The 55685-nt window shown below is 67.7% G+C and carries 54 protein-coding genes (2 of these 54 running past the window's edge); 22 read left to right on the forward strand and 32 right to left on the reverse strand.

What is annotated here, in order from left to right:
• The 3 genes from ACNS84_RS04515 to ACNS84_RS04525 all read left to right on the forward strand — a co-directional run.
• A protein-coding gene (locus ACNS84_RS04515) for a sodium:solute symporter family transporter (protein WP_435073644.1) crosses the window boundary here: on the forward strand, nucleotides 1–1613 show its 3' portion. Its footprint begins 142 nt before the window's first position; 1613 of the gene's 1755 nt are visible here — the last part of the coding sequence; the start codon falls outside the window, past its left edge; the stop codon is at nucleotides 1611–1613.
• A gap of 3 nt (nucleotides 1614–1616) precedes the next feature.
• Nucleotides 1617–2078, forward strand: coding sequence for a universal stress protein (locus tag ACNS84_RS04520; RefSeq protein WP_435073645.1), 462 nt, complete (start codon nucleotides 1617–1619; stop codon nucleotides 2076–2078).
• Nucleotides 2079–2181: 103 nt separating this feature from the next.
• On the forward strand, nucleotides 2182–2439 hold the full coding sequence (locus tag ACNS84_RS04525; RefSeq protein WP_435073646.1) for a DUF8119 family protein: 258 nt from the start codon (nucleotides 2182–2184) through the stop codon (nucleotides 2437–2439).
• Nucleotides 2440–2457: 18 nt separating this feature from the next.
• Here the strand turns inward: ACNS84_RS04525 and ACNS84_RS04530 are convergent, their stop codons facing one another.
• Nucleotides 2458–3957, reverse strand: coding sequence for an MATE family efflux transporter (locus ACNS84_RS04530; protein ID WP_435073784.1), 1500 nt, complete (start codon nucleotides 3955–3957; stop codon nucleotides 2458–2460).
• 177 nt (nucleotides 3958–4134) lie between these two features.
• Between ACNS84_RS04530 and ACNS84_RS04535 the strand changes: the two genes are divergently transcribed.
• On the forward strand, nucleotides 4135–4329 hold the full coding sequence (locus ACNS84_RS04535) for a cold-shock protein (protein WP_435073647.1): 195 nt from the start codon (nucleotides 4135–4137) through the stop codon (nucleotides 4327–4329).
• 225 nt (nucleotides 4330–4554) lie between these two features.
• Here ACNS84_RS04535 and ACNS84_RS04540 read toward each other — a convergent pair whose 3' ends face one another.
• Complete coding sequence (locus tag ACNS84_RS04540; RefSeq protein WP_435073648.1) at nucleotides 4555–5535, reverse strand: oxidoreductase; 981 nt, start codon at nucleotides 5533–5535, stop codon at nucleotides 4555–4557.
• 170 nt (nucleotides 5536–5705) lie between these two features.
• Between ACNS84_RS04540 and ACNS84_RS04545 the strand changes: the two genes are divergently transcribed.
• From ACNS84_RS04545 to msrB, 3 genes are all read left to right on the forward strand, one after another.
• Nucleotides 5706–8180: a DNA topoisomerase VI subunit B gene (locus ACNS84_RS04545; RefSeq protein WP_435073649.1), complete on the forward strand. Its 2475-nt coding sequence runs from the start codon at nucleotides 5706–5708 to the stop codon at nucleotides 8178–8180.
• Nucleotides 8181–9266 carry a DNA topoisomerase IV subunit A gene (locus tag ACNS84_RS04550; RefSeq protein WP_435073650.1) on the forward strand — a complete coding sequence of 362 codons (1086 nt, stop codon included), beginning with the start codon at nucleotides 8181–8183 and terminating at the stop codon, nucleotides 9264–9266.
• Between the two features lie 92 nt (nucleotides 9267–9358).
• On the forward strand, nucleotides 9359–9778 hold the full coding sequence (gene msrB, locus ACNS84_RS04555) for a peptide-methionine (R)-S-oxide reductase MsrB (protein ID WP_435073651.1): 420 nt from the start codon (nucleotides 9359–9361) through the stop codon (nucleotides 9776–9778).
• 39 nt (nucleotides 9779–9817) lie between these two features.
• On the opposite strand, the gene ACNS84_RS04560 is transcribed toward msrB, so the two are convergent.
• The 4 genes from ACNS84_RS04560 to ACNS84_RS04575 all read right to left on the reverse strand — a co-directional run bounded on the left by ACNS84_RS04560 (nucleotide 9818) and on the right by ACNS84_RS04575 (nucleotide 13541).
• Nucleotides 9818–10543: a sensor histidine kinase gene (locus tag ACNS84_RS04560; protein WP_435073652.1), complete on the reverse strand. Its 726-nt coding sequence runs from the start codon at nucleotides 10541–10543 to the stop codon at nucleotides 9818–9820.
• A 70-nt stretch (nucleotides 10544–10613) separates the two neighbouring features.
• Nucleotides 10614–11768 (reverse strand): acyl-CoA dehydrogenase family protein, encoded by a 1155-nt coding sequence (locus ACNS84_RS04565; protein ID WP_435073653.1) that lies wholly within the window; start codon nucleotides 11766–11768, stop codon nucleotides 10614–10616.
• Between the two features lie 148 nt (nucleotides 11769–11916).
• A complete protein-coding gene (locus tag ACNS84_RS04570; RefSeq protein WP_435073654.1) occupies nucleotides 11917–13056 on the reverse strand; it encodes a pyridoxal phosphate-dependent aminotransferase in 1140 nt (379 codons plus the stop codon).
• Nucleotides 13053–13541: an Lrp/AsnC family transcriptional regulator gene (locus tag ACNS84_RS04575; protein ID WP_435073655.1), complete on the reverse strand. Its 489-nt coding sequence runs from the start codon at nucleotides 13539–13541 to the stop codon at nucleotides 13053–13055. Before ACNS84_RS04575 ends, ACNS84_RS04570 begins: the two co-directional genes overlap by 4 nt.
• A 132-nt stretch (nucleotides 13542–13673) precedes the next feature.
• Here ACNS84_RS04575 and ACNS84_RS04580 point away from each other — a divergent pair, with 132 nt between their 5' ends.
• Complete coding sequence (locus ACNS84_RS04580) at nucleotides 13674–14537, forward strand: aldo/keto reductase (RefSeq protein WP_435073656.1); 864 nt, start codon at nucleotides 13674–13676, stop codon at nucleotides 14535–14537.
• A 57-nt stretch (nucleotides 14538–14594) separates the two neighbouring features.
• Here the strand turns inward: ACNS84_RS04580 and ACNS84_RS04585 are convergent, their stop codons facing one another.
• Nucleotides 14595–15944: an adenylosuccinate synthase gene (locus ACNS84_RS04585; RefSeq protein WP_435073657.1), complete on the reverse strand. Its 1350-nt coding sequence runs from the start codon at nucleotides 15942–15944 to the stop codon at nucleotides 14595–14597.
• A gap of 249 nt (nucleotides 15945–16193) precedes the next feature.
• Here ACNS84_RS04585 and ACNS84_RS04590 point away from each other — a divergent pair, with 249 nt between their 5' ends.
• A complete protein-coding gene (locus ACNS84_RS04590; RefSeq protein ID WP_004595838.1) occupies nucleotides 16194–16499 on the forward strand; it encodes a hypothetical protein in 306 nt (101 codons plus the stop codon).
• Between the two features lie 166 nt (nucleotides 16500–16665).
• On the opposite strand, the gene ACNS84_RS04595 is transcribed toward ACNS84_RS04590, so the two are convergent.
• The 3 genes from ACNS84_RS04595 to ACNS84_RS04605 all read right to left on the reverse strand — a co-directional run bounded on the left by ACNS84_RS04595 (nucleotide 16666) and on the right by ACNS84_RS04605 (nucleotide 20608).
• Complete coding sequence (locus ACNS84_RS04595) at nucleotides 16666–18948, reverse strand: DUF7527 domain-containing protein (protein WP_435073658.1); 2283 nt, start codon at nucleotides 18946–18948, stop codon at nucleotides 16666–16668.
• Between the two features lie 94 nt (nucleotides 18949–19042).
• On the reverse strand, nucleotides 19043–19516 hold the full coding sequence (locus tag ACNS84_RS04600; RefSeq protein WP_435073659.1) for an NUDIX hydrolase: 474 nt from the start codon (nucleotides 19514–19516) through the stop codon (nucleotides 19043–19045).
• 120 nt (nucleotides 19517–19636) lie between these two features.
• Nucleotides 19637–20608 (reverse strand): transcription initiation factor IIB, encoded by a 972-nt coding sequence (locus tag ACNS84_RS04605; protein WP_435073660.1) that lies wholly within the window; start codon nucleotides 20606–20608, stop codon nucleotides 19637–19639.
• 313 nt (nucleotides 20609–20921) lie between these two features.
• On the opposite strand from ACNS84_RS04605, the gene ACNS84_RS04610 reads away from it, so the two are divergent.
• Nucleotides 20922–22094: a M24 family metallopeptidase gene (locus ACNS84_RS04610; RefSeq protein WP_435073661.1), complete on the forward strand. Its 1173-nt coding sequence runs from the start codon at nucleotides 20922–20924 to the stop codon at nucleotides 22092–22094.
• A gap of 106 nt (nucleotides 22095–22200) precedes the next feature.
• Complete coding sequence (locus ACNS84_RS04615; protein WP_435073662.1) at nucleotides 22201–23385, forward strand: MFS transporter; 1185 nt, start codon at nucleotides 22201–22203, stop codon at nucleotides 23383–23385.
• A 23-nt stretch (nucleotides 23386–23408) separates the two neighbouring features.
• Here the strand turns inward: ACNS84_RS04615 and ACNS84_RS04620 are convergent, their stop codons facing one another.
• The 6 genes from ACNS84_RS04620 to ACNS84_RS04645 all read right to left on the reverse strand — a co-directional run bounded on the left by ACNS84_RS04620 (nucleotide 23409) and on the right by ACNS84_RS04645 (nucleotide 27998).
• Complete coding sequence (locus tag ACNS84_RS04620) at nucleotides 23409–23645, reverse strand: DUF7120 family protein (RefSeq protein ID WP_435073663.1); 237 nt, start codon at nucleotides 23643–23645, stop codon at nucleotides 23409–23411.
• Nucleotides 23646–23698: 53 nt separating this feature from the next.
• Nucleotides 23699–24313 carry a CDP-alcohol phosphatidyltransferase family protein gene (locus ACNS84_RS04625; protein ID WP_435073664.1) on the reverse strand — a complete coding sequence of 205 codons (615 nt, stop codon included), beginning with the start codon at nucleotides 24311–24313 and terminating at the stop codon, nucleotides 23699–23701.
• A 26-nt stretch (nucleotides 24314–24339) separates the two neighbouring features.
• Complete coding sequence (locus tag ACNS84_RS04630) at nucleotides 24340–24897, reverse strand: adenylate kinase family protein (protein ID WP_435073665.1); 558 nt, start codon at nucleotides 24895–24897, stop codon at nucleotides 24340–24342.
• Complete coding sequence (gene hisC, locus ACNS84_RS04635) at nucleotides 24894–25988, reverse strand: histidinol-phosphate transaminase (RefSeq protein ID WP_435073666.1); 1095 nt, start codon at nucleotides 25986–25988, stop codon at nucleotides 24894–24896. Before hisC ends, ACNS84_RS04630 begins: the two co-directional genes overlap by 4 nt.
• A 93-nt stretch (nucleotides 25989–26081) precedes the next feature.
• Complete coding sequence (locus tag ACNS84_RS04640; RefSeq protein ID WP_435073667.1) at nucleotides 26082–26825, reverse strand: fumarylacetoacetate hydrolase family protein; 744 nt, start codon at nucleotides 26823–26825, stop codon at nucleotides 26082–26084.
• 87 nt (nucleotides 26826–26912) lie between these two features.
• A complete protein-coding gene (locus tag ACNS84_RS04645) occupies nucleotides 26913–27998 on the reverse strand; it encodes an ATP-binding protein (RefSeq protein ID WP_435073668.1) in 1086 nt (361 codons plus the stop codon).
• 204 nt (nucleotides 27999–28202) lie between these two features.
• Here ACNS84_RS04645 and ACNS84_RS04650 point away from each other — a divergent pair, with 204 nt between their 5' ends.
• The gene (locus ACNS84_RS04650) at nucleotides 28203–28928 is read left to right on the forward strand and encodes a metal-dependent hydrolase (protein WP_435073669.1); all 726 of its coding nucleotides are present in this window, start codon (nucleotides 28203–28205) and stop codon (nucleotides 28926–28928) included.
• Nucleotides 28929–29025: 97 nt separating this feature from the next.
• Nucleotides 29026–29424, forward strand: coding sequence for an OsmC family protein (locus tag ACNS84_RS04655; protein WP_435073670.1), 399 nt, complete (start codon nucleotides 29026–29028; stop codon nucleotides 29422–29424).
• Between the two features lie 49 nt (nucleotides 29425–29473).
• On the opposite strand, the gene ACNS84_RS04660 is transcribed toward ACNS84_RS04655, so the two are convergent.
• Nucleotides 29474–32035: a PAS domain S-box protein gene (locus ACNS84_RS04660; protein ID WP_435073671.1), complete on the reverse strand. Its 2562-nt coding sequence runs from the start codon at nucleotides 32033–32035 to the stop codon at nucleotides 29474–29476.
• A gap of 44 nt (nucleotides 32036–32079) precedes the next feature.
• Nucleotides 32080–32265 (reverse strand): hypothetical protein, encoded by a 186-nt coding sequence (locus ACNS84_RS04665; protein ID WP_435073672.1) that lies wholly within the window; start codon nucleotides 32263–32265, stop codon nucleotides 32080–32082.
• 266 nt (nucleotides 32266–32531) lie between these two features.
• Between ACNS84_RS04665 and ACNS84_RS04670 the strand changes: the two genes are divergently transcribed.
• The 4 genes from ACNS84_RS04670 to ACNS84_RS04685 all read left to right on the forward strand — a co-directional run bounded on the left by ACNS84_RS04670 (nucleotide 32532) and on the right by ACNS84_RS04685 (nucleotide 34647).
• A complete protein-coding gene (locus ACNS84_RS04670; protein ID WP_435073673.1) occupies nucleotides 32532–33092 on the forward strand; it encodes a thioredoxin family protein in 561 nt (186 codons plus the stop codon).
• Between the two features lie 55 nt (nucleotides 33093–33147).
• Nucleotides 33148–33840 (forward strand): hypothetical protein, encoded by a 693-nt coding sequence (locus tag ACNS84_RS04675; protein ID WP_435073785.1) that lies wholly within the window; start codon nucleotides 33148–33150, stop codon nucleotides 33838–33840.
• Nucleotides 33841–33844: 4 nt separating this feature from the next.
• The gene (locus tag ACNS84_RS04680; RefSeq protein ID WP_435073674.1) at nucleotides 33845–34258 is read left to right on the forward strand and encodes a JAB/MPN domain protein-containing protein; all 414 of its coding nucleotides are present in this window, start codon (nucleotides 33845–33847) and stop codon (nucleotides 34256–34258) included.
• Nucleotides 34259–34320: 62 nt separating this feature from the next.
• Complete coding sequence (locus ACNS84_RS04685) at nucleotides 34321–34647, forward strand: DUF5789 family protein (protein WP_435073675.1); 327 nt, start codon at nucleotides 34321–34323, stop codon at nucleotides 34645–34647.
• A gap of 31 nt (nucleotides 34648–34678) precedes the next feature.
• On the opposite strand, the gene ACNS84_RS04690 is transcribed toward ACNS84_RS04685, so the two are convergent.
• The 3 genes from ACNS84_RS04690 to ACNS84_RS04700 all read right to left on the reverse strand — a co-directional run bounded on the left by ACNS84_RS04690 (nucleotide 34679) and on the right by ACNS84_RS04700 (nucleotide 37909).
• Nucleotides 34679–34987: a PRC-barrel domain-containing protein gene (locus ACNS84_RS04690; protein ID WP_435073676.1), complete on the reverse strand. Its 309-nt coding sequence runs from the start codon at nucleotides 34985–34987 to the stop codon at nucleotides 34679–34681.
• Nucleotides 34988–35106: 119 nt separating this feature from the next.
• Nucleotides 35107–37341 (reverse strand): LUD domain-containing protein, encoded by a 2235-nt coding sequence (locus ACNS84_RS04695; protein WP_435073677.1) that lies wholly within the window; start codon nucleotides 37339–37341, stop codon nucleotides 35107–35109.
• Nucleotides 37334–37909, reverse strand: a complete 576-nt coding sequence (locus ACNS84_RS04700; RefSeq protein WP_435073678.1) for an LUD domain-containing protein — start codon at nucleotides 37907–37909, stop codon at nucleotides 37334–37336. Before ACNS84_RS04700 ends, ACNS84_RS04695 begins: the two co-directional genes overlap by 8 nt.
• Nucleotides 37910–38016: 107 nt before the next feature.
• Between ACNS84_RS04700 and ACNS84_RS04705 the strand changes: the two genes are divergently transcribed.
• Entirely contained in the window at nucleotides 38017–41088 is a 3072-nt protein-coding gene (locus tag ACNS84_RS04705; RefSeq protein WP_435073679.1) for an FAD-binding and (Fe-S)-binding domain-containing protein, read from the forward strand.
• A gap of 27 nt (nucleotides 41089–41115) precedes the next feature.
• On the opposite strand, the gene ACNS84_RS04710 is transcribed toward ACNS84_RS04705, so the two are convergent.
• Complete coding sequence (locus ACNS84_RS04710) at nucleotides 41116–42117, reverse strand: DUF5787 family protein (protein WP_435073680.1); 1002 nt, start codon at nucleotides 42115–42117, stop codon at nucleotides 41116–41118.
• Between the two features lie 87 nt (nucleotides 42118–42204).
• The gene (locus tag ACNS84_RS04715) at nucleotides 42205–42651 is read right to left on the reverse strand and encodes a bis(5'-nucleosyl)-tetraphosphatase (protein WP_435073681.1); all 447 of its coding nucleotides are present in this window, start codon (nucleotides 42649–42651) and stop codon (nucleotides 42205–42207) included.
• Between the two features lie 176 nt (nucleotides 42652–42827).
• On the opposite strand from ACNS84_RS04715, the gene ACNS84_RS04720 reads away from it, so the two are divergent.
• Nucleotides 42828–43160: a 30S ribosomal protein S10 gene (locus tag ACNS84_RS04720; RefSeq protein WP_435073682.1), complete on the forward strand. Its 333-nt coding sequence runs from the start codon at nucleotides 42828–42830 to the stop codon at nucleotides 43158–43160.
• A gap of 77 nt (nucleotides 43161–43237) precedes the next feature.
• On the forward strand, nucleotides 43238–44518 hold the full coding sequence (locus ACNS84_RS04725) for an amidohydrolase (protein ID WP_435073683.1): 1281 nt from the start codon (nucleotides 43238–43240) through the stop codon (nucleotides 44516–44518).
• 171 nt (nucleotides 44519–44689) lie between these two features.
• Here the strand turns inward: ACNS84_RS04725 and ACNS84_RS04730 are convergent, their stop codons facing one another.
• Nucleotides 44690–46060, reverse strand: a complete 1371-nt coding sequence (locus ACNS84_RS04730; RefSeq protein WP_435073684.1) for a geranylgeranyl reductase family protein — start codon at nucleotides 46058–46060, stop codon at nucleotides 44690–44692.
• A 200-nt stretch (nucleotides 46061–46260) separates the two neighbouring features.
• On the opposite strand from ACNS84_RS04730, the gene fer reads away from it, so the two are divergent.
• Nucleotides 46261–47073: a ferredoxin Fer gene (gene fer, locus ACNS84_RS04735; protein ID WP_435073685.1), complete on the forward strand. Its 813-nt coding sequence runs from the start codon at nucleotides 46261–46263 to the stop codon at nucleotides 47071–47073.
• A gap of 62 nt (nucleotides 47074–47135) precedes the next feature.
• Here the strand turns inward: fer and ACNS84_RS04740 are convergent, their stop codons facing one another.
• From ACNS84_RS04740 to ACNS84_RS04760, 5 genes are all read right to left on the reverse strand, one after another.
• Nucleotides 47136–48188, reverse strand: coding sequence for an ABC transporter permease (locus ACNS84_RS04740; RefSeq protein WP_435073686.1), 1053 nt, complete (start codon nucleotides 48186–48188; stop codon nucleotides 47136–47138).
• A complete protein-coding gene (locus ACNS84_RS04745) occupies nucleotides 48181–49509 on the reverse strand; it encodes an ABC transporter permease (RefSeq protein WP_435073687.1) in 1329 nt (442 codons plus the stop codon). The genes ACNS84_RS04740 and ACNS84_RS04745 overlap by 8 nt, the downstream gene beginning before the upstream one ends.
• Nucleotides 49506–51086: an ABC transporter ATP-binding protein gene (locus ACNS84_RS04750; protein WP_435073688.1), complete on the reverse strand. Its 1581-nt coding sequence runs from the start codon at nucleotides 51084–51086 to the stop codon at nucleotides 49506–49508. The genes ACNS84_RS04745 and ACNS84_RS04750 overlap by 4 nt, the downstream gene beginning before the upstream one ends.
• A 153-nt stretch (nucleotides 51087–51239) precedes the next feature.
• Entirely contained in the window at nucleotides 51240–52394 is a 1155-nt protein-coding gene (locus ACNS84_RS04755; RefSeq protein ID WP_435073689.1) for a BMP family lipoprotein, read from the reverse strand.
• Nucleotides 52395–52557: 163 nt separating this feature from the next.
• Entirely contained in the window at nucleotides 52558–54099 is a 1542-nt protein-coding gene (locus ACNS84_RS04760; RefSeq protein WP_435073690.1) for a phosphohexomutase domain-containing protein, read from the reverse strand.
• Nucleotides 54100–54183: 84 nt separating this feature from the next.
• On the opposite strand from ACNS84_RS04760, the gene ACNS84_RS04765 reads away from it, so the two are divergent.
• On the forward strand, nucleotides 54184–54462 hold the full coding sequence (locus tag ACNS84_RS04765; protein ID WP_435073691.1) for an acylphosphatase: 279 nt from the start codon (nucleotides 54184–54186) through the stop codon (nucleotides 54460–54462).
• Between the two features lie 27 nt (nucleotides 54463–54489).
• On the opposite strand, the gene ACNS84_RS04770 is transcribed toward ACNS84_RS04765, so the two are convergent.
• The 3 genes from ACNS84_RS04770 to ACNS84_RS04780 all read right to left on the reverse strand — a co-directional run.
• Entirely contained in the window at nucleotides 54490–54951 is a 462-nt protein-coding gene (locus ACNS84_RS04770; protein WP_435073692.1) for a DUF7960 family protein, read from the reverse strand.
• A 172-nt stretch (nucleotides 54952–55123) separates the two neighbouring features.
• Complete coding sequence (locus ACNS84_RS04775) at nucleotides 55124–55309, reverse strand: hypothetical protein (protein ID WP_435073693.1); 186 nt, start codon at nucleotides 55307–55309, stop codon at nucleotides 55124–55126.
• A gap of 204 nt (nucleotides 55310–55513) precedes the next feature.
• Nucleotides 55514–55685 carry the 3' end of a winged helix-turn-helix transcriptional regulator gene (locus tag ACNS84_RS04780; protein ID WP_435073694.1) on the reverse strand. Its footprint extends 218 nt past the window's final position, so 172 of the gene's 390 nt are visible here — the last part of the coding sequence; its start codon lies off the right edge, out of view; it ends in the stop codon at nucleotides 55514–55516.

Genomic DNA, 55685 nt, shown 5'->3' on the forward strand with positions numbered 1-55685 from the left:
ACACGGAGAACATGTGGGTCGCCGGTCGCTCGATCGGGAACCTGGAGAACGGGATGGCGATCGGCGCCAACTGGATGTCCGCGGCGTCGTACCTCGGGATGGCCGCGCTCATCGCGACGGCCGGCGTCTACGGGCTCGCATTCGTCGTCGGCTGGACGACGGGGTACTTCATCCTCCTCATCTTCCTCGCCGCGCAGCTGCGTCGGTTCGGGAAGTACACGGCGCCGGACTTCGTCGGTGACCGCTTCAACTCCGACACCGCACGCGCCATCGGCGCGGTCACGACGTTCCTGATCGGCTTCGTCTACGCCATCGGGCAGGCGCGCGGGATGGCGCTCGTCGGCCTGTACATCTTCGGCGACCTCGGCTTCCTCGGACTGAGCGGCTACCAGGCTATGGTCATCATCATGATGTCCATCACGGTCGGCTACCTCACGCTGTCCGGCATGCTGGGCGCGACGAAGAACATGGCCGTCCAGTACGTCATCCTCATCGTCGCGTTCGTCGCCGGCCTCTACGCCGTCGGCTTCGCGAACGGTTACTCGACGGTGCTGCCCCACATCGAGTACGGCGCACTGATAACCCAGCTGAGCGCCGAGTTCTCCGAGCCGTTCGTCAACGCCAGCTACTACCTGTGGATCGCGACGGCGTTCTCGCTCATCGTCGGGACCTGCGGGCTCCCGCACGTGTTGGTTCGCTTCTATACGGTGGAGAACGAGCGGACGGCCCGCTGGTCCACCGTCTGGGGGCTGCTGTTCATCTGTATCCTCTACTTCAGCGCGCCGGCGTTCGCGGCGTTCGGGACCGACCTCTACGCCAATAACATCGGCGCCGTCTACGGTGACCCCGGGATGACGAGCTCCGCAGCCGACGTGATCGTCGTGTTGGCCGCGCAGCTCTCGAACCTCCCACAGTGGTTCGTCGGACTGGTCGCGGCGGGCGGTATCGCGGCCGCGATTGCGACCACCGCCGGGCTGTTCATCGCCGGCTCCTCGGCCATCTCGCACGACATCTACACGACCATCATCAACCCCGACGCGACCCAGCGCCAGCAGGTGCTCGTCGGCCGACTGAGCATCGTCCTGCTCGGCGTCCTGACGACGCTGGCGGCGCTCGACCCCGCGGCGCCGATCGCCGCACTGGTCTCGTACGCGTTCTCGCTGGCCGGAGCAGTGCTGTTCCCGATGTTCTTCCTTGGCATGTGGTGGGAGAACACGAACCGCGAAGGCGCGCTCGCCGGTATGACGACCGGGCTCGTCATCTGGTTCATCCCGATGATCAATGAGGTCGTCCCGACGTACATCAGCGGCGTTGAAGCGCCGCTCAGCGCGTCGCTGGCGACGTGGTTGCCCGCAATCGGGTCCGCGCTGATCTCGGTTCCGATCGTCTTCGTCGTCACCATCGTCGTCTCGCTGGCGACCGATGAACCGCCGATAGAGACGAAGCGTATCGTTCGACAGTGTCACAGTCCAGAGCCGATGCGTCAGCAGCAGACGGCCGAGGACGTCGTCGCCGACGGCGGCGAGGAGATGGCGACCGACGGTGGCCGCACAACGGACGACGCGACCGTCGACGACGAACGTGCGGAAGATGACGCGACCGCGGAGGAGTGACCCATGTACGAACACATCCTGATTCCGACCGACGGAAGCGACGTCGCAGAGTCCGCGGTGTCACACGCGCTCGACCTCGCGGAGAAGTACGACGCCGATGTCCACGCGCTGTACGTGGTGGACATTGACTCAGTCAACCTCAGTCTCGGTACCGAGCAAGTTGATCGGCTCAAGCAGGGTCGGTTCGGCGAGATGGAGGAGCTGAAATCGAAGGCTGACGAGGCGACCGGCGCCGTCGCGACCCGGGGCGCGGAGCGCGACATCGAGGTCGTGGAACACGTCTCCGGCGGCCGCCCCCACAAGGTGATCGCCGACTACGCCGATGACCACGGAATAGACCTGATCGTGATGGGCAGTCACGGTCGCGCGGGCGTTCGGCGCGCGCTCCTCGGCAGCGTCACCGAGCGCACGCTGCGCTCGACGCACGTGCCCGTCCTCGTCGTCGACTACCTCGACGAGGACTGAGGCCCGAGCCGCGACCGCGTCGGACCGTCCGGCGCGCCCCTATCGCGACGCCGTCTCGCTTCGCTTCCGGAACACCGACGTACGTCGACCGACACGCTCACTCATGACAGAGACCGATCCGATAGACGACCCCGACGAGGAGGGCCTCGTCGACCGCGTCCGATCGCACGTCAGCGAGAACCGGACCGGGATGGTACAGGACCTGGCGTTTGCGGTCGCGTGGGTGATGCTCGTGTCACTTATCTATGACTTCGCGTTCTCGAACGCTCCGCAGTGGGTGCTGTACATGTTCATGCTTGCCGGCATCCCCGCGTACTTCGGCTTTTTCTTCTCGCTGTCGATGGCGAGAGAGCAGCGGTAGTCGCCGGGGCCGCTCCCGTCAGTCGTCGACCGTCTCAGCCGACACGTCAGGACTCTCGCCGCTCCCCTCGTCGGCGTCACCGTCCGGCGCGACCGATGCGCCGTCTGGCTCGTCGACCACGCCCTCCGTCCACGTTCCGCGCAGGTACCACGCCGCGCCGACCGTGAAGGAGACCACGGCGGCCGTCGCGTACGCCCACCAGAGCCCCACGACGCCCCAGTCGAGGCCGACGTAGCCGACGTCGAGCGAGGGCACGTCGACGGGACCGATCGCGAACCCCCCGAGCGTGAACGAGACGGCTCCGAACGCGAGCAGGGCCGCGAGGGGAACTCGGACGGCCCACCGAGAGAGGAGGGACAGCGCCAGCGCCGCCTTCGTGTGTCCCGCGCCGCGGAACGCGCCCTGGATCACCATGAGCCCGCCGAAGAACGCCCACGACAGCGCGATGACGCGGAGGAAGACGACCCCCTCGGCGATCGTCGCCGGATCGTCGATGAAGACTCCCACCGCGACCGCCGGGAACAGCCAGACGGCGCCGCCGGCGACGCCGAGGAGCGCCATGGTCCCGAGTGTCGCGACACGGGTGACGGCGACGGCGCGGTCGGGCGTCCCGGCGCCGAGATTCTGCCCGACGCCGGTCGCGGTCGCCTGCCCGACAGCGCCCGCCACCGACCACGAGACGGACATCAGCCTGACGCCGATGCCGTAGGCCGCGGTCGCGGCCGGGCCGAAGCGCGCGACGAGCGCGGCCATGAAGACGGCGGCGAACGACCGCGCCCAGCCGTCGAGCGTGGCGGGATAGCCGATATCGATCAGTTTGCGGAGAATCGCCGGGTTAGGAACGAGGTCGCGGACGTACAGCTTCACCCCCCAATCGCCGCGCAGGAGGATTCCGATCCCGACCGCGGTCGCGAACAAGCGCGCGATCAGCGTCGCGACGGCGGCCCCGCGCGTTCCCATCGCGGGGATCGGTCCCCACCCGAGGATGAACACGGGGTCGATGACGATGTTGATCCCGGCGGAGATTCCGACCAGCCACATCGCGGTCGTCGTGTCGCCCGCGCCCTGCAGGGCGGCACGGAACGCGAAGAAGAGGAACGTGAGCGGGAGTGTGAGAAGTATCACTTCGATGTACGCGAGCGCCTCGACGAACACCGCGTCGCGCGCGCCGATCCAGTACAACAGCCGGTGCCGGGCCGCGAAGCCGACGACCGCGAGGGCGACGGAGACGGCGATCGCGAGCAACACCGTCTGGGCCACCACCTCGTCGGCGTGGCGGTCGTTGCCGGCGCCGACGTTCTGTGAGACCAGGGCGATCGTCGAGGCCGTAAGCCCCACCGCGGTCGAAACGAACAGCCACGAGAGCGGGAACATGAGCGAGACGGCGGCGACGGCCTCGGTGCTCACCCGTCCGACCCAGAACATGTCCGCGAGGTTGTACAGGGTCTGGAGGAGGTTCCCGAGGACCAGCGGCCACGCGAGGCCGAACAGCTTCGGGGAGATCGCCCCCGTCGTCATGTCGACCCGAGCGTCGTCGTTTCCCACGGCGAGTCTATGCGTGGCGACGGCCGCGCCCGACCTAACGTTTCGGGAACCGGGTCGCGTTCGGCCTGACCACCGCGCGACCGCGTCGGACCGAGCGGAATCGGTACCCACACAACACTTATGACGCAGACGGGTGTCTGTCGGACTGCGATGGCGACAGGCAAGGTCGACTTCTTTAACGACACCGGCGGTTACGGATTCATCGAGACTGACGACGCTGACGAGGACGTGTTCTTCCACATGGAAGACGTCGGCGGCCCGGACCTCGAGGAAGGCCAGGAGGTAGAGTTCGAGATTGAGGAGGCGGACAAGGGTCCGCGCGCGACGAACCTCACTCGGGTCTAGCTCGGTCACTACTCCGATCGGATCACGGATAGCTCTCGAAACGCGTTCTCCGTATATCGCTTCCCGAGCGACAGCGTCGGGAGGTTACTCGGCGAGCGGGGCGTCCCGGTGTGTCTCTCGACGACACCGACGACCTCGACGCGTTCGTCGCCGACTACGTGAGGATGAACGAACCGATCCGCGAAATGTTCGGGAGGGGACCCGCCACTGGCTCGCGTTCCGTCGTTATATCGGGAACTCGACGCCGGTCGCCTCCTCGGAGTACTCCCAGAGCATCTGGGCGTCGCCCCGGTCGTAGGAGGCGTCGTTCGACCGCCCGACGGTAGGCGTCCCGCGCATGTTCATGAACCCGCCCGGCTCGATGTAGGCGCCGCCGTCGACATCGGCGGTCGCGGCGTACAGCATCGGGAGCGCCCCCGTCGCGGCGTCCTGTCCGAGCACCGCGTTCGCGGCCTTCATCCCGACCTTCATCAGAGGATTACCGCTCTCCTCCGCGGTCCGGTGTTGGAGATTCGTCGCCGCGTACCCCGGATGGCAGGCGACGCTCCGGAGGGAGAGCCCGTCGTTCTCGCCGCCGTCCTCACCACTCGCTCCGGCGTCGTTGATCCGGCGCTGAAGTTCGTAGGCGAACAGCAGGTTCGCGAGTTTGCTCCGGCCGTACGCCTTCCACTTGCCATACGACTGCTCCCAGTTGAGGTCGGAGAAGTCCATCTTGCCCTGCTCGTGGGCGCCCGAAGACTGTGTCACGACGCGGGCCGCACCGTTCACGCCTTCGGCAGCCTCGAGCAGCGGGAACAGCTGGCCGGTGAGCGCGAAGTGACCGAGGTGGTTGACGCCGAACTGCGTCTCGAAGCCGTCTTCGGTCTCGCTGCGGGGTATCGCCATCACACCGGCGTTGTTACAGAGGATGTCGACCGCGTCGTAGTCCGCGGCGAGCCCCTCGGCGAACTCCCGGACCGAGTCGAGCGACGCGAGGTCGCACTCCCGGACGTCGAGGTCCATATCGCTCTCGTCGAGGTCGCTCTCCCGTCGGATGTCGTCGGCCGCTCGCTCGCCGCGGTCCACGCTCCGGCACGCCATCACGACGGTTGCACCCTTCTCGGCGAACGCGAGTGTCCCCTCGTAGCCGAGCCCGCTGTTCGCCCCGGTGACCACGACGGTGGTTCCGTCCAGTCGCGGCATGTCGTCTGTCGTCCAGCCTTGCATGGTCCGACTGAGGGGTCTCACGGGGAGAAACCTGTCGCCCGAAAACGAGGTCGACGCCTCGAGCGATTCGGTTGCGAACGTGGCATCGAGACGGCGTCTGACGCGGAGATTCACTTTCACCGCGCCGGCGGTGCGTTTTTAAGTGTCTCGGTGGAAGGTGGAGGCACCGAATGACGTCCTTCCAGTCGACGATCGGCGACGAGGAGGGGATCGCGGAGGAGCTGGCCGAGGGTCAGCGCGAGATCTCCATCGCCGAGTTCTTCGAGAAGAACAAACACATGCTCGGGTTCGACTCGGGCGCCCGCGGGCTCGTCACCGCCGTCAAAGAGGCGGTCGACAACGCCCTCGACGCGACCGAGGAGGCCGGGGTCCTCCCCGACATCTACATCGAGATCGAGGAGGTGGGCGACTACTACCGGCTCGTCATCGAGGACAACGGACCGGGCATCACGAAAGAACAGCTCCCAAAGGTGTTCGGGAAGCTCCTGTACGGGAGTCGGTTCCACGCCCGCGAGCAGTCGCGCGGCCAGCAGGGGATCGGTATCTCCGCGGCGGTGCTGTACTCCCAGCTCACCTCGGGGCAACCGGCGAAGATAACCTCGCGACCGAAGGGACAGTCGCGAGCGCAGTACTTCGAGCTCATCATCGACACCGACACCAACGAGCCGGAGATCAAGGCGGACGAGGAGACGACGTGGGACCGCCCCCACGGCACGCGGATCGAGTTGGAGATGGAGGCGAACATGCGCGCCCGCGGCCAGCTCCACGACTACGTGAAACACACGGCGGTCGTCAACCCCCACGCGCGGATCGAACTGCGCGAGCCGGGGCTCGACAAGCCGATGAAGTTCGAGCGCGCGACGGACGAGCTGCCGGCGGAGACGAAGGAGATTCGCCCCCACCCCCACGGGGTCGAGCTCGGTTCGCTAATCAAGATGCTGGAGGCGACCGAGTCGTACTCAGTCTCCGGGTTCCTCCAGGAGGAGTTCACCCGAGTCGGCAAGAAGACCGCGGACAGCGTCATCGACAACTTCCGGGACATCTACTTCGGGCGGGAGTTATCGTGGACGCCGCCGCGCGATCACGACGACCGCGACGTCGCGCAATCAGTGAGCGAAGCGGTCGCCAACAAGGGGAAGGCGGCGACGACCGCCTTCGCCGACGGCGTCGCCGAGACGGTCGCGGGAAACGACCGGATCTCACGCGCCGAACTCGCTACGATCGTCGGGAACATCGCGGACCACGTCGAGGACGATACGGGCAAAACCTTCGGCGGGACAGTCCGCGAGAACGCGGTCGACGCGGCCTGGCTGGCGATCACCGGTGTCGGGGACGACGGCGAAGTCGCCGCTGCCGAAGGCGCAGACGGTCACGGGGACGACGAGGATGGCGAGACCGCCGCGTCGCCCATCGTCGCCGACGTGTACGCACTCGTCGACGACGCGACCTCGACTCGCAAGGACGACGCCGCGGTGCAGGCGATGGCCGACGCGCTGACGCGTCGGTTCCTGAACCTCGACGGTGATGCCTTCCGGATCACCCGGGACGACCTCGAACGACTGGTCGCCGACGCGGCCAACTTCGTCGCCGAACAGCACGAGGCGACATTCGGCGAGACCGCCCGCGAGAACATCGTCGAGGCGTTCTGGTCGCGGGCTCGTACGGTGCCCGACGATCCGCCGAAAGTGAAGTCGATCGCCGCCGACCGCGACGCCTCGGCCGACCTGCTGGGCGCGATGCGCACCACCGACATCCTGGCGCCGCCGACCGACTGTCTCGCACCGATCACGGCCGAGTTGGTCGAAGCCGGCCTGCGTAAGGAGTACGAGGCCGACTTCTACGCGGCGGCGACCCGCGACGCCGAGGTCCACGGCGGGGACCCGTTCATCGTCGAGGCAGGTATCGCGTACGGCGGATCGATTCCGGCGGAGGGCTCCGTGGAGCTGCTCCGCTTCGCGAACCGCGTCCCGCTCGTCTACCAGCGCGGCGCCTGCGCGACGACGGACGTGATCAAATCGATCGGGTGGCGCAACTACGGGCTCGACCAGCCCGGCGGGTCGGGGATGCCGAACGGGCCGGCCGTCATCAGCATCCACGTCGCCTCCACGAACGTCCCGTTCACGAGCGAGTCGAAGGACGCGCTCGCGAACGTCCCCGCGATCGAAGACGAGATCGAACTCGCGGTGCGGGAGGCCGCCCGCGAACTGAAGTCGTACCTCAACAAGCGTCGCTCGATGCAGCAGCGCCGCGAGAAGCAGGACGTGCTCGGAAAGATCCTCCCGGAGATGGCCGACAAGGTCTCCGAGGTCACGGGTCGCCCGCGCCCCGACATCGACGGCGCACTCGCGCGGATCATGAACAACGTCAGCGTCGAACGCGAGGTGTCGGACGGCACCGTGACGCTGGTCGTGGAGAACCACTCCGACGTGAACGAGCGGTTGGAGATCACCGACATCGTCTCGGCCGAGCCGACGGACCTCTCCGACGGCACGGTCGTCGATATGGACGGTGAGTGGTTCGTGCAGTGGAAGCCCGAGGTCCCCTCGGGCGATGAGCGGGAACTGACGTACGCGGTCGACGACGAGGCCGAGTTCGATGTCAGCGTCGGCGGCGTCGAAACGGAGAAACTCACGGTGAACGCGTAAATGACGACAGACTCAGACGCACGAGACCAGCTGATCGACCTGGCCGCGGACTTCTACGACCAGTTCGCGGGCGGCAATATCCCGGAGCTTCAGCTTCCGACGCGGACGAAGAGCAACATCAAGTACGACACCGCAAGCGGCGTGTGGACGTACGGCGACCGCACGTCGACGCGAAGCGCCAACTCGGTACGGGGCGCTCGCAAGCTATTGAAGGCCGCGTACACGATCGAGTTCCTTGCCAATCAACTCGACGAGGGGCGCTCCTCGACGCTGCGGGAGCTGTACTACCTCTCCGAGTCGTGGGACAACAACGAGGCCCAGTTTAAGTCGCAAGACGAGTCCAACGACCTCGTCGAGGACTTAGAGATCGTTACGGGCGTCACCCGCGAGGACTTCCACATGCGCCCGGAGGAGTCGGGCGCCACCCTAATGGGGCCGCTGGAGATCCGCGAGCAGACCCGGCGCGGCGAGCGCGAGATCCACTGTCAGAAGGACGTCGGCGAGGGGGGATACCAGATCCCGAACAACCCGGACATGATCGAGTTCCTCGACGACGACATCGACTTCGCACTCGCGGTCGAGACCGGCGGGATGCGCGACCGACTCGTCGAGAACGGGTTCGACGAAGAGTACAACTGCCTCGTCATCCACTTAAAAGGCCAGCCCGCGCGAGCGACTCGGCGGATCACGAAGCGCGTCCACGACGAGCTCGACGTTCCCGTCGCGGTGTTCGCCGACGGCGACCCGTGGTCCTACCGGATCTACGGCTCCGTGGCGTACGGCTCGATCAAGTCCGCGCACCTCTCGAAGTACCTCGCGACCCCGGAGGCGCAGTTCGTCGGGATCCAGCCCGAGGACATCGTCGAGTACGACCTCCCGGCCGACCCGCTCTCCGACTCCGACGTCAACGCCCTGGAGTCGGAGCTCGAGGACCCGCGCTTCCAGACGGACTACTGGGAAGAGCAGATCGAACTCCAACTCGACATCGGGAAGAAGTCCGAACAGCAGTCGCTCGCGAGCCGCGGGCTCGACTTCGTCACCGACACCTACCTCCCCGATCGGCTCGGGGACATGGGCATGATCTGAGCGCCGACGGCGAGAAGTTTCAGGGGCGGTTCGGGCGAGCCGACCGCTCGTCCGGCCGCAACCGCCTTGAGCGTGGGTCCCGTACTGATCGTATGAGCGAGACCGACGAGCGAGAGCAGGTCGATCCGAGCGAACTGACCGACGCCGAGTGGCGCGAGCGACTCTCTGAGGAGGAGTACCGCGTGCTCCGCGAGAGCGGCACGGAGGCGAAGTTCTCGGGCGAGTACGTCGATCACCACCCCGAGGACGGTGAGTACCGCTGTCGGGCCTGCGGAGCCGTTCTCTTCGATGCCGAGACCAAGTACGAGTCCGGCTGCGGTTGGCCCGCCTTCTACGCCGCGGAGGAGGAGTCGGTAACGACGCGGGTCGACACGAGCCACGGGATGCGGCGCACCGAAGTCCGCTGCGCGAACTGCGACTCGCACCTCGGCCACGTGTTCGACGATGGTCCCGAGCCCACCGGAAAGCGGTTCTGTATCAACTCGGTCGCGATGTCGTACGACGAGGAGTGAGCGCGGCACGGCGGGGCCGCCGCGGCCGGCCGAGCCTCGCTACGACGCCAGCGGCAGTCTGACGACGAACACCGCGCCCTTCGGCTCGTTGTCTTCGATCCACACGTCGCCGCCGTAGATCTCGATGAGCGACCGGACCAGGTAGAGTCCGATCCCGGCGCCGGGGCTGTCGAGTCCCTTCTCGCCTTTGCCGAAGACCTCGTCGCGGTGGCTCTCCGGGACCCCGGGGCCGTTGTCGGCGACGCGCACCTCGACGACGCCGTCCTTCTCGTCGAGGTCGGCGGAGACGGTCACCGTCGGCGGGGTCTCGTCGTTGTGTTGGACCGCGTTGCGGAGGAGGTTCCGAAACACCGAACTCAGCATCTCGTCCGCCATGACCTCTTCCTCGGGGAACGATCCCTCGACGGTGAAGACGGCCTCCGAGTAGCCCGACCTGACCTCCTCGATCTGTTGAGAGAGGATCCGGTTGAGCGAGACGCGACTCGGCTCCGCCTCGTCGCGGAGCATGACCTCGGCGAGGTCACGAACCGTCGTGGTGAGCGAGACGGCGGTCTCGGTGTTCCGCTTGATCACGTCCAAGTACGCCTCCCCCTCCTCGTCGACGTGATCGTCGAGCAGTTCGGCGTACGCGCCGACGAGTTGGAGGTCGTTTCGGATGTCGTGGCGCATCACTTGGTTCAACAGCCGGAGATCGTCGCGCTGCCGCTTGAGCCGGTCTTTCGGGTTGACGTCGCTCCCCGCCAAGAGCTCCGCGTCGTCGCTCATGGCGAGACCGTATGTCCCCCGCCGATTTTTACATACCGGTCACGAGTGATAGGCGAGTCGACCACCGGCTTCAGAACCCCTCGTCGAGCAGTTCGCGGGCGATGATGTTCTTCTGGATCTCCGTGGTCCCTTCGTATATCTGGGTGATCTTCGAGTCGCGGTAGAGGCGCTCGACGTCGTGGTCGTTGACGAAGCCGGCGCCGCCGTGGATCTGGACCGCCTCGCTGGCGGCCTCGACCGCGGTGCGAGACGCGAACTCCTTGGCCATCGACGCGAGCGCGGTTAGATCGCCCGCCTCGTTGTCGACGGCCCACGCGGAGCGGTACGTCAGCCACCGCGCGGCCTCGGTGTTCGTGTGCATCTCCGCGAGCTTGTGCTTGATCGCTTGGAAGTCGGAGATAGACCGACCGAACTGCTCGCGCTCCTCCGCGTACTCCAGCGCGCGCTCGGCCGCGCCACGAGCGATCCCGACGCCCTGCGCGGCGACCGCGGTACGGGTCTCGTCGAAGAACTGCATGAGTTGGAGAAAGCCCATGCCGCGCTGGCCGATGAGATTCTCCTCGGGCACCCTGACGTCGTCGAACCGAAGCTCCGCGGTGTCGCTCGCGCGGATGCCGAGCTTTCCGGTGATCTTGTCGCGGGTGAGTCCGTCGCGGTCCCCTTCGACGAGGATCTGCGAGTAGCCGGAGTAGCGGTCGTCGACGTCCGGGTCGGTCTCGCAGACGACGACGAAGTAGTCGGCGACGGTGCCGTTCGTGATCCACATCTTCGAGCCGTTAATCACCCACTCCTCGCCGTCCTTCTCCGCTCGGGTCGCGACCGAGGTGACGTCCGACCCCGCCTGCGGCTCCGAGATGGCCGAACCCATCACCGCGTCGCCGGCGGTCACCTCTGGGAGGACGCGTTCCTTCTGGGCCTCCGTACCGAACTCCATCAGCGCCTCGGCGCCGAATCCGGCGCTGGAGACGCAGAGGCCGATCCCGGGGTCGGCGGCGAACAGTTCCTCGGTGAGGATCGCGTTCTCCAGCGAGGAGTAGCCGACGCCGCCGTACTCCACAGGCACGTGCGGCGCGAGCAGTCCCATCTCCGCGGCCTTCTCCATCACCTCGTGGGGGTACTCCTCGGCGACGTCGTACTCGGTCGCGACGGGCCGTATCTCATCGTCGGCGAACTTCCGTACCTCCTCGCGTAGCTGTCGTTGCTCGTCGGTTAGCTGGAAATCCATACCCGGACGATTGTCATTAACCGTGTTAATTGTTAGCGAACGGCCGACAATTCGAGAGGAGTTGTTCGTTTACGGGCGGCGGGCGGCCGACGACCGTCGACTCTCGGGTATCGGACATCGGGCGTCGATGCGGATCTCGTCCGCCGCCTCAGCGGTTCGCGACGAACGTCGCGATCCGGTCGGTCGCCTCCTTCAGTTCGCGCATCGAGGTCGCGTACGAGACGCGGAGGTGGCCCTCCCCGCCCGCGCCGAAGACAGAACCGGGAACGACTGCGACGCCTTGGGCCTCCAGCAGTTCCTCGGCGAACGCCTCGTCGTCGCCCCCGCAGTCTGGGAACGCGTAGAAGGCGCCGCCCGGCTCGAACGTGTCGAGCCCCATCTCGTTGAACCGAGAGACGACGAGCCGACGGCGGCGGTTGTACTCGTTCACCATCTCTGCGACCTCGTCATCGCAGCGGTCGAGCGCCTCTATCGCGGCGTACTGCGGCGTCGTCGGCGCCGACAGCATCGTATACTGGTGGATCCGGTTCATCGCGTCGATCGCTTCGCTCGGCCCCAACGCATACCCCAGTCGGAGGCCGGTCATCGCGTAGGCCTTCGAGAAGCCGTTGACGACGACCGTCCGCTCGCGCATTCCGGGCTGGGTCGCGATGGAGGTGTGGTCGGTTCCGTAGGTGAGCGCGGCGTAAATCTCGTCGGCGATCACGCGGAGGTCGTTGTCGCGGCAGAAGGCGGCGACCTCGGCGAACTCCTCCTCGGTCATCGTCGCTCCCGTGGGGTTGTTGGGGTAACAGAGCACGAGGATGTCCGCGTCCGCGGCGCCAGAGGCCGCCAGCGACTCCCGCGTGAGCGCGAAGTCGTCCGCGGCTCGCGTGGGGACCGTCAGCTGCTCGCCGCCGGCCAGTTCGATCCCCGGGCCGTACGAGATGTACGTCGGCTCGTGGACGGCGACCGTGTCGCCGGGGTCGACGAGCGCGCGGAAGGCCAGATCGACGGCCTCGCTCGCGCCGGTGGTGACGAGCACCTCGTCACCCGGATCGTACGATTGGTCGTACCGTTCGTGGTGAATCGCGACCCGCTCGCGGAGCGCCGCCATCCCACGGTTCGACGTGTAGGAGGTCTTTCCGCGTTCTAACGAGTCGATCGCGGCGGTTCGGGCCGCCCACGGGGCGGAGAAGTCGGGTTCACCGACCCCCAATGAGATCACGTCGTCGCGCGCCTCGGCGAGTTCGAAGAACTTCCGGATCCCCGACTCCGGAAGGTCGCGCGCTCGGTCCGACAGCCTCATGGCGAGACTGAGAGGCGGTCGTCGTCGTCGCCGTCCTCGAACCGCACCCCGCCGTCCTTGTACGTCTCCATGATGTAATGCGTCACCGTCTGGGTGACTTCCGGCATGGGGGCGACCTGCTCGGAGATAAATCGGGAGACGTCCTGCATCGACTCTCCGAGCACCTCGACGGCGAAGTCGTAGTCGCCGGAGACGAGGTGGAGCGCGTCGACGGCCGGGAACTTCGCGATCCGGTCGGCGACCTGCTCGTAGCCGGTCTCGCGGTCGAGTTCGACGTTGATCTCGGCGATCGCTCGGACCTTCCCTTCGTCGACGCGGTCCCAGTCGATGACCGCTTGGTAGCCGTGGACCACGTTGTCCGCCTCGAGCGCCGCGATGGCATCCGCTACCGCGTCAGCATCGAGGCCCGTCTGGGCCGCGATGTCGCCAATGTCCTCGCGGGCGTTCCGCGCCAACACGTCGAGTACCTCGCGCTCGGCGTCCATACCTCATGATCGCGCGGGGGCGGTTTATGAGTAGCGACGGACGCAAGACGGGCGACCGCTCGCGACCTAATCTCCGCGAGACGCCCTTCCACCACCCCCACGACTTTGCCAATGGACCGCGAACGAAAGGGTATGTCTCCATCGACCACCAGCAGGAGCGACACGTTCGATCTGGGCGGCGATCTGACCGTCAACCGCCTCGGCTTCGGCGCGATGCGGGTCACGGGCGAGGACATCATCGGTCGACCGGCCGACGAGGCCGACGCGAAGAACGTGCTCCAGCGCGCGGTCAACCTCGGCGTCGACTTCGTCGACACCGCCGACTCCTACGGGCCCGGCGTCTCGGAGCGACTGATCGGCGAGGCGCTCGGCGACCCCGACGACGTGGTGATCGCGTCGAAGGCCGGCCTGCTCCGCAATCGCGACGGCGATTGGCTCCCCCACGGAGACCCCGATTTCCTGAAGAATCAGGTGCTGTGTAGCCTCGACCGGCTCGGGACCGACACTATCGACCTGTATCAGTACCACCGCCCCGACCCCGACACCGACTTCGAGGCGTCGGTCCACGCGTTCGCGGAGATGATAGACGCCGGACAGATCGCACACGTCGGCCTCTCGAACGTCACCGTCGATCAGCTAGAGACCGCGACGGACATCGTCGACGTCGCGACCGTCCAGAACCGATACAACGTCGGACATCGCGACGACGAGGACGTGCTGCGCGCCTGCGAGCGGACCGACGTGGGCTTCATCCCGTGGGGGCCGATGTACACCGTCGACGACGACGGCGTCGCGGACGTGCTCGAGGAGGTGGCCGGCCGTCACGACGCGACGACCCGACAGGTCGCGCTCGCGTGGCTGCTGGAACACTCCGACGTGACGCTCCCGATCCCGGGCACGTCGAGCGTCGAACACCTCGAATCGAACGTCGCCGCCGCGGAGCTGTCGCTGACCGGTGAGGATATGGCTGCGCTCGATGGGATCGATCCAAAATAAGCGAGATCGAATCGCGTCTGGGCGGGCGCGGCGAGGGCCGCGACCGTCACCGCGTTCCTACTCGTCGAACGGGTTGGTCAGTTCGACCGTCTCCTCGCGGTCGGGACCGACGCCGACCGCGTAGACGGGCGTGTCGGTCTCGTCGGCGACGAACTCCAGATACTCGCGGGCCGCCTCGGGAAGCGCGTCGTAGCCGTCCGCGGCGACCGCGGCCGAGTCGAACTCCGCCCAGGTGTCGAGCGTCTCGTACACCGGCTCGCAGCGCTCCCAGCGGTCGGTCGTGGTGGGGACGGTGTCGATCTCTTCTCCGTCGATCTCGTAGGCGGTACACACCTTCAGTTCGTCCAGCCCGGCAAGCACGTCCACGTGGTTGACCGCGAGGCCGGTGAATCCGGAGACGCGCGCGGCGTGACGTAGCATCGGGAGATCGAGCCAGCCGATCCGACGCGGGCGACCGGTCACCGTGCCGAACTCGCCGCCCTTCTCGCGGATCTCGTCGGCGAGCGTCTCCTCGTCGGCGTCCCCGTCGAGTTCGGTCGGCATCGGCCCCTCGCCGACGCGCGAGAGGTACGCCTTCACGATGCCGACGACTTCGCCCTCGCCGACCGACGTGACGCCGAGTCCGGAGCCGACGGACGCGGCGCCCGCGGTCGGGTTCGAGGAGGTGACGAACGGGTAGTTCCCGTGGTCGACGTCGATGTGCGTCCCCTGCGCGCCCTCGAAGAGAATCTCGTCACCGGCCTCGTGGCGGCGGTAGAGGTAGTCGGAGCAGTTGACCGTCATCTCCTCCTCGGCGAGACGTTCGCCGATCGCGGAAAACTCCTCGTGGAGCGCGTCGACGTCGAACGCCTCGGCGCGGTCGTCGCCGATGTCGAGCCCGTACACGTCCTCCACAAGCGCGCGCTTCTGCGGGACCGCGTATTCGAGCTTGTCGCGGAGCACGTCGGGATCGAGGAGGTCGGCCACCCGGATGCCTCGGCGGCCCGCCTTGTCCTCGTACGTCGGGCCGATGCCGCGGCCGGTCGTCCCCACCTCGTCACCGGCGTCGTCGTCGGCCTTGACTTCCTCTTCGATCCCGTCCAGAACGCGGTGGTACGGCATGATAACGTGCGCTCGACGGGCGAGCCGCACGTCAGGTTCGAGCCCGCGCTCGCGCAGGTCATCTATCTCGGTGAACAGCGTGCGTGGGTTGATGACGCAGCCGTTGCCAAGGATGCCGACCGTGCCTCGGACGGCGCCGCTCGGTACCAGCGAGAGCTTGTACTCCGCGCCGCCCTCGACGACGGTGTGGCCGGCGTTGTCGCCGCCCTGATATCGGACTACGACGTCCGCGTCCCCTCCCCACCGGTCGACGAGCGCGCCCTTGCCCTCGTCACCCAGCTGGGAGCCGACGATGGTGAGTGTCATACGGCCCGTGGGTTCCGGCCGGGGGGTAAAACAGATTACGGTCTACAGACGCGATCACTGCATGATTGTGCATCAGATCGAGACGCGTCTACACGAGATATGCCCGTTCGTGCTGTCACTTCCCGGATCCGGCTGTCAATCCTAATCGAACACGTTAACTACTGCCACGTCAAAACGCCGGATCGAGCGACCCGGACCCCGTTCCCGACAGCAACTTTTAAACCGGGGCATGACTAGTTAACATGTGCCATGATAGATCGACTAGAGAAGGAGGTAGACATGCTGGAGCGACACCTCCAGGTTCTGCGGATGGTTATCGAAAACGAGCCGATCGGCATCGTCAAGATGTCGAACGAAACCGGGTACCCCCACCACAAAGTCCGGTACTCGCTGCGCGTGCTCGAAGAGGAAAACCTCATCGAGCCGTCCAGTCAGGGCGCCATCACGACCGAGCGCACCCACGAGTTCGTCGACGAACTCGACGAGAAACTCGACGAGACCGTCGAGAAACTCGGCTCGATGCGGATCGACGACGCCGCCGAACTCGAGAACTAACTGTTCGCGTTCGTCCGTCGCAGCGCCCGAGAGTCCGTGTTTCGTCGCGAGGGCGGCATAGCTAATTCTGTCTCAACTCACTCGTTGCTCCTGAGTTGGTCGTTAGGCGCGACGAGCCGGGCCACCATCTCCTCGTAAAATCGAGTTTCCTGCTTTCCCCGCCGCGTTACAGGTCCGGGACCGTCATATGGAACCCGCCGTCGCGAGCCTCGATCAGACAGAGGTGGTACCCCTGTTTTCGTGAGAGCTTCACGAAGCTCGAGCGCTTCGACCGGCTGAACAGCCCGCCGCCGACGGCGTCGCTCGCGGTCTCTAACGCCCCCGGCTCGAAGAAGCTCTCCGTCACTGCGAACGCCCCGGCGAACGAGTCGTTGGACTCGGCGATGTCGCGGCCGTTACCCACGAGCGACTCGAGCGCGCCCTCGGCGGTCGGGTCGCGGCTGTCGTTGAGGTCGGCGACGAACAGCGGGTTGCCCATCCGGTCGCGCAAGACGAGGTCGAACGTGCGCTGTTCGCGCGTCTCCTCGCCGTTCTCGCGGATCATGATCGACACCGACCCGCCGATCTCCGCGCGGTCGATCTCGGGGATGGCGTCGTAGAGGTCACGAAGCACGCTCTGGTTGCCGGTCCCGCTCACTTCGAACGGGAGGTCCTCAACGATCCATTGGGTAAACCCGTACTCGATCGTCTCTCGCAGGAATTCCTCGAACGGCCGCCCGTCGACCGCGAGTCCGTCCGTCTCGAAGCTCGTGTGGTGTTCGATCCGCAGGTTCTCGCGGAGCTCGTCCCGGCCGACCGAGCCGTCGTGGGCATCCTCGAGGGTCGCGCCGCCTTTCGACTCGTACCTGACGAAGAGGTTGGTTCCGCTCCGGGCCTCGGCGGGCGAAATCGTTCGGTCGCTCTCGGGAAGCCGCTCGCGGACCCCGGCGAGTTCCTCTCGCAGTCGGTCCCGTTCTTCGCGGAGCGACGCCATCTCTGTCTCCAATCGGTCGACCTCGCCGGCCAGCTCGTCTCGGTCCGCCGCCACCTCGTCTCGCTCGGCGACGACCGTCTCCAGCTCCGCTTCGAGCTCGGTGCGCTCCCGCTCGGACTCGTTCAGCGCCTGTTTCAGCTTCTGCAGGCGTTCGCGCCCGTCACCGCCGGCCCCACCGGAACGCTGCGATCGTTGCGAGACGGCCGACTGGTTCGAGTCGTCTTTCCCGGTCGAGCGGGGCCGGGGAGACTGCTCGTTCGCGGGCGCCGTCCGCTCGTTGGTCGCCTCCCGACCGGCGCCTGCGTCGGTACTGCGAGTCCGCTGAGAGGCGCGCCCGGAGGCCTTGGCGTCGCCGTTGCGTGCGCTCGGCGGATCGCTCGCCTCCGACGGGTCGAGCGCCGGGATAGACCGCTGCTCGCGCCACTGCTCCTCCTCGGAGAACACGTCGTCGCTCGGGCGCACTTCGCCGTCGCTCGAGTCGTTCGCCGGTGATTCGTCGGTGCGCACCGTGGAGTCGCTCGGCGCCTCGTCTCCGTTGCCGGCCGACGCGGCGGGGTTGTCTCGCGGCGTCGCCGTTCCGGGCGGCGCGTCGCTTCCCTCGCGTGGCTCGTCGTCGACGTCGTCGGTGTCGGACGAATCGATCCGGACGGGCGACGGGCTCTCGTCGTCGGCCGCGTCGGCCTCGGGGTCGGCCGTCGCCTCGCTCTCGCGGACCGCGGCCTCGGCGGCCTCGACGACCGATCCGTCGACCGTCGGGTCCGCGGGCTCTGCGTCATCGTCCGTTGTCGCGTGCTCGTCGTCGTCCGGCTGACTCGTCGGGTCCGACCGATCGTCCGAGACCACGCCGGCAGACGCGGGGCCGTCCTCCTCGGCGTCGTCGTCGGACTCCTCGTCGCTCGGGTCTGCGGCCGCCGAGGCGGAAGCGGTTCCGCCGGCGTCGGACGGAATCTCTCGGACCGTCAGATCGACCTCGTAGACGGTGTAGATCCCGACCTCGTCGTCAGCGAGCGAGAACGCCTTGTCGCCGGTCTCCAGCCGACGGGAGTTGCCGACGTACGCGGCAGACATCGATTCGCCGGCCGTGTAGGTGACGTAGTAGTCGCCGGAAAGCACGTTCTCCGACAGTTCGATGTAGCCGGTGAATCCTCCCTGCGAAAGCTTGCGATCGGCCTCTGAGAGCGGCGTGTCGTTCGTGTAGTACTGCGCCCGTGGCTCGACGCCCTGCTCCTGCATCGCGAACAGGACCGGCAGGACCGCCTCGGGGGACTCGTACAGCGTGCCGGACGCCTCCGCGAAGTCGTCCAGTTCGGCGTCGGCGGTGCCGACGACTCGGCCCTCGAACACGAACAGCCACCCCATGCCGTCAGTCGCCGCCCCGGAGAAGCCGCGGTCGACGAGCCGCCCGAGATCAGCGAACCCGTCCGAGAACTCGCGGGCGTCCCACTCGGTTATCTCCGATCGTCGCTGTGCGTCCATCTTGGCCTATGTCGCCTGCAACGACCCAAATACCTTCCGGACCGTGAGACGCTAGTCAGACGCGGACCGGGCTTCGTTCCGGCAACCGCGACCGTTACGCGTCCTCGACGGTCGCGATTGCCTCGCGGCCGAGGTCGATCACGTCAGACTGGAGGTCGCTGGCCGCTAGGTCGGCCGGCGTGTACCAGCGCCACGCATCTGGGTCGACCTCGTCGTCTCCGTCCGGTGCGATCTCACGGGAGTCGACACGGGCGTAGTAGAGGTGGTCGACGTGCTGGTGACCCACGGTGCCGTCCTCGTGAACGTTGATGTCGTGAAGCATGAGGTGGGCCGGCTCAGGAAGACCGCGTGTGTTCGGCCCCGTGATCGGCGATTCGGTCGCGACCAGTTCGGCACGCAGTCCGGTCTCCTCGCGGACTTCGCGGAGTGCTGCCTCGTGTGGAAGTTCGTCGCGGTCCACGTGGCCGCCCGGTGGGAGTCGGATACCGAGTCGATCGTGTGCGTGGAGGGCGGTCGCACCGTCGTTGACGACGTAGGTCGTCGCGGTGAAGTGACGGGTGGTCTCCATAGGCGTGGCTGGGGCCGTGAGGGCTTGTGCGTTCGGAACCGAGCCGCAAAACGAGTCGTCCGCGGTCCGGGCGTCAGCGAAGCGCGACGGAGCGTCGACGGACGCGGTCTGGCGGGCCGTTCAGTTCAGCGTGACGTCTTCCTCGGCCTCCAACAGCTCGTGGTACCGGTTTCGGATGGTTACTTCGCTGATGTTCGCCACGTCGCTGACCTCGCTCTGGGTGACCTTTTCGTTGACCAGTAGGGAGGCGGCGTACACCGCGGCGGCCGCGAGACCGACCGGCGACTTGCCGGAGTGGAGCCCCTGCGACTTCGCGGTCTCGAGCAGCGATCGGGCGCGTCGCTCAGCCTCGTCCGAGAGGCCGAGGTCGCTCGCGAACCGCGGGACGTAGCTCTCGGGGTCGGCCGGCTGGATCTCCAGCTTGAGTTCGCGAACGACGTATCGGTACGTCCGGGCGATCTCGTCCTTCTCCACCCGGGAGACGGCCGCGATCTCGTCGAGGCTGCGCGGCGTGCCCGCCTGCCGGGCGGCCGCGTACAGGGACGCGGTCGAGACGCCCTCGATGGACCGTCCCGGGAGGAGGTCCTCGTCGAGTGCGCGGCGGTAGATGACCGAGGCGGTCTCGCGGACGTTGTCCGGGAGCCCGAGCGCCGAGGCCATTCGGTCGATCTCGCCGAGCGCCTGCTTCAGGTTGCGCTCCTTGGAGTCGCGGGTGCGGAATCGCTCGTTCCAGGTGCGGAGCCGCTGCATCTTCTCGCGCTGTCGGCTGGAGAGGGACTTCCCGTAGGCGTCCTTGTCCTGCCAGCCGATGTTGGTCGAGAGCCCCTTATCGTGCATCATGTTGGTCGTCGGGGCGCCGACGCGCGACTTGTTGTCCTTCTCGCTGGCGTCGAACGCGCGCCACTCCGGCCCGCGGTCGATCTCGTCTTCCTCGACGACGAGCCCGCAGTCGACACACACGGTTTCGCCGTGTTCCGTGTCAGTCGCGAGCTGGCCGCTGCATTCGGGACATTCCAGTTCCTCGTCCGACGATTCGGTCTCTTTCTCGTCGTCGACGTGCTCCGTCGTATACGCTCGAACGTTTTCGCTCATTGGTTAGCTAAGGTGGAGGGACCGAGGGGGCCGAGAGACGCGTCTCGGTTTGTTTTCCTCACTAACGGGTAAGGCCTGAATGTATTTAAATCATTGTGTCGGTTTCGACACTGAAAACCGCGGAGAGAGGCCATCTCGAACGCCGCCACGGCCGTCGTGGCAGCAGTGTCTCTCGGGGGCGGCTGTGGCGGCCATCTCTCGCCGAGGAGGCGAATCCTACTATATAGATATTTCGTGATAGATGGCCGGTCCGACTCCGACCGCCCGGTTCCGCGAGGGCAACCGATTTGAGCGTCGCGCGAGCAGGGCGGGTATGAACCGGACACGGCTCGACGAGACGCTCGCCGGCCTCGACTCCGACGGGTATCTGCTCGACGCGTCACAGGAGGACGCGAACCAACTGTACCTCTCGGGGTTCACCGGACCTGATCCCTTCCTGACGCTGTACGCCGACGGCGAGGTCCACGTGCTCGTCTCCGGGCTGGAGTACGGCCGGGCGAAGGCCGAGGCCGACGCCGACACCGTCGAACGCCACGCCGATTACGACTACGAGTACGGGGGCCGCGAGGAGCGGTACGACATGTACGCCGCGTTCGCCCGCGACAAGGGCGTCGAGTCGGTGTCGATGCCGCCGCGCGGCCCGGTTGGGACCGCAGATGCGATGCGCGAGCGCGACATCGACGTCGCGGTCGACGGCGACGACCTCCTCCAAGAGGTCCGAGCCGTAAAGACGGACGCGGAGGTCGACGCGATCCACGAGGCCCAGCGGGCGAACGAGGCGGCGATGCGCGCCGCCGAGGAACTGCTCGCGAGCGCGGACGTGGCCGCCGAGGGCGATGACGCCGAAACGGGGGTCTTGCTGTCCGAGGGCGAGCCACTCACCAGCGAGCGCGTCGCTGAGGAGATCGAAGTGACCCTGCTCCGGCACGGCTGCGCCCTCGATGAGACGATCGTCGCTGGCGGGGCACAGGCGGCCGACCCGCACGACCGTGGCTTCGGTCCCCTGCGGGCGAACGAGGCGATCATCGTCGACATCTTCCCGCGCTCGAAGGCGACGAAGTACAACGCGGACATGACTCGGACCTTCTGCGTCGGCGATCCGCCGGCGGCGCTCCGCGAGTGGTACGACCTCACCGAGCGCGCGCTCGACGCCGCGCTCGACGCCGTCGAGCCGGGCGCAACCGGCGCAGACGTCCACGCCGCGGCCTGCGAGGTGTACGAAGAGGCCGGCGAGCCGACGTTCCGAACCGACCCCGAGACGGAGACCGGATTCATCCACTCGACCGGCCACGGGATCGGCCTCGACGTCCACGAGTCCCCCCGGCTTGCGAGCGGCGGCGGCGAACTGGAGGCCGGTCACGTGATAACCGTCGAGCCGGGGCTGTACGACCCCGACGTCGGCGGCGTCCGGATCGAGGACCTCGTCGTCGTCACGGAGGACGGGTACGAGAACCTCACCGAGTACCCGGTCGCGTTCGAGGTCTGAGGAAGCGCCCGCCGGCTTCCGCCACGGTGGGTGACCAGGCTCGCTCATACCCGGCCCGGTTGGCCGCGACCGGAACCCGCTTCCACCCCGGTCGAGAACGTCGACCGTGAACTGGCGGTACCGGCACACGGCGCTCGCCCTCTGCACGCTCGCGTTCACCGCGACGATGGTCGCTCGGCTGGCCATCAGCCCGCTCGTCCCCCGGATCACATCTGAGTTCGGCGTGACGAACGCGACCGTCGGCCTCGCGCTCTCGGGGATGTGGCTGGCGTACGCTCTGGCGCAGTTCCCGTCCGGCGTGCTCGGCGACCGCTACGGGGAGCGCGCCGTCATCCTGACCGCCGTCGGCGCCACCGCGGTCGCCTCCCTCCTGATCGCGTTCTCGCCGTCTATCGGCGTTTTCATGCTCTTCACAGTGGTGCTCGGGGCGGGCGCGGGGCTCCACTACACCGTGGCGACGACGTTCCTCGCCAAGCAGTTCGACGACATCGGCCGCGCCATCGGTATCCACGTCGCCGGCGGGCCGATAGCCGGCCTCGCCGCGCCGCCGCTCGCCGCGCTCGTCGGCTCGCGGTACGGGTGGCGGGCCGGTATCCTCCTCGGCGTCGTCGTCGCGGTGCCCGTCTTCGTGCTGTTCGCGTGGCGGGTCCGTCCCACCGAGAGCGTCCGTCCCGACCAGGCGATGCGCGAGCGGTTCGCGCTCGACCAGCTCATCGGACTGCTCTCGCGGCCGCCGATACTCTACACGACCGTGCTGGCGACGCTGGGCGCGTTCACGTGGCAGGCGACGGCCTCCTTCCTCCCGACGTTCCTCGAGGTCGGCAGCGGCCTCTCGACGGCGCTGGCGGCCCTGTTGTTCTCGCTGTACTTCCTGGTCCACGGCGGCTCCCAACCGCTCACGGGCTCACTCTCGGACCGCTTCGGCCGCGACGTGACCGCCATGGGTACGATGAGCGCCGGCGTCGTCGGCTACGGGCTCTTGGTCGCGACGGTGAGGTACGACCTTGGGCTCGGTCCGACGGTCGTCGCCGTCGGCATCGTCGGCGTCGCGATGTCGTGGGGTGCCCCTGTCCAGTCGCGGTTCATGGACCTGCTGTCCGACGAGGAGCGGGGCGCCGGGTTCGGGCTCGTCCGGACCGCCTACATGGTGATCGGCGCGTCCGGGAGCGTCGTTGTCGGGACGATATCCGACGTGGCTGGGTGGGCGCCGGCGTTCGGACTGCTCGCCGGCGTGATGGCGCTGGGGCTGGCCGCGCTGCTCGCGAATCGGGCGCTCGGGCTGGGGTACTGACGGTCGGCTGTTTAAAAGGGGCGTTACAGTCGGTCGTCTTCGAGACTGCCCGGATCCTGCGCCGTGTCGAACATGTTGTTCTCCGCGCCGTCGAGCATCTCGTCGCGCGGCTCGTCATCGACGATGCTCACGTTGTACGCCTCGATGCCGGAGGCGATGAGGTCCTCGGCGGCCTGTTCCTCGGAGACGAACTCCTGGTCTGCGAGCTGCTGGAACTCCGCGTAGACGTCGTCCGAGAGGTTGAGTTCGAAGGTCGGCATACCCCTCCGTTCCGGCCGGATGCTTTTAAACATTCCCTCGGACGACCTCGGAGTCAGAGTCCGCCGCTCAGGTCGCCCCACGCGCCGCGGAAGCGCTGAACAGCGGTCAGGTGGCCGACGGCGGCGAACAGCACAAGCAGGAGGCCGACGACGTTCAGGCCGACGACGATGGGCGCCGAGTAGACGGCGGCAAGGAGACCGACGACGCCCATTAACGCGAGTCGGTCGGCCCGACCGAGGAGTCCGCCGTACTCGCGCCCGATGCCGACCGCCTGAATCTGGGTGCCCATGTACGAGGTCATCAGGACGCCGGTGACGGCGAGAAAGCCGAGGGCGTACGCCTCGGCCCCGACCGTGAACCCCGCGATTATCGCGATGTCGGCGTAGCGATCGAGGACGTGATCGAGGAGGTCGCCGCCGTCCGAGGAGACCCCGAGGTGGCGCGCGAGCGCGCCGTCGACGAGGTCGAGCCAGCCGTTGAGCAGGACGCAAACCGCGCCGACGGCGTAAAAGAGCGGTTCGCCGATCGCGAACGCCCCCGCGGCCGCGACGGCGACGCCGAACGCGACGACGCTCACTTGGTCCGGCGAGAGCCCGAGCCGGGCCGCCGCTCGCACCCACGGGCCGAGCAGGCGGTCCGCGACCGAGCGGTACTGGTCGAGAGTCATCTACTGTCCCGACCGTCGCGGGCGGGTCATATATAATCCATGAAGTCGACGGTCCCGGCGCTCGGCTCGCGCTCCCCCTCGATCGCGGCGCGGATCTCGGCGGCCACGGCCGCGGGGTCCAGATCGGTCGTGTCGACCTCGTAGACGTTCTCGACCCCGTGCTCTGCGACGGCCTCCGAGAGGATCACGTCGAGCGCCTCGCTCTCCGCGTTCTCCTCGGCGGTCGCGTCCGACTCCCCGCGCTCGCGGAGTCGCGCCTCGACCGTCTCCGGGTGACATCGCAGCACGACCACGCGGTCGACGTCAAACCGATGCGCGAGGTGCGAGTCGAGCACGCCCCTCCAGTCGCCGAGGTGTTCGCGCACCGCGTCGAGGTCGGCGACGAGCGTGTCGCGGTCAGCGTCGCGCTCGCTCCAGAGGCCGTCGTCGCCCTTTATCAGGTCGTTGAGGTGGATGACATCGTACTCGCCTTCGAGCAGGGCAGTCGCCGTCGACTTGCCGGTTCCGGGGGTTCCGGTGACGGCGACGCGAGCGGGGACGTCCGGGTCGGTCTCTCCGGCGTCCGCCGTCGATTCCTCGCTCACGCTCGAACACCAAGCCCGAGGTCGGCGAGCGTCTCGTTGAGCCGCTCGACCGCCTCGCGCGTCTCCCCGCGAGTGCCGGTCGAGATCCGGACGTGATTCGGGAGCCCGAACGAGGTGCAGTCGCGGATGATCACGCCGCGCTCCTGCGCCGCGTCGGCGACCCGCTCCGCGTCGCCGACCTCGGCGAGCACGAAGTTCCCGGCCGACTCCACCGTCGGCGCGTCGAGTTCGCTCGCGATGTACTCGCGCGCCCAGCGGGCAGATTCGACCGACTCCTCGACGTGCGACTCGTCGTCGAGGGCGGCAAGGGCGGCACGGCACGCCAACTCGTTCGCCGCGAACGGCGTGTTCACGCGGGCGTACGCCTCGCCCCACGCCTCCGGCACGACGCTGAATCCGATCCGGAGTCCCGCGAGGCCGTAGGCCTTCGAGAACGTCCGGAGCACCGCCACGTCGTCGCGTTCGTCGACCAGCGGGATCGCGCTGTCGACCTCAGCGAACTCCCCGTATGCCTCGTCCACGATGACGAGCGTCTCCTCGGCGGTCGCGTCTGCGATCGCCTCGATTTCGTCCAACGGCATCGTCGATCCCGAGGGGTTGTGCGGGGAGGTGACGTAGACGATCCGCTCGCCGCCGTAGGCGCTCAGGACCGTCTCCGCGTCCTGTGCGAACCCGTCGGCAGCGTCGAGCGCGTACTCCGTCACCTCACCGTGGTGGTAGCGGGCCGACATCCCGTAGTACGCGAAGCCGGGCGCCGGGACGAGGACCTCATCGCTCGGCTCCAGCGCGGCCCGCGCGAGGTAGTCGATCGAGCCGTCCGCACCGGGTGAGACCCACACCTGCTCGGTCGAGACCTCCCATTTCTCAGCGATCTTCGCGGTGAGGTCGGTGTGCGAGGATTTCGGGTACTGGTGCACGCGGTCGGCGTGCTCGCGGATCGCTTCGATCGCCGCGGGGCTCGGGCCGTGAGGGTTCTCGTTCGACGAGAGCTTGATCAGGTCGTCGGGGTCGATCCCGCGCTCGCGGGCGACCTCCTCGACGCCTCGGCCCGGCACGTACGGTGAGTGATCGGAGAGATCCCGTGGTTCCATACCGGGAATCGGAGTGGCTCGGATTTAAGCGTGGTCGTACCCGGCGCGGATCGGGAGACCCGCCTGCATTCACGGCGTCCGCCCCGCGGACGCTCAGGGAACCCGCACGTCGTGTTCGAGCGTCCCGACGCCCTCGACTTCGATTTCGACGGTGTCGCCGTCGGCGAGTGCCCCCACGCCCTCCGGCGTCCCGGTCGCGATCACGTCACCGGCCTCCAGCGTGAGGTAGGTGGTAATCTCCTCGATCAGGGTCGGCACGTCGAAGATCATGTGCTCGCGGTCGCTCGACTGCTTCGTCTCCCCGTTCACCCGGAGTTCGACGCTCGCGTCCGCGGGGACCTCGTCAGGCGTCGCCAGCACGGGCCCGAGCGGCGCGGCGTTGTCGAACGCCTTGCCGCGCACCCAGTTCTGCTCGCGGTTCTGGTCGTCGCGGTTCGAGACGTCGTTCATGCAGGTGAACCCGGCGACGACGTCCATCGCGTCGTCCGCGTCGACCGCCTTACACTGCTCGCCGATCACGACCGCCAGCTCCGCCTCCCAGTCGATCCTGTCTTTCCCGGCCGGGACGGTGACCGTGTCGCCGTGGCTCGCCAGCGCGTTCGGCGGCTTCAAAAAGAGAAGCGGTCGGTCCGGCACGTCGTTGCCGAGTTCGGCCGCGTGGTCGGCGTAGTTGCGACCGATACAGACGATTTTCGTCGGCTCCGTCGGCGGCAACACGTCGATAGCGGGATCGTCGAGCGCGTACTCGTCGCCGCCGAAGGCGACCGTATCGCCCTCCGGGTCGTAGGTGCCTTCGCGGATCGAACCGGCCGGGTCGCGGAATCGTGCGCGGTGCATGACCGCTCGATCGAACGGTGGCTTAAAAGGGTTGCCGGAGCCGGCGGTTCGGCGCAGTCTCTCGGCCGGACGAGGGACGATCCGCGTTCAGGGCCGACGGAGGCGGATCGAGACGTCGTTGCCGCCGAGGTCGTCGCTGACGCCGAACGAGAGTTCGCCGCCGAACGCCTCGACGGTGAGTTCGGTGAGCCAGAGCCCCAACCCGCTCCCGTGGTACGTCGGCGAGATCGCCTCGTCGTCTTGGATCACGTCGCGCTCGTTGAGCGGGATTCGCGGCCCGTCGTCTTCCACGTGGAGGACCGCCCACTCCGCCGCGGTCGCGTCCGGCTCGTCGGTGGGATCATCGAGGCGAACGTGAACCCGCGGCGCCTCGCTCGGGTTGTGTTCGATCGCGTTGTCCACCAGGCCGTCGATCGCGTACCGGAGCCGGTCGTCGGCCAGCACGGTCTCGCCGTCGTCGACGGTGACGTCGATGACGGCGTTCGGTGAGCGCCTGCGGTGCTCGTCGACGACCGTGCGGACCACGGTTCCGACGTCGATATCGACCGTCTCGTCCGTCGTTCGCTGGAGGATGCGACGGATGTGGCCGGCCTCTTCTGCGAGCCGTTCGAGCTCACGGGCCGCGCGCTCGACGGTCGCCGCCGACTCGATGGTCGCCGCGTCAGGTTCGTCAAACTCCGCCAGCAGGCGCGTCGTGTGGCCGGCGACGATGTTCGCGTTGTTCCGGAGGTTGTGCCGGAGGATGCGGTTGAGGACCTTCAGTCGGCGCTCGTTCCGCGCTATCTCCGTCAGGTCGGTGTACACCGCGAAGCCGCCGGACCCGACGCCGTCTTCGTACGGAATCCCGCGGTATAGAAACTCGCGGAGCCCGTTGGCGGTCTCGCGGGTGACCTCCTGGTAGTTGATCTCGCCCGACGACGTGTTCGCGTCCAAGCCGCGCGCCTCCGCTATCTTCCAGTCGGGGACCACCCACTCGTTGAGTGGTTGCCCCCGAATCGCGTCGGCGTCGTACCCGAACACGTCCACGAACGAGCGGTTCACCGACACGACGATGGGCTCCTGATCGACGAGTTCGAACTCGACCACCGCGTCCTGAACGTGCTCGATCAAGTGACGGTATCGGTCCGTCTGTTCGTCGTCGCCGACGCGACCGTCGGATCCCTCACTCTCCATGGCGTTTTTCCACTACCACAAAAGAATGTGTCCGCATCGTGTTCATAAGCGTGTCCTCGCGGAAATATATTGCCATGTATGGGAGAAAATCGGATCGAACGTTCAAATTAGAGAGCTCGGCATTCAGCTCGCTCGAACGCGGGTCGATCGGCGTTTTGCGGAGTCGACTTTTATTATTACTCGCTGAGAGGATGCACACGTACTATGGAACTCACATGGCACGGCCACTCGACGTGGCACGTTCTCGTCGATGACACGGAGCTGCTGATCGACCCGTTCTTCGACAACCCGATGACAGACGTCGACCCCGAAGAACTCGACCCCGATTACCTCCTCCTGACCCACGGGCACGCTGACCACATCGGCGACGCCGCCGCGTTCCCGGACGCCACCGTGGTCGCCACCCCGGAGCTCACGGGGTACGTCCAGGAGGAATTCGGCCTCGAACACACCCTCCCGGCGGGCGGGATGAACATCGGCGGCACCGTCGAGTGCGGCGACGCGTGGGTGACGATGGTCCGCGCGGACCACTCGAACGGCATCGAGAACGACCCAGACTACTCCGCCGGGATGCCGGCCGGCTTCGTGATCGGCGACAAGAAGCCGACCCAGGAGTCCGACCCGGACTGCACCACGTTCTACCACGCAGGCGACACCGGACTGATGACCGAGATGGTCGACGTGATCGCGCCGTACCTCGAACCCGACGCCGCTGCACTCCCCGCAGGCGACCACTTCACGATGGGGCCCGCGGGCGCCGGTATCGCCGCGGACTGGGTTGGCGCCGACGTGGTGTTCCCGATGCACTACGACACGTTCCCGCCGATCGAGATCGATACGCGGGAGTTCGTCAACGAGGTAAAAGCGGCCGGCGCCGCCGCCGAACCCGTCGTTCTCGAGGGCGACGAGACGTACACGTTGGAGTCGTAAGCGCACGCCGTCGAGGCGGTGTTCGGACGCCCGCGCTACCGCCGCGGACGGCGGTGATAGCAACCTTTAGGCCGCGCCGAGCCATCTGTCGGCGCGTATGTCTGACATCGAGACGTCCACTGTCTCCGAGGAAGGGTACGCCTGCACGAGCCAGGTCGGCGACTTCGACCTGCAGATCGACGCGACCGGCGAGACGGGCCCGAACCCGAACGCCGCGCTCGTCGCGACGTACGCCTCCTGTTTCCTCCCTGCCGTCCGCGTCGGCGGGAGCCAGCGCGGCGAGGAGGACCTCGGGAAGATCCAGATCGACGCCAGCGCCGAACTCGACGACGACGACGACCTGGAGGCCATCTCCTTCGACGTGCACGTCGCGGCCGACATCGACGAGGAGACGGCGGCCGACATCGCCGAGCGCGCCGCGGGCATCTGTCACGTCCACACCGCGCTCCGCGACGAACTCCACGCCGACGTGAGCGTCTACCCCGGCGCGTTCTGAGCCGGCGACCCGATCTCGTTTTTCCCTCTCGCTCCCCCCAGCGGAGCGCCTACGGTCGGTCGACGCCGTGGAACTCGAACCGCGCACCGCCCGATTCGCTCTCGGTCAACGTCACCTCCCAGCCGTGGGCCTCGGCGATGCGCTCGACGATGGCGAGTCCGAACCCTGTGCCGGCCTCAGAGGTCGTGTAGCCGCTCTCGAACACCTCGTCGCGCCGCTCCTCGGGAACACCCGGGCCGTCGTCCGCGACGTAGAACCCGTCGTCGAGGTCGCCGACGACCACGCGACTGCCGCCGTGTTCCGCGGCGTTCCGAAAGAGGTTCTCCAGTAGCCGCTTCAGCCGACCGCGGTCCGCGAGCACCGGGGCCGTCGTCTCGAAGTCGACGTCGATGGCGGCCGCGTCCGTCCCATCGTCGCCGACCGAACTCTCGACCGCCCCAAACACGTCCGTCTGCTGTCGGTCGGTCAGCTCCTCGAGGGTGATCGGCTCGACCGGACCCACGGCGTCGCCCTGTCTGGCGAGCGTGAGGACGTCTTCGATGAGGCGCTCCATGTCGTCGACCGCCCGTTCGCAGCGGTCGAAGTAGGACTCGTCACCCGTCTTTCTGGCAAGTTGGAGGTACCCGGAGAGCACGTTAAGTGGGTTCCGGAGGTCGTGCGAGACGATGTTCGCGAACTCGTCGAGCCGCTCGTTCTCGCGTTCGATCTGCCGTTCGTGCGCCTTGCGCTCCGAGATGTCCCGACTGGTCGTGAGAAACCGGTCCTCACCGCGGACGTCGATCCGTCGGACGTGGACCTCGGCGGGGAACGTCGTTCCGTCAGCCCGGACGAACGTCGTCTCCAGTCGGACCGTCTCGTCTAGCTTCGTGTCTTCCCACACCTCGAGCGCCTCCTCCGGGTCCATCCCCCTGTCGATGTCCCAGACGTGCATCCCGGTCAGCGTGTCCTGATCGTAGCCGAGCTCCGTCGCCATCGCCCGGTTCGCGTCGATTATCTCGCCCGTCTCGTCGTGGATATTGACCATGTCAGGCGACCGCTCGTACAGCGCCTCCAGCCGCGCGGACGTGCGTTCGAGGCGCTGCTGGCGGCGCTGCCGCTCCGTCACGTCGCGGGAGATCCCCAACACGCCGTCGAACTCCCCGTCGATGACGAGTCGGCGCAGGCCGAAGTCGACGATCGACTCCGATAGCCCGGGGAGATCGATCTCGATCGTTCCCGACAGCGTCTCCCGGTCGCCCGCGACGAGCGCCGCGAACGGGTCGTCGTCGTCGCTGCTCTCGCGTATCCGATCGATCAGCTGACTCTCTCGACCGACGAGGGCCTCGGGGGACGTCTCGTACACCTCCGCGATGCGGGCGTTGACGAGGTCGAAGTGCGCGTCGGCGTCGTAGACGGCAACGCCGTCGGGCAGTTCGTCGAGGAGCCGTCGGTAGCGTTCGAGTTCGCGTTCGCGTTCCTTCTCCTCGGTCACGTCGATGTGGATCCCTACCGCCCGCACCGGCTCGCCATCCGCGTCGCGCTCGACGACGCGACCGCGGTCCCGGATCCACCGCCACTCGCCTGACTTCGTCCGCATCCGGTGATCGCACCGGTAATACTCGGTCTCGCCGTCGAAGTGCGCCTCCAGGGCGGCCCACGCGTCGTCGATGTCGTCCGGATGAACCCGGTCTTCCCACGCCGAGAGGTCGAAGTCGATCTCGGAGCGGTCGTACCCCAGCATCGCCGCCCACCGATCGTCGAACCGGACCTCGTCGGTGCGGAGGTACCAGTCCCAGACACCGACGTCGGCCCCCTCGACCGCGAGCCGGAGCCGCTCGGAGATCTCGCGGAGCTCTCGGTCCCGCTTCTTCTGCTCCGTCACGTCGAGGAAGTACACGGAGAGCCCCGTTTCGGAGGGATAGACGTTGACCGCGAGGTCGGTGTCGTTCGCGTCCAGCCGGTACTCGAAGGCGCGCGGTTCGCCCACGGCCATCGCCGTCCGTAACTCCGTCCCGACCTTCGTTCCCTCGAAGTCGGGAAACAGCTCCCAGATGGACTCGCCCAGCAGATCATCGACATCGCGTTCGAGTAGCTCTGCGGCCCGCTCGTTGAGGTACGTGAGGCGCCACCGCTCGTCGATCGCACAGAACGCGTCCGTCATCCGATCGAGGTGTTCCTCGATCCGGCGGTCCGTTTGCGCCGCCGCCACGGTGTTCCTGATCCGAGACGCGAGCGTCCCGTAGGGGTCGTCGGCGCCGTGTTTCGTGAGGTACTCGTCCACGTCGGCAGCGACGGCTTCGCTCGCCACTCGCTCGGAGCCCGCGCCGGTGAACAGGACGAACGGGAGGTCGTCCCAGCGGTCCCGAATCGTCTTGAGAAGCTCGATGCCGTCGGTTCCGGGCATGTCGAAGTCGGAGACGACACAGTCGAACGTGCCCGATTCGACCGCGTCCAGCGCCGCCGCCGGATCGGTCTTCGGCGTCACGTCGAATCGGTCGTCACGCTCCTCGACGAGCGACGCCGCGGTGTCGGCGAATCCCGGTTCATCGTCGACGAGGAGGACGCGGATCGAGGACGGATCGGATTCCGTGGTCGCGACCGTCTTCGACCCGTCTCCGTTTCCTCCTGTCATCAATAAGTGTACATCTTATCCGACATGTTAACCATTCCGTTTCGTCACCCGCCCGCGTATTCGACGACCGCGCTCGACGCGACGTAGCCGATGGCGGCGACGACGACTCCGGCGACGAGCGCAACCGTAAACTCACCGCCGATCGCGACTGCAACCAGGAAGCCGACCATGCCGGCGCCGTTCGCGCACAGCAGTCGAAGCGTTCGATAGTTCGGCTCGCGCAGTGACATAGCCACGCTATGCGAAGTCGAGATAAAAAGCCCCGAGTCGATCGCAAACGCGGTCCGTTCGGAGGGTTAGGGATGGTACCGCGGCCAGCGATCCCGTACGACCGAGCGAACGACTGCCGAGATGTCGTCCACAATCTGTCCAAGCGCGCCGACATGACCGTTGTGCTGTCGTTCGCTCGTCGGTGACTACGGAACAGAGGCGGCACACGCGGGACGCGGTCGGCGACCGCAGAACGGTTTTACGCTCGCCGCCGGTAGCGTGTCGCATGGTGATGAAAGAGTCCGACTCGGCGCTCGACCGAGGCGACACGGCTCCCGACTTCGAACTGCCCGGCGTCGACGGCGAGACGTACGCGCTCGACTCCTTCGACGTGGACGCGCTGCTGGTCGTGTTCACCTGTAACCACTGCCCGTACGCGAAGGCGAAGTTCGACCTCCTCAACGAACTCGCGGCCGAGTACGGCGACCTCGCCGTGGTCGGCATCAATCCGAACGACGCCGACGAGTACCCCGACGACTCGTTCGAGGCGATGCGCGAGCGCGTCGCCGACGGGAGTATCGCGTACGACGCCTACCTCCGCGACGAGACGGGCGCGGTCGCCAAGGCGTACGGCGCGGTCTGTACGCCCGACCCGTTCCTGTTCGCCCGCCAAGGCGGCGCGTGGCGGCTCGCGTACCACGGTCGGCTGGACGATGCTCTCAACCCCGACGACGAGCCGACCGAGTTCTACGTTCGGGAGGCCGTGGAGTCGGTGCTCGCGGGCGACGAGGTGAGCGTGCCGGACCGACCCTCTCGCGGCTGTTCGATCAAGTGGCCGGAGGCGTGAGCGGCCTCGCCGGAGAGGGGTTGAAAGGGATCGGGGCCGAACGAGAGCCATGGGAATGAAAGCCGACGGCGAGGCGAAGCTCCACGAGATCGATCGGTTCGACGGCGGCGTCGGCTGGATCGCGTACCCTGACGAGACGATGGAGCGCGCGAGCCACGCGGTCGCGGTGCCGAACGTGGAGACGGAGACGAACGACGTCTGGGTGTTCGACCCGGTCGACGCTCCCGGCCTCGACGACCTGTTGGCGGAACTCGGGACGGTGGCCGGCGTCGTCGTCGGCCTCGACCGCCACAAGCGCGACAGCGCCGCCATCGCGACCAGACACGACGTCTCCGTGTGGGTGCCCGAGTGGATGACCGGCGTCGCCGACGAACTCGACGCGCCGGTCAAGCGGTTCGGCGACCGGCTGGCCGACACGGGGTTCGAGGCGTTCCGCATCCGCGACTCCTCTGTGCCGCCGTGGCAGGAAGCCGGGTTCTTCGACGGCGAGACGCTGATCGTCCCGGAGTCGCTCGGGTCCGCGTCGTACTTCCGCGGCGACCGCGAGCGGATCGGCGTCCATCCGATGCTTCGATTGACGCCGCCGACGAGGGCGCTCTCAGGGCGGAATCCGGAGCGCGTGCTGGTCGGGCACGGCGTCGGTATCCTCGACGGCGCGGCCGTCGCGGTCGAGGACGCGCTCTCGAACTCCCGCAGCAAGGCGCCGGCGCTCTACGCGAAAACGATCCGGTCCGCCATTGGTCTCTGAGCGCGTGATACACGTCACCCGCGACCTGCTGACGGTGCTTCTCGACCACGCCGACGAGCGCGACCCCGGAGAGACGAACCTCCGGCTGTCGGCCACCCGCGCCGGCGACTTCGAGAGCGACACCGGTCTCGACCCAGAAACACCGGTGTTGACGCATTTCACCCCGGACGTGGCGGGGTCGGTCAACGCGGTGTTCGGCGTCGACCTCGGCACGCCGGCCGGTCACGGGGGCGCCCGATTCCTCTCGCATCCGGACGGATTCCTCGGTGTGTCGAAGACGGACGACCTCGCCGCGGTCGTCCTCGTTGCCATCCCGCCGTACGACGACGACGGCGTCGCCGCGTTCGACCGGTCCGGAAACGGAATGGAACTCGCTATTATCGACGCGGCCCCGCCCGAGGAGTTCCTTCCGGAGTGAGGCGCCGAGGCGGAGCGCGCGAGCACCGGGTTTAAAAAGGACCGAGCGAGTATGTCGCTTCGATGGCAGCACGTCCACCCGGCGGCGGCGGAGCCTCAGAGCCCGACGCGATCGAGTTCGGAATCGCCGTGCTCGACGAGCGCGTCGACGAGGCCGGCGTCTCGTTCCCCGCGACCGGCGACGAGATTACCGAGGCGCTCGACGATGCCGAGATACCGTACGACGCCAAGGGACGGACGATATCGATCTCCGAGGCGCTCGAACAGGTGCCGCAGACCCGGTTCGAGAACGAGACCGAGTTCCTCGACGCGCTGTATCCCGTGTTCGACCGCAAGCGACGCGAGGGCGGGAGCTTGTTGTCGACACTGCGCGACGCGCTTCCCTTTTAAATACGTTCGAACGGCGCCCGTGTGACCGGCCTCAGGGCTGAGCGGACTGCCCGACTTCCGGTTCTTCCTCCTCGGTCCCCGTTTCGAGACGCTCGATGATGTCGTTGATTAACACAACGTCGCCGACGGCACGAACCCAGCGGTAGGGGAGGATGACGCCAGTGTTTCGGTCGACGCGACCGGCGAACAGTTCGCGGTTGAGGTCCGCGAGCGCGAGCCCGGTCACCGACTGCGCGTCGAGGTCGAGCCGCACATCTTCTATCTCACCGACGAATACACCGTTGTTCGAGTACACCTCACGACCGACCAGCGACGTGATCTCCTGTGGAACCGCGTTCATATCACAAACGGTCACGAGCGCGCGTATTAAGCGTTCGTTGTCGAACGACGTCCGTCAGACGAGAGGCGCGGATCGCGCGTCGCTCCCGCGGCGCGATCAGTTTCAGTTTCGCGGCGCGATCAGCTCTCCGGCGCGATCAGTTCGACGGGGTGCATGGGCGCGTCGCCGAGCAGGGCGTCGAGCTGTTCGGTACATGAGGTGCCCGTGGCGACGACCGTGCGGTCGGTGTCGCCGAACTGCTCTTGGATCGGCTCGCCGACGTCCATGCTCAGCTCATAGTAGTCGCTCTTGTAGCCGAACGACCCGGCCATCCCGCAGCACTCGGTGTCGGAGACGCGCACGTCGTAGCCGAGCGCCTCCATCACGGCGGTCGCGTGCTCGCCGACGCCAATCGTCCGCGCCTGACAGTGCGGGTGGTAGGCGACGCGCGTCCCGGACGCCACGGGATCGGTTCCCTCGGTCGGAGCCCGGAGCGCATCCGGTTCGCCGCCGTTTTCGAGCAGCCCGAAGCAGTACTCCATCACGTCGTAGCTGGCCGCCGCGAGCCGCTCGTGGGAGGTCTCCGGGAGCAACTTCTCGTACTCGCTCCGGAACATCGCGAGGTCGCTCGGCTCGATCACGACCACGTCGCGGCCGGCGTCGACGTGCGGTGCGAGGCCGGCATACGCGTCTTCCGCCGCGGACTCGGCGGTCGCGATCATTCCCTGCGAGAGCGGCGGGCGGCCGCTTCCCGGAAGATCAGGGATCCGCACGTGAACGTCGAGCGCCTCCAGCGCGCGCACGGCCGCCTTCCCTCGGTCGACGTCGACGTAGTTCGTCGCGGTGTCCGGATAGAGCACGGCCTCGCGGGTCGCCGACTCGGCAGACACGTGCGCGCCGCCGCGGGATTCGAACCAGTCGACGAGCGACTCGTGCGCGAACTCGGGGAGGTCTCGCCGGCGGTCGATCCCGGCGACCCGCTCCGCGAGCGCGCGCACCGGTCCCGCGTCGGCGAGCCGGTTCGCTATCGGTGCGGTTCGGCTCCCCCACTTCGCCATCGTCTCGTAGTTGCCGACGATGCGGGTGGACAGGTCGAGGGCGGCCGGCTCCTCGTCCGGGACCAGTTCCTCGAACAGCCAGTCGGTCTGGCCGGGGTCGGCCTCGCCGCGGTTGATCCGGTCGCGGACGACCGTGTTTATCCACGGGATGTCGATGCCGACCGGACACGCCGGGACGCACCGCGAACAACCGGTACAGAGGTCGTTGAACTCGGCCGCGGTGTCGAGCCCCTCGATGCCGGTCTCCCAGCCCGTTGCGATGCCGCCGGAGTACGTCTCGCCGCCGAACGCGTGCCCGCCGACGCTCTGGAAGTTGCCGCAGGCGTTCGAGCAGGCGGAACACCTGATGCAGTACAGGGTCTCTTTCAACTGCTCGTCCTCGCGCATCGCCAACCGGCCGTTGTCGATGAGGACGAGGTGGAAGTCGCGGTCGTCGCCCGAGCCGTCGGCGAGGGGGTCGTCGTCTTCCTCGAAGTCCGGCACCGGCGAGTCGACGGGCGGAGTCAGCGTGGAGATGTACGAGGTCACGTCCTGTCCCGTCCCGGAGCGCCCGATCAGCTCGACGAACGGCGAGAAGTCCTCGACCGACGGCACGAGCTTCTCGACGCCGGCGACCGCAACGTGGGTGTCCGTCGCGGTCACCGTCTTCCGCGCGTTGCCCTCGCTGGTGACGAGGAGCATCGTGCCGGAGTCGGCCGCGACGAAGTTCGCCCCCGTCATCCCCACGTCCGCCCCCTCGATCAGCTCGCCGAGCCGCTCGCGGGCGAACGCCGTGAGCTCCTCGGCCGTCTCGGGCGGGTCCTCGGGGTCGAACCGCTCAGCGAACAGCTCTGCGATCCCCTCGCGGGACTTGTGAATCGCCGGCGCGACGATGTGCGAGGGCGCCTCGTCCGCGAGCTGTAACACCCACTCGCCGAGGTCCGTCTCGATCACGTCGACGCCCTCGGCCTCGAGCGCCTCGTTCACCTCGATCTCCTCGGTGGTCATCGACTTCGACTTCACGAGGCGGTCCGCGTCGCGCTCCTCGGCGGTCAGTTCCGTGATGTATCGGTTCGCGTCGGCCGCGTCGTCGGCGACGTAGACGGTGCCGCCGTTGGCCTCGACGGTCCTTTTTACCTGCTCGATGAGCTCCGGGAGCCGAGCGATCGCGTCTTCTTTGATCTCGCGAGCGTCGGCCTTCAGCGCCTCGTAGTCGTCGAGCCGCCCCGTCGACTCGTAGCGCCCGCGGTTGAAGCCGCGGGTGTTCTCGGCGACCGCGTCGCCCTCGGTCGCCAGTAACTCGCGGATGCGCTCGGCCGTCGCCGCGTCGTTACTCATCGTCGGTCACCCCCGATTCGGAGGAGATATCGTCGCCCGCACCGTCCGCGCGCAACAGCACCACGTGGACCTCCTTCGGGCCGTGTGCGCCGTGGACGAGACCACCCATGTCGGCGGTCGCGCTCGGGCCGGTCGCGAAGACGACGTCCACCGATTCGTCGCGCGTCCGGGGGCCGAGCCAGTCGAACGCGTCCGGCATGTCCGGAACCAGGTCGGCCTCGTGGAGGACGACCACGTGCCGGTCGACGAAGAGGCTAACGGGCTCCGTCCCTTCGGCGTCGGCCTCGACCGCGACGCTCCCGTACTCGGCGATCCCGAGCGACGCGTCCGTGACGCCGGTGTGGGCTGCGCGGAGTTCTGCCGTGGTCGGATCGGTCTCGATCCGGTCCGGAAGCGCGAGCGGTGCCGGGTCCGATCCCTCGCGGTCGTCGGAGCGCGCGACGCCGACCGCCGGCGATCCGGCGGCCTCGTCGATCAGCGTCGCACACTCGCTTTCGGACCCCTCGGTCACGGTTACGCCGAGCGAGTCGAGTCGGCGCTTGAACGTTGAGCGGTCGGCGACTGACATGCCTCACCATTCAAGTGAATATATATGTGTGTTGTGCCGACTCCCGAACGGTGGCCATCATCCGCGCGGTCAGGAGGTTTTTGATGGTTCGACCGAGAGTGGCTCTCATGGCAACTAACACGCCCGACCCGGACCCGAGGGACGGGGGAGACTTCGACTACACCGGAGGCGACGTCGAGCGGCCCGACCTCGTGGCCGCGCTCGATAGCCGAGTCGAGGGAGACGTGCGGTTCGACGACTACTCCAGGCGGCTCTACGCGACCGACGCCTCGGCGTACGAGGTGACACCGATCGGCGTGGTGAAGCCGGCATCGACCGCGGACGTGGCGGCAGTCCAGGAGTACTGCTTCGAGGAGGGCATCCCAGTGCTGCCGCGCGGCGGCGGCACGTCGCTCGCCGGGCAGACGGTCAACGAGGCGGTCGTCCTCGACCTCACCGCCTCGATGAACGCGATCGTCTCGACCGATCCGGACGCGAAGCGCGCCCGGGTTCAGGCCGGCGCGTACGTCGGCGACCTCAACGCGACGGTCGAGCCCCACGGCCTGAAGTTCGCGCCCGACCCAGCGTGGCGCGACAAGTCCGCGATCGGCGGCGCCATCGGGAACAACTCCACGGGGTCGCACTCGCTGAAGTACGGGAAGACGGACCATTACGTCGAGGAGGCCGAGGTCGTCCTCGCTGACGGGACGGTGACCACGTTCGGCGAGGTCGCGGTCGAAGACCTTCGCGAGTCGGCCGACCCCGATGCGGACGGGCTTCTCCCGCGAATTCACGCCGAAGTCGTCCGAATCCTCGACGAGGACGCCGACGCGATCGACGAGCGCTACCCCGAACTGAAGCGCAACGTCTCCGGCTACAACCTCGACCGCCTCCTCGCCGAGCACCGCGGTGAGTACGGCGAGGCGGGCGTCGTCAACCTCGCCCGGCTCATGGCCGGCAGCGAGGGGACGTTCGCGACGGTCACCGAGGCGACCGTCTCACTGGTCGATATCCCGGACACGAAGGCGGTCGCGCTCCTGACGTACGACGACCTGCTGGACGCGATGGAGGACGTGGCCCCCATCCTCGACCACGACCCCGCCGCCGTCGAGGTGATGGACGACGTTCTCCTCGGACTCGCCGCCGACACGCCCGAGTTCGAGGAGGTCGTCGGAATGCTGCCCGACGGGACCGACTCCGTCCTCCTCGTGGAGTTCTACGCCGACAGCGACGAGGCGGGCCGACAGAAGGTCGCCGACCTCGTCGCGGATCGAGTGGGCGCGACCGACGACCGACCCCGCCCGGAGACGGAGGCGGAACCCGGCGAGGGTGCGGCCGACGTGACGAGCCAGCCTCGCCGCGCGGTCGACGCGATGGAGGCGCACGACGCCGAGGAGCGCGACCTGTTCTGGAAGATGCGGAAGTCGGGGCTTCCGATCCTGCTGTCGCGGACTACCGACGAGAAGCACATCTCCTTCATCGAGGACTGCGCCATCCCGCCGGAGCACCTCCCCGAGTACACCCGCGAGTTCCAGGAGATACTCGCGGACAACGACACGTTCGCGACGTTCTACGCGCACGCCGGCCCCGGCGTGCTCCATATCCGCCCGCTGATCAACACGAAGGACGTCGACGACGTCGAGGCGATGGTCGACATCGCCGACCGCGTCACCGACGCCGTCGTCCGACTCGGCGGATCGGTCTCCGGCGAGCACGGGGACGGTCGCGCCCGGACCCAGTGGAACCGGAAGCTGTACGGCGACACGCTCTGGGAGTCGTTCCGCGACCTCAAAACCGCCTTCGACCCGGACTGGCTCCTCAATCCCGGGAACGTCTGCGGCGACTTCGACATGAGCGAGAACCTCCGGTTCGACGCCGAGTACGAGTACGACGCCGGCTTCGACCCCGCGATGGAGTGGGCCGTCGACAACGGGATGCAAGGGATGGTCGAACTCTGTCACGGCTGCGGCGGTTGCCGGGGGCCACAGGAGACGACCGGCGGCGTGATGTGCCCGACGTACCGCGCCTCCGAGGAGGAGATTCAGGCCACCCGCGGCCGGGCGAACATGCTCCGCGGCGCCATCAGCGGCGAACTGCCGGACGACCCCACCGACGACGAGTTCGTCACCGAGGTGATGGACCTCTGCGTCGGCTGTAAGGGCTGTACGAAGGACTGTCCGAGCGGCGTCGACATGGCGAAGCTCAAGGCCGAAGTCGAACACGCCCACCACGAGGAACACGGGATCGACCTCCGCACCCGGCTCCTCGGAAACTTCGAGCGGCTGGCGCCGCTCGGCTCGAAGCTCGCCCCGCTCTCGAACCTGCCGGGGAAGCTCCCCGGCGCCGACCTCATCGCGGAGAAGGCGCTCGGAATCGCGAAGGAGCGCGACCTCCCGACGTTCCGCTCGGAAAGCCTGACCGACTGGTTCGACGCCCGCGGCGGCGCCGGCGTTCCGCGAGACGAGGCCGACCGTGACGTTCTCCTCTTCCCCGACGTGTACACTACCTACACGAACCCCGGCGCTGGGAAGGCCGCCGTCCGGGTGTTGGAGGCCGCAAACTGTCACGTCCGAATCCCCGACGTCGACGGCAGCGGGCGCCCGCCGCACTCGAAAGGAATGCTCGATAAGTCGCGCGCGGCTGCGGAAGATGCGGTGGAGACGCTCGCACCCGACGTTCGCGACGGGTGGGAGGTCGTCGTCGTGGAGCCGACCGACGCCGTGATGCTCCAGTCGGACTACCACGACTTGCTCGACGGCGACGCCAGCGACGTGCCCGACGACGCCGTGGCGGCCGTCTCCGGGAACACCTACGGGATCATGGAGTACGTCGACGCGCACCGACTCGATGAAGCGCTCGCCCTCGACGCGCCCACCGAGTCGCTCACCTACCACGGGCACTGCCACCAGAAGGCGACCAAGAAGGACCACCACGCGGTCGGCGTGCTGCGTCGGGCCGGCTACGGCGTCGACCCGCTCGACTCCACCTGCTGCGGGATGGCCGGGTCGTTCGGATACGAGGCCGAACATTACTCGATGAGCAAGGCGATAGGGCGCATCCTCTTCGATCAGGTCGACGAGAGCGAGGGCGACGAGGTGATCGCCCCCGGCGCCTCCTGCCGGACCCAACTGAAAGAGCGCGACGGCGCCGCGCCGGAGCCGCCGCATCCGGTGGAAAAGCTGGCGGCCGCGCTGGCGTAACCGGTCGGGTGGTCGCGCCGGCGACCGTCAGCCGTCGTGTTCCGTCTCGATCCGGTCGCGCTCTCGGTCTTTCCGCCGCGATAACACGCGTTTGAGCCCCTTCCCCGGACCGCCCTCTATCGGCCACCCCTTCGTGCGCCACGCCGGTGGTTCGGGCGAGAACGACGCGCAGGAGCCGGAGCACTCCCGCGCGGTGGGGACCTTCTCCTTCGCCGCGCAGTAGGGGACGACCGCCCGGCCCTCGCGGCGTAGCTCGAAGTGGCGGCAGTCGGGCCGCATCGTGTCGTGGAACGAGCGCCACCCCTTCCCGTAGGCGCGCTCGGCTATCTCCAGCCGCAGCGTCTCCGTCTCCGGGTCGCGGTCCGCGTCCCCGGGCGGTCCGAGGTCGCTCGGGTGCCACGCCACGCTCGCCGCGTCGCCGTGGACGCCCCCGGAGAAGTCGGTCGCGATGATGCCCGCCTCCACCGGCATCTCGCGGAGGAGCGCCGGTTCGACGCGCTCGCCCGTCGTCTCGGTCGCGAGCCACGCCTCGTCCGCCAAGCCCGTCTCGACGTCGTGCGCGAGTTGGTCGGCGAGGCGGTCGGCCGCCGAGCGGTCCAAGTCCGGCTTGTTCTCGACCGCGACAATTCGCTCGACCCAGTCCGGGTACGGTCGTTTCCGGCGGAGCTGGATCCGGTTGTTCCGGCGGCGCTTCTCGATCAGGTCCCGACCCGCCGCGCGATGGACCGCCTGCCGAACGTAGCGCCACGGGTAGCCGGGACGGGCAAGTGCGTCACGGTACCACGCCCACTCTGCGGGCGCGTGGCGGACGACGTGGAGGAGGTCGGAGTCGATGGTCCGCTCGCCGAACGCGCGCCGGGCCGCGAACGCGTCGGGGTCGACCTCGATCACGACCGTGTCCCAGCGGCGCTCGGCGGTGCCGAGTTGGCGGGAGACGACCGCCGGGCGCGGCCCGTCGCTCGGGTGCCACGCCAGCTCGGCGTACCGGCAAACGAGGAGCTCGTAGCCGAACTCGGCGTCCGGAGTCACGGCTGCGATAGTGCGGGACCGCTTAAAAACGAACCGGCGAACGACGTCGGTCGCGGGGAGCGCGTCTCCCCGGCCGCGGCCGACCGCTCAGACGTAGTCGCCCGACTCTTCGTCCTTCCGCTCGTCCAGGTACTCGTGGGCCTCCTCGAGGATGTCGCGGGGGCCGTCCTGCGTGATCGTGTTGAGCGCCTGATCGTAGTCGCGCCACTGCAGGTCGCGGTGTTCGTTCGATATCTCGGCGCTCGCCTCGAACGAGCGAGCGATGAACAGGTGCACCGTCTTGTGGATGGTGTTCCCGTTCGCCTCGAACACGTAATCATACTCCTCGCGGAAGCCGTCTATCAGTCGGAAATCCTCGATTCCGGCCTCTTCCGACACCTCCCGTATCGCCGTCTGCTGGAGCTCCTCGTCCCCCTCGACCCCGCCTTTGGGGAACTCCCAGTCCCCCGGTCGGCTCTTCAGGAGCAGGTACTCCCGTTCGCCGCGGGTGTCGCGGAAGAGGATGGCTCCAGCGCTTATCGCTTCGACCGTCATTGTCGTGAGGTAAGCAACCGCCCTTAAAGAGCGTGTCGGACTTCCGAACCGCGCGTCAGGTGCCGAAATGCGGACGGATCGCCCTCGGAACGTTCCGGTCGACGTGTCGCTCAGCCCGGCTCGCGGGTAGATGCGTTTTTACTCCTCGGGCAACCATGCTCGGACGACCCCCAGCCATGACCTTCGTCACAAAACTCTCCTTCACCTCTGGCGACCACGACGTGCTCGCCGAGACGGTTCAAGAGCTCAAAACCACGATCGAGCGGAAAGGCGCGGAGTGCAAGGGCCCGCACGCCACGCCGGCAGAGACCGTCCGCGTCCCGCTTTATAAACAGCTTCGCGCCGGGGACGAGTTCTCCCCGTGGAGCTACTCCGTTTATAAGCGATCGATGGAGATCCACGGCTCCGACGACATCGCTCGCGCGGTCGTCGGACAGGAGTTCCCCGACTCGATCCACGTCGAGGTCGAGGTCGACCAGAAGAAGCCGCTCGGCCACCGGCGGGACTGACCCCACCGTCTCGGACCACGCCGCCGACGATTCACCGCCACGCGACCTTTTAAGCCCGCCCGAGGCAACCGACCGGTATGAGCGCACTCGATGCCGACGCGTACCGTCAGTTCCGACGCGATCTCCACCGCCACCCTGAGCCCGCGTGGTGCGAGTTTTATACCACTGCTCGAATCGTCGAGGAGCTTCGAAACCGCAACCTCACAGAACTTCACGTCGGCCCCGACGCCCTCGCTACCGACGACCGGATGAACGTCCCGGACGACGACACGCTCGACGAGTGGGAGCAGCGGGCCCGCGACGCGGGCGCAGACCCGGCCATCGTCGATCAGCTCTCCGGGGGGTACACCGGCTGTATTGCCGTCGTCGAGCGCGGCGACGGCCCCGTCATCGGACTCCGCGTCGACATCGACGCGCTCCCGATCCGCGAGTCCGAGGACGGCGACCACGCTCCCGTCGCCGAAGGATTCCGGTCGGAGCACGAGGGGTTCATGCACGCGTGCGGCCACGACGCTCACGCGACGATGGGGTTGGGCACCCTCGACGCGGTGCTCGACTCCGATTTCGCGGGCACGCTGAAGGTGTTCTTCCAGCCGGGCGAAGAGCAGGTGGCCGGCGGGAAACCGATGGCCGAGTCCGGCCACCTCGACGACGTCGACTACCTCTACGCGGTCCACGTCGGACTCGATCACCCCTCCGGCGAAGTTGTCTGCGGCGTCGAGGGGTTCCTCGCGGTCCGTCACTTCCTCGCGGAGTTCACCGGCGAACCGTCCCACGCCGGGGCGCGGCCCGAGAAGGGACGCAACTCGGTGCAGGCGATGGCGGCGGCGGTCCAGAACCTCTACGCGATCCCCCGGCACGCCGACGGGCCGACCCGCGTGAACGCGGGCCTCGTCGGCGGCGGCACGGCGACGAACATCGTCCCGGAGGAGTCGTTCATCGAGGGTGAACTCCGCGGAGGGACGACGGAGTTGGCCGCGTACATGTCCGATCACGCAGACCGGATTCTGGAGTCGGCCGCCGCGATGCACGACTGCGAGGTCGACGTGGCGACGAAGGGAGAGGCGCCGAGCGCGACCAGCGACGCCGCGCTCGCCGGGATCATCGGCGACGTCGCGGGCGAGACCGCGGGCGTTACCGAGATCGTCGAGAGCGCCGACTTGGGCGGCTCCGAGGACGCGACGTTCCTGATGCAAGCGGTTCAAGACCAGGGCGGACTCGCCTGCTACGTCGGCGTGGGAACCGACCACCCGGGCGGCCACCACACGAGCACTTTCGACGTGGTCGAAGACGACATCGCGATCGGCGTCGACGTGCTCTCGGGAGCGATCCTGCGCGTCTCCGAAACGCGACCCTGAATCGGCGTCACGCTTGACAACTGTTCGTTGAGATCGGCCGACCACGGCGGCGGCCAATCCGGTGTCGACACCGATAGAATCGATTCGGTCGCTATTCTCTCGGTTTGGATCCTCTCTCACCAGCAGATATCGCCGTGAACAGTCGTGCGGGTACGGCGAGTCCCGTCTGACTCAGTACTTCGGGTCGGCGCCGGTCGTCTCGTAGATCCGGTCCATTATCGCGTCGCGCTCGCCAGTCCAGTTCGCCATCGCGGCCGGACTGGTCGGGTACGACTCGTAGTGCGCGAGCAGTTCGTCGGCGAGCGACTTCGTCTGGTAGAAGTTGCGGATCGTCCCCCAGTAGCCGAAGCTCTTGACCGCGGCCTTCAGCTTCAGTCCGAACGACATCGACGTCGACCCCTCGTACAGCGCCTCTGCGAGCTTTTCGCCCGGGAGGGCGGCGAGCAGGCCCATCAGATCGTTCACGTCGACGGCGGTCGACAGGACGTTGTACACGTCGAGTCCCGCGTACCGCCCGCCGAAGTGGTCCATCACCCGGGCGTTGTACCGCCAGAGGTTCTCCTCGCTGACGTCGCCGTCGGAAACCGCCTTCACGGCCTGTTCCCCGGCGTACTTGCCCGCGTACGCCGCCCCGGCGATGCCGCCGCCGGTCGTCGGGTTGACGTGGCCCGCCGCGTCGCCGACCGCCATGTACCCCGGCGCGACCGCGGAGTCGTACGGGCGGCGGGTCGGCAGCGCGGCGCCGAGCTTGTCCGTGACCGTCGCGCCCTCGAACTCGGGGCGGTTCCGGAGGTCGTGCTTCAGCGCCTCGACGAGCTGCATCGGCTCCTCGTTCATCTGGAAGCCGAGTCCGGCGTTGATCTCGGTGCTCGTCCGCGGGAAGTACCAGAGGTAGCCGGCGGCGCGGTCCGTCGCCTTGAACACGAGGGCGTCGTCCCACTCGACCGGTTCGGGGACCTCGACGATCTCGCGGTACGCCGAACAGAACTGCGAGTAGCGCACGTTGGTGTCGAAGGTGGTCTCCTCGAAGTCGGCCTTATCCTGTAACAGCGACAGCGACCCGGCGCCGTCGATGACCAGGTCGCCCTCGTACGTGACCGGGTCGCCCTTGTGCTTCGCGCGGAGCCCCGTGACACGCCCGTCGTCGGTCTGGACCACGTCGCTGATCACGGTGTCGTAGTGGAAGTCGACGCCGGCGTCTTCGGCGCCGGCGATGATCCGTCGCCCGTACTCCCAGCGGTCGATGACGGCCAGTTCGCCCGGGACCGGAATCTCCAGCACCGTGTCCTCCTGCGGGATCTCGAACCGGCCGTGGTCGACGCCCGTGTTCGTGAACGCCGGTTCGAGTCTCGATTTGGGAATGGCCTCAGGGAAGGCGTCGGCGCCCTTCAGCGCGTCGCCACAGGCGATGTGGCCCGCCTCCGTCTCGTCTTTTCGCTCGACGATGACGACGTCGAGGCCCTCGTTCGCAATCGTCGCGGCGGCGTAACAGCCGGCCGTCCCGGCTCCGGCTACGACGACGTCGTACTCGTCGATGCTCATGTCACGTGGGTCGTTCCCCCGGTGGCAAAACTCTTTGTTCCCGATTCGGTCCCCTCCGGACCGACACGAGTCGGGGTGATGCCGACAAATGGTCGCCGGGCGACGGCGCCGACAACCGCGGAAGGGCGCTGTGCGACCCCGCTCCGACACCGAACAGATCAGCCCACGTTTTTAATCGGGAGGGCGGCGAGGGGACGGCTATGAGTGGACTTCGGCACATCGAGATGGAACGACTCCAGGAGTGGCTCGGCGAGGTCCGCGAGGGCGAGACGACCGCGGCGCTGATGCTCGCCGTCGCGTACGACAAGGGGATCGGCACGGGCGAACTGGCGTCGTGGTACGACCGCTCGCCCGAGGCAGTCGAGGAGACGATCGCATCGCTCGACTCGCCGGAGTACGTCGCCGAGATCGCGCGTTTGGAGGGAGTGGACGTCGAGACGGTGGCCGAGGAGTCCGGTCTCACCGTCGATTCGGTCGAAGCGTGGTTCGCCGGTCTCTCGGACCGCCCCGTCCCGGAGGCGGCGACCGTGATCCGCGGGTACGCCGAGGACGGAGTCAAACCCCTTCTCACGGGCGAGCCGTCGACCGTGTACCACCTCGATCACGGAGCGATGACCGAGCACGGGTGGTCGCTCGACGACCCGGATCTCTTCGAAAAGGCGGCGGAGGCGGACCTCGATCTGCCCGAGTACGGTCGGTTCCTCGTGGAACCCGGCGAGTCGATCCTGGAGGCGGCCGAGCGCGACGGGCGGTCGTGGCCGTACGCCTGCCGGGGCGGTGCCTGCTCGAACTGCGCCGTCGTCGTCGTCGACGGCGACGTGGCGATGCCTGGCCAGTCGGTCCTTTCCGACGAACTAACCCGAGAGGCGAACGCCCGCCTCTCCTGCGTCGGCGTCCCGGTGACGGCGGAGGTTCGGCTCGTCAGCGGCGTCGATGAGTTGGACGAGTTCGCCGACCTGCGGCTGCCGTCTCCCGCGTCGGACAGCGGCGACGCGGGGTCGGCGTCGGACTGATCGTCCTGCAGACGCAGGGTGCCGTCCCGCGCCGTTGCTTCCGTCGTCGGTCGCGTTTCGCCTCAGTCCTCCGTCTCGTAATGCTCGCCGGCGGCCTCCGGGAGCCGCGTCCGGCCGACCAACGCGAGGACGACGATCACGACGACGTAGGGGATGGTCTGCACCAGCGTGTCGGGGACCGCGTACCCGAGCTGCTGGAGCCGGATCTGGATCGCGTCGAGGCCGGCGAACAGCACGCCGGCACCGAGCGTCCCGAGCGGGTTGTAGTTGCCGAACAGGTATGCGACGATGGCGATAAACCCCTTCCCCTGCACCATCGTGTCGCCCGACCCGACGAACTGACCGATCGACAGCGCGAGTGCGGAGCCACCGACCCCTGAGAGGACGCCAGACAGCAGCACGCCGGCGTGACGCACCCTCGAGACGGAGACGCCGACGGTGTCCAGCGCCTTCGGATTCTCGCCGGCCGCGCGGAGATGCTTCCCGAACGCGGTGCGGTTCAACGCCCACCACGAGGTGAGCGTCGCGACGACGACCATGACCGCGGAGTACCGCCAGCCGATGCGCACGCCGAGATTCGGCGTGTTGACCCCGCCGAAGAACACCGTCGACATGAACGGCGCCAGCCCGAGCGCGATGAGCCAGACCGCCAGTCCGGCGATGATTTGGTCGGCCTTGAACTCGATGCAGACGATTCCGAACACGCCGGAGAGCACCGTCGAGGCCGCGATGCCGCCCAAAAATCCGATCCAGATTGCGGGTACACCGAGGACGGCGTTGCCGATCCCGACCGCGGAGGCGACGTAGACGGACACGAACGCCGAGATGATCAGCAGTCCCTCCAGTCCGATGTTGATGACCCCCGACTTCTCGGCGAAGATGCCGCCGAGGCCGGCGAGCACGATGGGCGCTGCCAGCCGCGCCGTCGACGACGCGGTGCTGGACGAGAAGACGATGCCCGAGAGGTCGCCAGCGACGCTCTCGGGGAACAACAGCCCCAGCACCCCGAGCAGACCGAGCACTCCTGTGGTTCCCACGACGAGCGACCGCACGTACTCGTCATCGATCAGCCCGTCGAGGACGGGAATCGGCACGTCAGCGAGCGGATTACGCATCGGCCCCACCCCCGTCGGCCGTGGCCGAGTCGTCGGTCGGGTCCGTCCCACTCGACTCCGAGTCGCCTGCGCTCGGTCCTCGCCGACCGCGCGAACTCACGCCGGTGTACCGTCCGATCATCCGGAAGAACTCCGGCATTGCCACGAACAGGATGATCAGCCCGCGCAACACGCCGACGAGTTCGGGCGGCACGTCGGTGCGGAACCCAATCTCCAGGGCACCGCCCTTCAGGAGCCCGAACAGGAACGCCGCCGGCAGGACGCCGAGCGGATTATTCCCGGCGAGAATGGAGACGGTGATCCCGTCGAATCCGAGCGCGGGGACGGACGCCATCCATCGGCCCTCGGACATCAGCACCCACACCGCGCCGCCGACGCCGCCGATGGCGCCCGACAGCGTCATCGCGCGGACTGTCGTCGCCTTCGCGTTGACGCCGCCGTACTCTGCGGCGGCCGCCTGAACCCCGCTCGTCCGCAGGTCGTACCCGAACGACGTGTGCTCGACGAGGTAGTAGAGCGCGCCGATGAACACGATCCCGAACACGAGCGCAACGATGGCGAAGTCGCTGGACTGCGGGAAGAGCCACGGGAGGAACTGGGCGTACTCGGGGACGTACTCGGTGGCGACCACGGAGGAGCCCTCGGCGCGGAACACTTCCAAGACCAGCACGTACGCGACGTTCGCCGCAATGAAGTTGAGCATGATCGTCGTGATGACCTCGTTGGCGTCGGTATAGGCCTTCAGCGCGCCCGGAATCGCGCCCCAGAAGCCGCCGCCGACGGCGCCGGCCGAGATTCCGAGGAGTATCAGCACCACGCCCGCGACCGGGCCGGCCGGCAGGAGCGGGGCCGCCGCGAGCACGGTCAGTGCGGTCGCGAGGGCTCCGACCACGAGTTGGCCCTGCGTCCCGATGTTGAACAGGCCGGCGCGGAACGCGACCGCGACGGAGAGCCCGGTGAAGATCAGCAGCGTCGTCTCCGAGAGGGTCAGCCCGAGGGAGAGGTTGAACGGCGTCCAGCCGGCGTTGAACAGCCCCGGTCCGTCCACCGCGAACGGGTAGCCGAGCGCGCCGTTGAACAGGACGACGTACACCTCGAACGGGTCGTAACAGAAGCCGAGTCCGGTGATCGGCAGCGTCCATGCGGCGGTGCTGCACTCCGCAATTCGGCCGGAGACGAGCACGATGGCGAAGCCGACCACGATGGAGAGAAGGATCGCGGCGACGCTTATTGCGAGGCGCTCGGCGACCGTCCGGTCGACGAACGGCGCGACGATGCGACGCGCCAGCGACGGGAGTCGGTCCGAATCGGCACCGCTCACTGGTCCGCCCTCCGATCGGTGTCTGCGGCGTTGTGCAACGCGGCGGCTTCGACGGAGTCGTCATCGAGCGTCTCGCCCGCCATCAACAGGCCGATCTCTTCTTCGGTCACCGTCGCGGGGTCGACGACCCCGGTGAACTCGCCCTCGTGGATGACCGCGAGTCGGTCCGAGAGCCCCTGCACCTCGTCCAGTTTCGAGGAGACGAGGAGGATCGCCTTCCCCTCGGCTCGCAGTTCGAGCAGGCGTTCGTGGAGGAACTCCGTGGAGCCGATGTCGACCCCGCGGGTCGGATGCATCGCCACGACCAGGTCCGGGTTACGCTCGAACTCGCGCCCGACGATGAACTTCTGCTGGTTGCCGCCCGAGAGCGACTCCGCTTCGGTGTCGGCGTTCGGGGGACGGACGTCGTACTTCTCGATCACCGACTCCGCGTGGTCCCGCGAGGCCCGCCAGTCGAGCCGCCCGCCCTCGGCGAACGGCGGGTCGTGCTGGCTCCCGAGGATCCCGTTCTCCGTGAGGTCGTACGACATCACGAGGCCGCGCTCCTGGCGGTCCTCCGGAATGAAAGCCATTCCTCGGTCGATGTGCTCGCGTCGGGTGGCGTGTTCCATCGGCTCTCCCAGGTACGTGATTGACCCGTCTGTCGGCGTTCGCATCCCGGTGATCGCCTCGACGAGCTGCGACTGTCCGTTGCCGTCGACGCCGGCGATGCCGAACACCTCGCCGGCTCGTACCTCGAAAGAAACTCCCGACACCGCCTCGACGCCGCGGTCGTCGGCCGCGTGAACGTCGGTGACGCCGAGCACGCGGTCGCCCGCCTCTTGCGGCGTCGTCGCCGGTTCCATCAGCACCTCTCTGCCGACCATCATCTCCGCGAGCTCCTCGCGGGTTACGTCCGCGGACGCGACCGTCCCGACGTTGACGCCGTCTCGCAGGACCGTGATCTCGTCGGCCGCCGACAGCGCCTCGCTGAGCTTGTGCGAGATGAAGATGATCGTTTTCCCCTGTTCTGTGAGCTCCTCGAAGACGCCGTAGAGGTCCTCGACCTCCTGCGGCGTCAGCACCGCCGTCGGCTCGTCGAGGATGAGCACGTCGGCGCCGCGGTACAGCGCCTTTAAAATCTCGACGCGCTGTTGGACGCCGACCGAGACGTCCTCGATCCGGGCGTCGGGGTCGACGTCGAAGCCGTAGCGCGCGCTCAGGTCCGCGACCGCCTCGCGAGCGGCGGCCTTGTCAACGCGGAGGCCTCCCCACGTCTTCGGTTCGTTACCCAAGACGACGTTCTCCCAGACCGTCATCGGATCGACGAGCATGAAGTGCTGGTGGATCATGCCGATGCCCGCGTCGATCGCGTCTCGCGGCGAGTCGAACGACTGCGGTTCGCCGTCGAGGACGACGGATCCCTCCGTCGGCTCGTAGAGACCGTACAACACGTTCATTAAGGTGGTCTTTCCGGCGCCGTTCTCGCCGAGCAGGGCGTGGACACTGCCCCGCTCCACCGCGAGATCCACGTCGTCGTTCGCGACGACCCCGGGGAATCGCTTCGTAATGCCGTCCAAGTGGACCGCCGGGTTCATTCACCCGTAACTCCGCGTGGGAGCCTAAAAGAGCGCGGATTCCGGGCTGCCCTCGAGAGACCTGTCTGCTCGGTGATTGGTTATATAAAAAGGACGCCCTTCAGCGGCCGGAGCGAGCGCCTCGCGTTAGGGTCGGCCGCCGCCGCGTCGCGTTCAGTTGCTCGTCGTGTCCGGAACGTCGATGTTCCCGGCGATGATCTCGTCGCGCGCGTCCGAGACCGCGGTGACGATGTCGTCGGGGACTTCGTCGCCGAGGTCCTGCCCGTAGACGCACTCGACACCGTTCGACTCCAGGCCGAGCGCGACCGTCGAGCCGCCCTGGTGGTTCTCGTCGATGACGTTCGAGATCGACTGGTACACCGCGGTGTCGACGCGCTTCACCATCGACGCCACGATGACGTCCGAGAACGACTCCTCGGAGACCGACTGGTCCTGGTCGACGCCGAACGCGAACCGACCTTCCTCCTGTGCGGCCTGGAAGACGCCGACGCCCGTCGCGCCCGAGGCGTGGTAGACGATGTCGGCGCCGCTCTGGTACATCGAGAGCGCGGCCTCCTGCCCGCCCGTGGGGTCGGCGTAGCTGCCGACGTAGCTCGTGATGACGTCAACGTCGTCGGACGCGTAGTCGACGCCGGCCTCGAAGCCGGCCTGGAACTTGCGGATGACCGGGCTGTCGACGCCGCCGACGAAGCCGACGGTCGTCGAGTCGGGGTCGGTCGACCCGGCACCTGCCGAGAAGTCGGTCTCGGTCAGGCGACCGGCGAGGACGCCCATCAGGAACGAGCCCTGCTCCTCGCGGAACAGGTAGTTCGCGACGTTGGGCTCGTCGACGACGGTGTCGACGATCATGAAGTTCTTGTCGGGGTACTGAGGCGCGGTCTCCGAGAGCGCGTCGCCCTGGTTGAATCCGATAGTGGAAATGAGGTCGTACACCGGGTCCTCAGAGCTTGCGTAGCGCTGCTGGAACTGTCCGAACTCGCCGGCGCCGTCCGGCTCTGCCTCGCTGTACTCGATGCCGAACTCCTCTTCGGCCTGCAGGATGCCCTGCTGGGCCGCGTCGTTGAACGAGTTGTCGCCGAGGCCGCCGTCGGAGTAAACGATGCCCACGGTCGCCGGGACGTCGTCGCCCCCGTCCGAGCCGTCCGAGCCGTCGGACCCGTCCGAACCGTCAGACCCGTCCGAACCGTCAGACCCGTCTGAACCGTCCGAGCCGTCGTCGCTCGGACCACCGCTGCAGCCGGCGAGACCGATGAGGCCCGCTGCACTTGCCGCCTTGACGAACCGCCGCCGATCGAGGTCGGATACCATCTCATCATAAACGGGGCGCGAGCGCGCCATAAATTCGTCGCTCTGGACGCCCGAGAGTGCATGTTCTCGGATACCCTCAGAGAAACAGTGATATGCTCGGGCCTCGCCGAGCCAAACGTATTCACGTTCGTGCTATGTGCGAACGGACGTGCAGGTCGACGTGTTACGCGTCGACGGTCGCGTTGACCGCGTCGGCGACGACCGTCTCGACCTCCGCGACGAGTTCGTCGACCGCATCGCTCTCCGCGTACACGCGGACGTACGGCTCCGTTCCCGACGGGCGGACGAGCGTCCAGGACGCGTCTGCGAACTCCAGGCGGACGCCGTGGTCTGTGTCGACGCTCGCCTCGGGGAACGCCGCCGGCAGCGCGGTCTCCAGTCGCTCCATCGCACCGGTCTTGGCGTCGTCGGGGCAGTCGATGCTGACCTTGCGGTAGGGCCGCTCCGTGATCGGGTCGCGGAGCCCGTCGAGCCCCTCGTCGGCGACGAGCCGAGCGATCACGGCCGCCGAGGCGACGCCGTCGATCCACTCGCCGAAGGCGACGTGGATGTGCTTCCACGGCTCCGCGGCGAAGACGACGCGGGTGTCGACCCCGATCTCGCCGGCGGCGCCCGCCTCTCCGACCGCACCCGCTTCCCCGAGGGCAGCGGCGTCGGTCGCGTCCGCCCGCACCGCCGCGATACCCTCGTGGAGGGCACCCAAACGCACGCGTTCGACACGTCCGCCGGCGTCTCGAACGCGTTCGTCGATCCGCCCGGAGGCGTTCGGCGTCGTGACGACCACGGGGTCTTTCGCGTCGCTCGTCCGCGTGTACCGCTCCGCGAGCATCGCGAGGACGGTGTCCTCGTGGACGACCTCGCCCTCGGCGTCGACGATCACGATCCGGTCGGCGTCGCCGTCGTGACCGATGCCGAAGGCGAACCCCTCGGCGTCGTCGCTCCCGTTCGCGCTCGGGCGACCGGGCGCCGCCACGCCGTCGTTGGCGTCGGCGACGAACGCCCGGAGGTCGCGGAGCGTCTCGGGGGTCGGTTTGCTCCCGCGACCGGGGAAGTGACCGTCGACGTTCCCGTTGAGCGTGACGACCTCGGCGCCCAGCTCGCGGAGCACGGTCGGCGTCGCGGGCCCGGCCATCCCGTTGCCGCAGTCGACCGCGATCCGAAGTCCGTCGAGCGGCGCGCCGAACCCCGCGGCGTACTCGCGGACGTCGGCGAGGTAGCCGCCGAGCGTGTCGACGCGCTCCGCCTCGGTCCACGCGTCCCACACCACGGGGGACTCTCCGCTCGCTACGCGCTCTTCGACGGCGCGCTCTGCGTCGCGGTCGAACTCGCTGCCGTCGCGGAACAGCTTGATCCCGTTGTCGGTGGGCGGGTTGTGTGAGGCGGTGAGCATGACACCGTACCGCCCCCGCGAAGCGTGTGCGAGCGCCGGCGTCGGGAGTCGACCCGCGCGCAGCACACGGACGCCGCCCGACGCCAGCCCCGACTCCATCGCCGCCGCGAGCGCGCTGCCGGTCACCCGACCGTCGCGGGCGAGAACGACCTCGGACGGACGCCCGTCGGCGCCGTCGGCCGTGCCAGCGCTCCCGCCGTCCGCCGTATCGGTCCGTACCTCTGCCGCGACGGCCCGGCCGACAGCGAGCGCGAGCTCGGGCGTGACGCGCTCCGCGGCGCTGCCGCGGATCCCCGCGGTTCCGAACAAGTCCATACCTGCGGGGTCGGCGGCCGGTCGTTAGAAGCCGTCGGTTGCCGGGCGTCGCGTTTAACTCTGCGGCGCTCGCACCCTCCGGTCATGACTGACCGCACGCGAGCGCACGTGTATGTCTCGGGTCGCGTTCAGGGCGTCTACTACCGCGCGACGACCCGTGACACCGCCAGGGAGAAGGGGGTCGACGGCTGGGTGCGCAACCTGGACGACGGCCGCGTCGAAGCCGTCTTCGAGGGGCCGGAAGCGGTGGTTCGAGAGATGGTCGCGTGGTGTGAGACGGGGAGCCGCGCCGCCGACGTCGACGGGGTCGACGCGACGTACCAGGAGCCGGAGGGGCTGGACGGGTTCGAGGTGCGGTGGTAGGCGCCGGTTTATAAGGGACCGCGCTCGCTACGGCGTCACCGGGTCTCCCGGCGGATCGCGGACGTCGAGTTCCTCCAGCGCGCGCAGCACGACGATTGCTTCGACTACGTCCCGTTCCTCGGTGTAGGGGTCGCCGACAGCGTCGAGCGTCGCCTCGGCCTCACCGACGAGCCGGGACTCCAACTCCGTCTGATCGGTCTCGCCTTTCACCGCCGACAGCAGCGCCTCGTGGTCTTCGCGGAGGTCGAGCGAAACGTGCGCCGCGTTACACCGCGAGAGCGGGTGGGTGTCCGTCTCGATGGCGAGGTCGCTCACGAGGTCCCAGTCGTCGGCGCAAAAGCGAAGCGTCACCGTCCCGACGACGTCGCGCCACGAGATGGGGTCGCCGTTCTTCATCAACCCGATAGCCCGCGGAGGCACCGCGATTCGGGTGTGGGTCTCGCCGCGACCGCACAGGCAGCAGGGGGTGTCTTTCAGTCCGGCGTACACGTTCGCTCGTACGGGTCGCAGGATGGTGTGCGTTTCGTCGCCGGGCCCCGCGACCTGGACTCGCCGATCCACCCCGGTGTCCGCACGGGCGGCTCCGCCGCGATGCCTCGACGCCGATACGTCGCGGACGACGTGCTGAGCGTGGAGGCCGGATTCGCGCGGACCGACGCGTTTACGAGAGCCGTCGAGCGGTGAGGTACGCCACCCCGACCGCCACGACTCCGCCGACGAGGAACCCGACCCCGGATTCGAAAACGACGTAGAGCGGGTACCCGACTCCGAAGAATGCCAAACCGGTAGCGGCGAGAACGATCCGAAACTTCGTGTCGATGACTGCCATCTCCTCGAATCGACTCATTGTATATCCGAACTGAGGCTCGTGCAATATCGGTTGGGGTAGCCGACTAACGAACCCCGCTGACCGGTTCCGGTCGGACACTCCGACGGACAGTCTCACCGGAGATGGGTGCCGCCCTCGCGGCTGGGGCTTTGGAGGTGTTCGCCCCGTCAACGACTTATAACCGGACGGCCGCGGCTCCCCGGTTCAGTTTCGACCGAGTTCCTACTCGCTGCACTCGGCGAGCCACTCGTGGGCCCAGTCGTCTATCTCCTCGAAGACGGGGGCGAGCGACTCGCCCTTATCGGTGAGGCTGTAGTACGTCGCCACCGGCGACTCCTCCTCCAACCGGCGGTGGACGAACCCGGTCTCCTGGAGGTCGTCGAGCACGCGCGAG

Origin of the sequence: Halorubrum wangae (assembly GCF_051194135.1) — an archaeon.
GTDB lineage: Archaea > Halobacteriota > Halobacteria > Halobacteriales > Haloferacaceae > Halorubrum.

Coding starts and splice junctions, on each gene's coding strand:
- ACNS84_RS04520 (WP_435073645.1), top strand. CDS start 1,617: ATGTACGAACACATCCTGATTCCGACCGACGGAAGCGACGTCGCAGAG.
- ACNS84_RS04525 (WP_435073646.1), top strand. CDS start 2,182: ATGACAGAGACCGATCCGATAGACGACCCCGACGAGGAGGGCCTCGTC.
- ACNS84_RS04530 (WP_435073784.1), bottom strand. CDS start 3,957: ATGACGACGGGGGCGATCTCCCCGAAGCTGTTCGGCCTCGCGTGGCCG.
- ACNS84_RS04535 (WP_435073647.1), top strand. CDS start 4,135: ATGGCGACAGGCAAGGTCGACTTCTTTAACGACACCGGCGGTTACGGA.
- ACNS84_RS04540 (WP_435073648.1), bottom strand. CDS start 5,535: ATGCAAGGCTGGACGACAGACGACATGCCGCGACTGGACGGAACCACC.
- ACNS84_RS04545 (WP_435073649.1), top strand. CDS start 5,706: ATGACGTCCTTCCAGTCGACGATCGGCGACGAGGAGGGGATCGCGGAG.
- ACNS84_RS04550 (WP_435073650.1), top strand. CDS start 8,181: ATGACGACAGACTCAGACGCACGAGACCAGCTGATCGACCTGGCCGCG.
- msrB (WP_435073651.1), top strand. CDS start 9,359: ATGAGCGAGACCGACGAGCGAGAGCAGGTCGATCCGAGCGAACTGACC.
- ACNS84_RS04560 (WP_435073652.1), bottom strand. CDS start 10,543: ATGAGCGACGACGCGGAGCTCTTGGCGGGGAGCGACGTCAACCCGAAA.
- ACNS84_RS04565 (WP_435073653.1), bottom strand. CDS start 11,768: ATGGATTTCCAGCTAACCGACGAGCAACGACAGCTACGCGAGGAGGTA.
- ACNS84_RS04570 (WP_435073654.1), bottom strand. CDS start 13,056: ATGAGGCTGTCGGACCGAGCGCGCGACCTTCCGGAGTCGGGGATCCGG.
- ACNS84_RS04575 (WP_435073655.1), bottom strand. CDS start 13,541: ATGGACGCCGAGCGCGAGGTACTCGACGTGTTGGCGCGGAACGCCCGC.
- ACNS84_RS04580 (WP_435073656.1), top strand. CDS start 13,674: ATGTCTCCATCGACCACCAGCAGGAGCGACACGTTCGATCTGGGCGGC.
- ACNS84_RS04585 (WP_435073657.1), bottom strand. CDS start 15,944: ATGACACTCACCATCGTCGGCTCCCAGCTGGGTGACGAGGGCAAGGGC.
- ACNS84_RS04590 (WP_004595838.1), top strand. CDS start 16,194: ATGATAGATCGACTAGAGAAGGAGGTAGACATGCTGGAGCGACACCTC.
- ACNS84_RS04595 (WP_435073658.1), bottom strand. CDS start 18,948: ATGGACGCACAGCGACGATCGGAGATAACCGAGTGGGACGCCCGCGAG.
- ACNS84_RS04600 (WP_435073659.1), bottom strand. CDS start 19,516: ATGGAGACCACCCGTCACTTCACCGCGACGACCTACGTCGTCAACGAC.
- ACNS84_RS04605 (WP_435073660.1), bottom strand. CDS start 20,608: ATGAGCGAAAACGTTCGAGCGTATACGACGGAGCACGTCGACGACGAG.
- ACNS84_RS04610 (WP_435073661.1), top strand. CDS start 20,922: ATGAACCGGACACGGCTCGACGAGACGCTCGCCGGCCTCGACTCCGAC.
- ACNS84_RS04620 (WP_435073663.1), bottom strand. CDS start 23,645: ATGCCGACCTTCGAACTCAACCTCTCGGACGACGTCTACGCGGAGTTC.
- ACNS84_RS04625 (WP_435073664.1), bottom strand. CDS start 24,313: ATGACTCTCGACCAGTACCGCTCGGTCGCGGACCGCCTGCTCGGCCCG.
- hisC (WP_435073666.1), bottom strand. CDS start 25,988: ATGGAACCACGGGATCTCTCCGATCACTCACCGTACGTGCCGGGCCGA.
- ACNS84_RS04640 (WP_435073667.1), bottom strand. CDS start 26,825: ATGCACCGCGCACGATTCCGCGACCCGGCCGGTTCGATCCGCGAAGGC.
- ACNS84_RS04645 (WP_435073668.1), bottom strand. CDS start 27,998: ATGGAGAGTGAGGGATCCGACGGTCGCGTCGGCGACGACGAACAGACG.
- ACNS84_RS04650 (WP_435073669.1), top strand. CDS start 28,203: ATGGAACTCACATGGCACGGCCACTCGACGTGGCACGTTCTCGTCGAT.
- ACNS84_RS04655 (WP_435073670.1), top strand. CDS start 29,026: ATGTCTGACATCGAGACGTCCACTGTCTCCGAGGAAGGGTACGCCTGC.
- ACNS84_RS04660 (WP_435073671.1), bottom strand. CDS start 32,035: ATGACAGGAGGAAACGGAGACGGGTCGAAGACGGTCGCGACCACGGAA.
- ACNS84_RS04665 (WP_435073672.1), bottom strand. CDS start 32,265: ATGTCACTGCGCGAGCCGAACTATCGAACGCTTCGACTGCTGTGCGCG.
- ACNS84_RS04670 (WP_435073673.1), top strand. CDS start 32,532: ATGGTGATGAAAGAGTCCGACTCGGCGCTCGACCGAGGCGACACGGCT.
- ACNS84_RS04675 (WP_435073785.1), top strand. CDS start 33,148: ATGAAAGCCGACGGCGAGGCGAAGCTCCACGAGATCGATCGGTTCGAC.
- ACNS84_RS04685 (WP_435073675.1), top strand. CDS start 34,321: ATGGCAGCACGTCCACCCGGCGGCGGCGGAGCCTCAGAGCCCGACGCG.
- ACNS84_RS04690 (WP_435073676.1), bottom strand. CDS start 34,987: ATGAACGCGGTTCCACAGGAGATCACGTCGCTGGTCGGTCGTGAGGTG.
- ACNS84_RS04695 (WP_435073677.1), bottom strand. CDS start 37,341: ATGAGTAACGACGCGGCGACGGCCGAGCGCATCCGCGAGTTACTGGCG.
- ACNS84_RS04700 (WP_435073678.1), bottom strand. CDS start 37,909: ATGTCAGTCGCCGACCGCTCAACGTTCAAGCGCCGACTCGACTCGCTC.
- ACNS84_RS04705 (WP_435073679.1), top strand. CDS start 38,017: ATGGCAACTAACACGCCCGACCCGGACCCGAGGGACGGGGGAGACTTC.
- ACNS84_RS04715 (WP_435073681.1), bottom strand. CDS start 42,651: ATGACGGTCGAAGCGATAAGCGCTGGAGCCATCCTCTTCCGCGACACC.
- ACNS84_RS04720 (WP_435073682.1), top strand. CDS start 42,828: ATGACCTTCGTCACAAAACTCTCCTTCACCTCTGGCGACCACGACGTG.
- ACNS84_RS04725 (WP_435073683.1), top strand. CDS start 43,238: ATGAGCGCACTCGATGCCGACGCGTACCGTCAGTTCCGACGCGATCTC.
- ACNS84_RS04730 (WP_435073684.1), bottom strand. CDS start 46,060: ATGAGCATCGACGAGTACGACGTCGTCGTAGCCGGAGCCGGGACGGCC.
- fer (WP_435073685.1), top strand. CDS start 46,261: ATGAGTGGACTTCGGCACATCGAGATGGAACGACTCCAGGAGTGGCTC.
- ACNS84_RS04740 (WP_435073686.1), bottom strand. CDS start 48,188: ATGCGTAATCCGCTCGCTGACGTGCCGATTCCCGTCCTCGACGGGCTG.
- ACNS84_RS04750 (WP_435073688.1), bottom strand. CDS start 51,086: ATGAACCCGGCGGTCCACTTGGACGGCATTACGAAGCGATTCCCCGGG.
- ACNS84_RS04755 (WP_435073689.1), bottom strand. CDS start 52,394: ATGGTATCCGACCTCGATCGGCGGCGGTTCGTCAAGGCGGCAAGTGCA.
- ACNS84_RS04760 (WP_435073690.1), bottom strand. CDS start 54,099: ATGGACTTGTTCGGAACCGCGGGGATCCGCGGCAGCGCCGCGGAGCGC.
- ACNS84_RS04765 (WP_435073691.1), top strand. CDS start 54,184: ATGACTGACCGCACGCGAGCGCACGTGTATGTCTCGGGTCGCGTTCAG.
- ACNS84_RS04775 (WP_435073693.1), bottom strand. CDS start 55,309: ATGAGTCGATTCGAGGAGATGGCAGTCATCGACACGAAGTTTCGGATC.